The following is a 56,826-nucleotide window of genomic DNA, read 5'->3' as shown; positions in this document are numbered from 1 at the left end:
CGGTCGGCCTGCTGCCCTCCTACAACACGATGAACGCCTACGGGATCGGCTGGGTCGCGCCCGTGTCGCTGCTCGTCCTGCGGATGCTCCAGGGTCTGGCGCTCGGCGGTGAGTACGGCGGCGCGGCGGTCTACGTTGCCGAGCACGCGCCCGTCGGCCGGCGGGGCTTCTACACCTCGTTCATCCAGGCGACCGCGACGCTGGGCCTGCTGCTCTCGCTGATCATCATCCTGTCGACGCAGGGCTATGTGAACAGCGCGTTTGCGGCCACCACGATCACCAACGCCGACGGCACCACGAGCACGCTCACCGCCTTCCAGGTGTGGGGCTGGCGCATCCCGTTCCTCGTGTCGGTGGCGCTGCTCGCGGTCTCGGTCTGGATCCGCCTTCAGATGAGCGAGAGCCCGGCCTTCAAGAAGATGAAGGAAGAGGGCACCCATTCGAAGGCGCCGCTCTCGGAGGCCTTCGGCCAGTGGAAGAACGCCAAGTGGGCACTGCTGGCGCTGCTCGGCCTCACCGCCGGCCAGGCGGTGGTCTGGTACACCGGCCAGTTCTACGCGCTGTTCTTCCTGCAGAGCATCCTGAAGGTCGATCAGTTCACCGCCAACGTGATGGTGGCGTGGTCGCTGCTCGCGGTGACGGGCGGGTTCCTCGTCTTCGGCGCGCTCTCGGACAAGGTCGGCCGCAAGCCGATCATCCTCGGTGGCTGCCTCCTCGCGGCCCTTACCTACTTCCCGCTGTTCAACATGCTGACAGCCAGCGCCAACCCGGCGCTGCACGCGGCCCAGACGGACGTGCCGGTGGTGGTGAAGACCCACACCGCCGATTGCTCGTTCCAGTTCAACCCGGTCGGCACGGCCAAGTTCACGAAGGAGTGCGACGTCGCCAAGGCGCTGCTCGCCCGCTCGGCCGTGAACTACACGACCGAGAACCAGTCGGCCGGGACGCCGACCGTCGTCACCGTCAAGGGGAAGGACTTCCCCGTGGCTGATCCGGCCTTCGCCAAGTCGGTGTCGGCGGCGCTCACCGTGGCGGGCTACCCCTCGGCCACGGCGAACCCGACCGTGATCAAGGCCGCGCATCCGCTCGACATCTTCACGAGCCAGAAGCTCGCGGTGATCGGGATCCTGTTCATCCTCGCGGTCTACGTGACGATGGTCTACGGCCCGATCGCCGCCGCGCTGGTGGAGCTGTTCCCGAGCCGGATCCGCTACACCTCGATGTCGCTGCCCTACCACATCGGCAACGGCTGGTTCGGCGGTCTCCTGCCCGCCACCGCCTTCGCGATGGTGGCCCAGACCGGCGACATCTACTACGGCCTCTGGTACCCGATCGTGATCGCGCTCTTCACCTTCGTGGTGGGCCTGATCTTCATCCCCGAGACCAAGGACCGGGATCTCCTGGCCTGATCGCCGGACTTGAGATCGACCCCCTCGCCCAGCCCCACGGTGCGAGGGAGTCTTCGTTTCAGTGCCGGAAGTGGCGGTGCCCGGTGAAGACCATCGCCAGCCCCGCCTCGTCGGCGGCGGCGATCACTTCGTTGTCGCGCATGGAGCCGCCCGGCTGGATCACCGCCGTGGCCCCGGCCTCGGCGGCGGCGAGCAGGCCGTCCGCGAAGGGGAAGAACGCGTCGGAGGCGACCACCGCCCCCTTGGCGAGGCTCTCGGCGAGGCCGAGCCGGTCGGCGCCCTCGCGGGCCTTCCAGGCGGCGATGCGCGAGGAATCGACCCGCGACATCTGCCCGGCGCCGACGCCCACCGTTGCGCCGTCCTTCACGTAGACGATGGCGTTCGACTTCACGTGCTTGGCGACGCGGTAGGCGAAGCGCATGTCGGAGGCCTCGGCCTCGGTCGGCGCCCGCTTGGTGACGACCTGGAACGGCATCTCATCGACCACCACCGCGTCGCGGCCCTGGACGAGCAGGCCGCCCGAGAGCGTCCGCACCGTGACACCGGGGGCGCGCGGGTCGGGAAGGCCGCCGGCGAGGAGCAGGCGCAGGTTCTTCTTGCCCGCGAGGATGGCGATGGCCTCCTCGCTCGCCCCGGGGGCGATGATGACCTCGGTGAAGATCTCCACGATCTTGCGCGCGGCCTCGGCGTCGAGGGTCCGGTTCAGGGCGACGATGCCGCCGAAGGCCGAGACCGGATCGCAGGCGAGCGCCCGCTCGTAGGCTTCGAGCAGGCTCCCGCCCTCGGCCACGCCGCAGGGGTTGGCGTGCTTGATGATCGCCACCGCCGCCGTGCGGGCCGAGTCGAACTCCGCGACGCATTCGTAGGCGGCGTCCGTGTCGTTGAAATTGTTGAAGGACAACTCCTTGCCCTGAAGCTGCCGGGCGGTCGCCACGCCCGCGCGCGGGATGCCGGGCGAGCGGTAGAAGGCGGCGCTCTGGTGCGGGTTCTCGCCGTAGCGCAGCCCCTGGGCGAGGCTGCCGCCGAAGGCGCGGAAGGGCTGCGGCTCGTCCACCTCGAACCGCGTCGTCATCCAGTTGGCGATGGCCGCGTCGTAGGAGGCGGTGCGGGCATAGGCCTTCTGCGCCAGCTTGCGGCGTAGGGCGAAGCCGAGCGTGCCGTCGCCGGCCTCCAGGGCGTCGAGGACCGTGCCGTAATCCGAGACGTCGGTCACAACCGCCACGTCGGCGTGGTTCTTGGCCGCCGCGCGGATCATCGCCGGGCCGCCGATGTCGATGTTCTCGATGCAATCCTCTTCGGGCTTGTCGGCCGCGATCGTCGCCTCGAACGGGTAGAGGTTCACCACGAGGAGGTCGATGGCGCCGATCCCGTGCGCGGCCAGCGCCGCCTGATGCTCCGGGTTGTCGCGGATCGCGAGCAGGCCGCCATGGACCGCCGGGTGCAGGGTCTTCACCCGCCCATCCATCATCTCCGGGAAGCCGGTGAGGTCCGCCACCTCCGTGACCGGGATACCAGCCTCCTTTAGCGCCTTGAAGGTCCCGCCCGTCGAGACCAGCGCGATGCCGCGCGTGTCGAGGGCGCGGGCGAAGTCGACGAGGCCGGCCTTGTCGGAAACGGACAGGAGCGCGCGGGACACCCGCACGTGATCGTGGGTCATGGGTCGTGCCGAAGTAATTGTATGTCGCGGTGCGCTACCATGGAACCGCCGCGCGCGGCCAGCCTCGGCGGATGACCCTCCCCCGCCGCTGAAACCCTCAGCGGGTGCCATCCGCGAGGCGGGCGAAGGTCCAGCGCACCTCGGCCGCGTCGGTGACGGCGAGGTAGAGTACGATCTGGTCGGTGCGACGCGGCCCGCTGAGGCCGGCGAAGTAGACGCTCTCCTCGATGCGCACTTCGGCGCCCTCGGCATCGAACAGCCAGACCTCGCCGAGCGCGGAGGCGAGCTCGATCCCGCCGGGCACATGGCGCACGGCGATGGCGGGATGGATGTGGAAGCGCACCGCCACGGAGAGCCCGCGCGTGCGCCCCGGCAGGCGGGAGGTCGCGCCCTTGCCCTGGCGCATGAAGGCATCGTGCCCTTCGAGGCGCCCCTCCTCTGACAGGAGGTGCCAGCGCCGTTCGTGAACAAGCCCGAATTCCTGCAGGTAGCCGTCGTGCCGGGCGGCGAGGACGATGCCGTCCGCCTGCTCGTCGCGCTCGGCGGCGACAGCCAGCGGCCCGCGCAGCACCACGGGGCCCATCCGGCGGCTGATCCAGGCGCTCATGCGCCGCTCCCACCACCAGCCCGATTTCACCACGAAGCGGCAGGAGGAGGCATCCGACACCGTCGCGGTGGAATGCGCCGCCGTCGAGCGCGCGAGGAGGCGCATGTCCGGCCCGCTCGCCGGCAGGCCGCAATTCACGACGATCCGCTGCGGCCCGCTCGACATCTCGAAGGACAGGCAGCCCGCCCCGGCGCTCACTGAGTAGGGCAGCGGCGCGCAGGCCCCGACATCGGCGGTGAGGACGACGCGCCCGCCCTCCATCCGTTCGTAGCCGGAATTGGGGGCGTGCATCATCGGCCGCCCGAACGTGTCGTCGTAAACGAGGAGCGTCGCGAGGTGGTCCGCGTCGGTGGCGCCCATGCCGTTGAAGTGGCTGAGCGAGGCATCCGGGTGGCGCAGCAGCCGCAGCAGCGGCAGCATTCGGTCGATGGCGCGCAGCAAAGCGGCCGGCGGCTCGACGGAGCGGCTGAGGAAGGCCTGCCGCAGGGGCAGGAGATCGAGCAGCAACTCCATGCCGAAGCGCGGATTGCGCGAGCGGTGGCCGCCATCGGCCAGGATCTGCCGTTCCAGTTCGCGCGAGAGCACCCGCGTCGCCCGGCGCAGGATCGACTGGATCCCCTCGCAGCACAGGCCGGCGTAGCAGAGCGCCACCGCCGCGTTCAGCCGCGCGGCCGGCATCACGCCCTTGCGCAGGTCGCGCTCCAACTGCTGCGCGTTGCGGCCGATGGCCCGCAGGAAGCTGTCGTAGAAGCCGTGATCGGCCCCTTCCAGCACCAGGGGCGACTGGCACAGGAACGAGATCAACCGCCGCGCGGCGACGGGCGTCTGCCGTGCCAGGACCGGATCGCCCCGGCCGGCGATGAAATCGGAGACGAAGCTGCGGGCGTTGGCGCGGGCCAGCGCCGTGTCCGCCGCGCGCAGGTGGCGCAGCCAGCCAAAGCCGTAGAGCTCGTCCGCCCATTCCGGCGAGGGCGGCGCGTAATCGAAGGGCGAGCCGCCGCCGGCCGCGAGGGAGCGGCCCGCGAAGACGAAGAGCCCGGCATAGATGTCGTCGGCGAAGGTCGCGTCGGAGGTACGCAGATCCTGCGGCGCGATCACCAGGGCGCCGACGCGGACACGCGCGAGGATTGCGGGCGGCGCACTGACGCGCGCGGCGGCGGCCCGCGCGGTGCGCGCGACCTCCCGCCCGACCAGCCGGTACAATCGCCAGCGGTCAGGCCCCCAGCCATCAGGCCCCCAAGCCACGCGTTCTCCCATGACTTCAGGCCCGGGAGACCTCACGGTCGAGGTTCGGCCGGCACCCTCCCTCCTCAAGGTAGGGCGGGCCTCTTAACCATTGGTTTACGCTGTGTCAGCCCACCCGGCTTCCTCAGCGCGGCGCTAGGGCGGTCTCGAAGGCCTTCACGTTCGCGGCGATCATCGCGAGATAGGTCGGCGCCGGGCCGTCCGGCGGGGAGAGCGCGTCCGAATAGACCTCGCCGCCGATCCGGGCGCCGCTCTCGCGGGCGATGCGCTCCATCTGGCGCGGGTCGGTCACGGTTTCGAGGAACACCGCCGGCACCTTCTCCTTGCGGATCTGGGTGATGATCTTGGCCACGTCGCGCGGGCTCGCCTCGCTCTCCGTGGAGAGGCCCTGCGGCGCCAGGATCGTCAGCCCATATGCCGAGCCGAAATAGCCGAACGCATCGTGCGTGGTGATGAGCCGGCGGTTCTGCGGCGGGATCCGCTCGAGGGCGGCGCGCACGTCCCGGTCGAGGGCGTCGAGCTTGGCCTCGTATGCCGTCGCGGCGGCGGCATAGTCGGCGGCATGGGCCGGATCGACCTTCGCCAGCCCTTCGCGGATGTTAGCGACGTAGATCTTCACGTTCGCGACACTCTGCCAGGCATGGGGATCGATGTCGTCGTGCCCGTGGCCGGCATGGGCGTGCGGATCGGCCTCCGCGATGGTTGGGACGCCCCGGCTCGCGATGACGATGGGGGCCTTCGTGCCGGAGGCGCGGATCAGCCGCTCGATCCAGCCTTCGAGGCCGAGCCCGTTCACGAAGACGATGTCCGCCTTCGCGAGCGTCCGCGCATCCCCCGGCGCGGGGTTGAAGGTATGGACGTCCGAGCCCGGCCCGACCAAGGTCGTCACCTCGACGTGGCGCCCGCCGACCTGCCGCACGAGGTCTCCGAGAATCGAGAAGGTCGCCACCGCGCGCACGGGCCCGTCCTCCGCGAAGGCCGAGCACCCCGACCCCAGAACGAGGGCGATCACAGCCGCCATCCGCACCAATCCACGCACCGCGAGTCTCCCTGCCATCGCGGCCTGATAATGTAACACTATTACATACACAAGGTGGATACATCGCCGGCGCCTGATGGCGGTCGGACGCGCGTTTCGGCGCCTGTCCCGAACCACGAGGAGATCACGATGTCCCGTCGCACCACCGCCCTGCTCGCCACCGGCCTCGTCGGCTTCGGGCTCGCGGGGGCCGCCTGGGCGCATGACCGGCATCACGGCGGAATGCATGGCCGCTGGAGCGCCCTGACGCCGGAAGACCGCGCCGCCTTCGCCGATGCTCGGATCGCCGCGATCCATGCCGGCCTCAAGCTGACGCCCGATCAGGAAAAGCTCTGGCCGCCGGTCGAGGCCGCGATGCACGACATGGCCAAGATGCGCCAGCAGCGCCGGGCCGCGATGGAGAACGGACCGCGCTTCGCCGACGATGCGCCCGCCGCCCTGCGGGCCATGGCCGACATGGCCTCCGCGCGGGCCGACGCCCTGCGCAAGCTCGCCGATGCGACGCAGCCGCTCTACGCGAGCCTCGATCAGGACCAGAAGCGCCGCGCGCTGATCCTGTCGCGTCCGATGGGGCCGATGGGCGGGCCGGGCTGGCGCCATCACCACCATGATCGCGACGACGAGCACGGGCCGGAGGGCGACGGTCGCTGAGTCGGCTTTCTGCCGGAATGACTTGATCCGCAGCGGCGGGGGCGTCACACCGCCTCCGCCGCCCCGCTTCCCGGGCCGGCGACGAGGTTCGAACCGGACTTTCCATGGCACGCCTGCCCGGCGACACGGCCCCCCTGCTCGCCCGGCTGTGGCGGGAATGGCTTTCCCCCCACCGCGCGGTCCTCGCCATTGTCCTGGTGCTGATCGCCGTAGTCGGCGCCTCGACGGGGCTCTACCCGGCGCTCATCAAGGCAGCCTTCGACGCGTTCGACCGCAAGGACGCCTCGGCCATCGCGTACGGGCCGGTCATCGTGGTGCTCGTCACGTCTCTGCGCGGCTTCGCCCTCTACGGACAGACAGTACTGACCAACAAGGTCGTCACCCGCGTTGAGGCCGACATGCAGGCCGCCCTCTACGGGCACCTCATCGAGGCCGACCTCGCCCAGCTTGGGCGGGAAAGCCCCGCCGCGCTCACCCAGCGCTTCACCACCGATTTCGCCTTCATCAAGGAGGCGCTGACCCGCATCTCGACGGTGCTCCTGCGCGACATCGCCATGCTGGTCGGGCTCGTGGCCGCCCTTCTCTGGATGGACCCGATCCTGACCCTGGTCGCGGGCGTCACCGTGCCCTTCGTCGCCGGGCCCATCGGCAAGATCGGCAAGAAGCTGCGGAAGGTCTCCACCTCGACGCAGGAGCAGATGGGCGCCACCGCGAGCCTCATCTCCGAGAGCCTGCAGGGCGCCCGCGTCGCCAAGACCTTCGCCATGGAGGGCTACCTGAAGGGCCGCGCGGCCGAATCCCTCGATGAGGTCCGCCGCCTGAAGATGAAGGCGGCCAACGCGCGGGGACGGCTCGATCCGCTCCTCGAAATCGGCGGCGGCCTCGCGGTGGCGGTGGTGCTGGTCCTCGTCGGCCAGCGGGTGCTGAACGGCGACCGCACGGTCGGTGATTTCACCGGCTACGTCGCCGCGCTGCTGCTCGCCGCCCAGCCGGCGCGGGCGCTCGGCAACCTTAACGCCATCCTGCAGGAGGCGGCGGCGGCGCTGCGGCGCTACTTCGACCTGATGGACGAGGCGCCCACGATCCGCGAGGCGCCGGGCGCGGTGCCGCTCAGGGTCGGCGCGGGCGAGATCCGCTTCGAGGCGGTGCGCTTCCGCTACCGCGCCGACGCGCCGGCCCTGGAAGGCATCGACCTCACCGCCCCGGCGGGCGGCGTGACGGCCCTCGTCGGCCGTTCCGGTTCGGGCAAGTCGAGCCTGCTGAATCTCGTGCCCCGGCTTTACGACGTCGATGCCGGCCGCGTGCTGATCGACGGGCAGGACGTGCGCAGCGTCACCCTCTCCTCCCTGCGGGCGGCGGTGGCCGTCGTCTCGCAGGAGGTCGTGCTGTTCGACGACACCATCGCCGCCAACATCGGCTTCGGACGCCCCGGCGCCTCGCAGGCTGAGATCGAGGCGGCGGCCGAGGCGGCGGCGGCGCACGGCTTCGTCTCCGCTTTGCCGGGGGGCTACGCGTTTCGCGTCGGCTCCGGCGGCGGGCGGCTCTCCGGCGGCGAGCGCCAGCGCATCGCGCTCGCCCGCGCCTTCCTGAAGGACGCGCCGATCCTCCTCCTCGACGAGGCGACCTCCGCCCTCGATTCGGAGTCGGAGCGCCTCGTGCAGGAGGCGCTGGCCCGGCTGATGCGCGGGCGCACCGTCCTCGTCATCGCCCACCGCCTCTCCACCGTGCGCGATGCGGGGCTGATCGCGGTGATGGAGGCCGGACGCGTCATCGAGACCGGCCGGCACGACGACCTCGTGGTGCATGGCGGCGCCTATGCCCGCCTGCGCCGCCTGCAACTCAGCGACGACCCGATGGTGCCGGAGGACAGTGGCGTCCCGGCGCAGACCACGCCATAAGGCATCGGATGCGCTCCCCGCCGCTGCGGACGCCCGTCCCACGCGGGGAGCGCGCCGGAACATGGGTCCGGAGCCGCGCCGTCCCGCCGTGAGGAAGGCGCGGGTCCGACCGAGAGGACCTGACCGTGAGCGACCTGACGTTCGAGATCGAGACCAACCCGGCCCCCCGCTCGGCCGAGGACCGCGCCGCCCTGATGGCCAATCCGGGCTTCGGCAAGGTGTTCACCGACCACATGGCCATCGCCCGCTACAGTGCGGGGCGTGGCTGGCACGATGCGCGGATCACCGCGCGGGCCCCCATTCCCCTCGATCCGGCGGCGGCGGTCCTGCACTACGCCCAGGAGATCTTCGAGGGCCTGAAGGCCTACCGCACCGCCGATGGCGGCGCCGCCCTGTTCCGGCCGGAGGCGAACGCCCAGCGCTTCCGCCGCTCGGCCGAGCGCATGGCGATGGTGCCCTTTCCCGAGGAGGCGTTCATCGACGCGCAGCGCAAGCTCGTGGAGATCGACCGCACCTGGATCCCCGACACGGCGGACGGCAGCCTGTACCTGCGCCCGTTCATGATCGCCAACGAGGTGTTCCTCGGCGTGAAGCCGGCGACGGAATACCTCTTCATCACCATCGCTTCGGCGGTCGGCTCCTACTTCAAGGACCCGAACGGCACCGTCACCGTGTGGCTCTCCGAGCATTACACCCGCGCCGCCCCCGGCGGCACGGGCGCGGCCAAGTGCGGCGGCAATTACGCGTCGAGCCTCGCCGCCCAGGCCGAGGCGGCGAGCAAGGGCTGCGAGCAGGTGGTGTTCCTCGACGCAGCCGAGCGCCGCTACGTCGAGGAACTCGGCGGCATGAACGTGTTCTTCGTCTTCGAGGACGGCACGCTGCTGACCCCGCCGCTGTCCGACAGCATCCTGCCCGGAATCACGCGCGACTCGATCATCACCCTCGCCCGCGAGGCGGGGCTGACCGTGCGCGAGGAACTCTACGCCATCGACCAATGGCGCGAGGACGTGCGCTCCGGTCGCCAGACCGAGGCCTTCGCCTGCGGCACGGCGGCGGTGATCACGCCCATCGGCCGCGTGCGCGGCCGGGAGGACGACTTCACCATCGGCAACGCCGTCGCCGGCCCTGTGGCGCGCCGCCTGCGCAGCCTGCTGGTCGACATCCAGCGGGGCAACACCAACGACTCGCACGGCTGGTTCCAGAAGGTCTTCTAGGACCGCCCCCCGCCGGCGGCCCATGATGGTCGCCGGCGAAGCACAACCGCCGATTGCGGTCGCCGAACTACAGTATTCAGAATTGTATTTACGCCGAGAACGGCGAAAACACTTTTGATCGGCTCCGCGAAGCGGTACAGCGAGGGTATGGGCCCCTCTCGACCGCATTGCCACTCGGAGACGTACTCATGCTGCTGCCGGATACGGCGCTGCGCTCGATGAAAGTGATGTTCGCGACGCCCTGTTACATCTCGGCGGTGTCGATGAACTACGTCACAAGCATCTACGCCCTCGCCTATTCATGCTCGCAGATGGGCATGACGACGCAACTGGCGATGCGCAGCGAGAGCCTGATCACCCGCGCCCGGAACCGAATGGTGCGGGACTTCCTGGCCGACGAATCGCTGACCCACCTGTTCTGGATCGATTCCGACATCGCCTTCACGCCGCAGGCGGTCTACCGCATCCTGCTGGCCGACCGGGACATCTGCTCCGGCGTCTATCCGCTGAAGATCGATTACTGGCCGCAGGACGGCCTGCCGGCCGGCATGACCTACCCGGAATTCCAGCGGCGCTACACGCAATACGCCTTCAACCCCGTGGGCCAGGGCCGGGAACCGCTCCCACCCTATACGGACGGTGACGGGTTCATCGAAGTCGCGGAGGCCACGACCGGCTTCATGGCGATCAAGCGCGACGTCTTCAAGAAGATGATGCGGCATTACCCGGAGCTGCAATACGTCCCGGACGGGCGGGAGAAGGACCCCCTCGCCCACCTCTACTGGCTGTTCTTCGATTGCATGGTCGACCCCGATTCGGGCCGCTACCTGTCGGAGGATTACGCGTTCTGCCGGCGCTGGCGCGACATGGGCGGCAAGGTCTACGCCGACCTGCACTCGAAGCTGGATCACCTCGGCCAACACACCTACCAGGGCGATTTCCGCGCGAGCCTCATCGCGCAGGGCCACCTCTAAGATCCTGCGGCATCCTCAGATTCGCCTCTTTCCTCCGGCAGGGCTCGCCCGCATCGGCACGGAGGCCCTCTCGTTGATCCGCTTCGAGAACGTCACGAAGGTCTACAAGACGGACGGCCATCGCCGCACCATCCTAGAGCAGGCGTCCTTCACCCTGAAGCCGGGCATTTCCTACGGCATCCTGGGCATCAACGGCGCCGGCAAATCCACCACGATGCGGCTCATCGCGGGTACGGAGGAGCCGACCCGGGGGGTGGTGAAGCGCGGCCTGCGGGTCTCCTGGCCGCTCGGCTTCGGCGGCGGCTTCCACCCGATGATGACCGGTCGCGACAACGTCAAGTTCATCGCCCGCATCTACGGCGAGGATCCGAAGCGCGTGCTCGACTTCGTTGAGGATTTCTCCGAACTCGGCAGCTACCTCGACGTGCCGATCCGAACCTATTCCTCGGGCATGAACGCCCGGCTCGCCTTCGGGATGAGCATGGCGATCCCGTTCGATTGCTACCTGATCGACGAGGTCACGTCGGTGGGTGACGGGCGCTTCGCCCGACGCTGCGAGGAGGTGTTCTCGCAGCGGCGCAAGCACGCCGACGTCATCATGATCTCCCACTCGATGGAGGTCATCCGGGGCTGGTGCACGCAGGGCATCGTGCTCCTCAACGGCCGCGCCATCGTCTACGAAGACGTGAACGACGCGATCGAGGTCTATCACCGCCTCAACGCCTAAGGCCCGGCGCTGCGCTGCGCTGCGCTGCGCTGCGCCGACATGCTTTTGCCGTGAGGTCCTGGCAAGGCAGATCGCTGCAGGGGTCGATGGCCGGCCATCGTGTCGGCGCCGGACGTTCGGACAGATCGGGAATCACTCGATGAACATGGAGATCGGCAAGCCCGAGGGCAGGCCGCTCACGCCGGCCGACCGGCAGCAGCAGATCGCGGAATCGCTCCGGCAATTCGCGCGGATGTCGCGCTTCGCCGACCGCCGCAAGGGCATCCGGTCGTACCAGAGCCACGTCAAGAGCGACCCCTGGGTGCCGGTCCTGTTCGTGATCTGCTTCGTGCTGCCCGCCCTCGCGGGTGCGATCTATTACGGGCTGATCGCGTCTGACCGTTACGTCACCGAGGCGCGCTTCGCCATCCGCCCCGCCATCGGCAGCGCCGAGAAGGCGACGCCGGATTCGGTCGGCACCAATGCCGGCGTGCCGCAGCAGATGATCGCGCAGGATACGCTGATCACCTACAGCTACATTCTCAGCCGGCCGATGGTTGAGACCATCGAGAAGCAATTGCCGGTGCGTGAATGGTTCAGCCGCGACAGCATCGACTTCCTGTCGCGGTTCGATGCCGACAAGCCGATCGAGAAGTTCATCAAATACTGGAAGCAGCGGGTCGAGGTGGATGTGGAATCCTCCTCCGGCATCATGAGCCTGTGGGTCGAGGCGTTCGACCCCGACGAGTCCCTGGCCATCTCCAAGGCCGTCCTCAAGGAGGCGGAGCGGATGGTCAACGAACTCAGCATGACCGCCCGCAACGACGCCCTCGCGGAGAGCGATCGCGAGTTGAAGCTCGCCGACGAGCGCTTGCGGAAGGTGAGCCTCGCCGTGCGCGACCTGCGCAACCGCGAAGGCGTCCTCGACGCGCAGAAGAGCAACGAGGCCAACCTCAAGGTCATCTCGGAGTTGCGGGCGAACCGCATCAACCTCGCGGTGCAGCTCGCCATCGGCCAGCGCGACCTCGGGCCGGAATCCCGCCGGATCATGGACCTCAAGCAGCAGATCCGCGACATCGACGAGAACGTCGCGCGGATCGAGAAGGCCTCGGCGACCCAGGATCCGGAACAGAAGCGCGTCCTGTCCGAGGCGCTGACCCGGTTCGAGGCCCTGGAAAACGAGCGCAAGAACGCGACGAAGTACTACGAGCTGGTGCTGGCCGCCCACGAGCGCGCCCGCATCGTGGCCGCGCGGCAGATCGAGTTCTTCAGCCCCATCGTCCAGCCGGTCAGAGCGGAATCCTCCACCCAGCCCCGGCGTCTGCTGATGACCAGCCTCATCGCGGCGGGGGCGGCGCTCCTGTTCGCCGCGGCCCTGTTCGTCCGCAAGCTGATGGAATGAACGACCCCCGAGCGGCTTGAAGGAGGAATAGACCCGGATTACACTGCGCCGAGCGCGCCAATACAGTACAAGTTGTTGCTTTCACAGCTTACAACTTAGCAGCGCATCCGGCACGGTGAATTGGAATGAATCCCGGCGAACACGCTGTCTGCGTCGCGATCAACGACAACGACCGGGCGTGGTACGAGATGCTGGTCCCCTTCATCCTCTCGCTGCGGCAGGGGGATTACCGGGGCCACATCGCGGTGATCGGCTTCGGCCTGTCCCAGCGGAAGATCGACATCTTGCGCGGCCAGCACGTCAACGTGGTGCTGGCCGAGGAGCCCTCCTTGCCGGTGGGGCGCTATCTCGAAGTCGCGCGGATCTGCGATCTCAATCCCGGCTTGAGCAAGATCGCCCTCTACGACGCCGACATCTGGTTTCCGAGCGAGACGTTCGACCTGTTCTCACTGGTCGAGGGCCACGACATCCATGTCTGCAAGGACGCCTATCTCTGCGATTTCGTCACCGACCCGCTGATCGGCCCGCTCAGGCAGGTTCACACGCAGATGGTGCGGGACGAGGTGGTGCATCTCTACGGCAGCGCCCTGCAAGCCGGGCTCATCGCCGGCACCGCGCAGGCGTGGCGGGATTTCGCGGCCCATGTCCGCGATTGCCAGAGCCGCGTCGGCACCGATTTCCGCGTGACCTACGGCCTGGACACGACCTTCCTGCACCTGTGGGGCGCGAAGGAGCGTGTGAAGCTCCTGCCGGAAACGCAGAACTTCGTCACCAAGTTCGGCGTGAAGGAAGGGCGGGACGCCCATTGCCGGGTCGTGCTGTCCTCGGCCTCGGGCCCGATCCGGGGCCTGCACATGACGACGGACATACGATACCTAAATAGCTGGCGTTTTCACAATATTCGTGACGGCCACGCCCTGCGGGCCGGGCAGCCCTTCGCCCTGACGGAGTCGCTGGTCGCGCCGTTGAAGGCCATGCCGGCGCAGGTCGAAGGCGCCGCGACGGCGATGGGGTTCGAAATCCTGTCCATTGACGGCGAGGAGGGCGCGCATTGGCACGCGTTCCGTGACGGCGACGGCTTCAGCATTGTCGGCGCGGGCAATCACGAAATCCGGTTTCGGACCACCCGGCGGTTCGAATCGCTGGCCCTCACCGTCATGTACCTCTCCGGCCATCCGGCGCCGATCCGGGCGCGGATCGTGATTGCGGGCCAAGAAATCGTGATCACCAGAGATCTAAGCAGATCCGTTTGGCTCACGGCGCCGCACGGGACGGAGGTGTTCCTACAATCGGAAAGCCTGCCCGGGCAGAACTGCAAGATCATCTGGATCCTGTCCGAGCGCCACGCCCTCCTGCAGGTAGCGCCCACCTAGGGCCGGTTGCCGCCGAAGACCTGATGCGGCGCCTTCTCGGCCTCGTCCCCTGCCGTGCCGCCGGTCCAGCCCTCGGCGCGCCAGCCTTCCGCCCGCTCGTCGAGGTCGATCGAGCCCGCTTCCTTAAGCGCCGCGATCACCTGATCTGCCCGGCCCGCTTCGCTGCGCACCGTCACGAGGGTGCCGCCCCGGCGAACGCCCTCCGCATAGGCCGCCGCCTCGGTCTCGTTCATGCCGGCGCCCGTGAGCCCTCCGACGAGACCGCCCGCCGCGGCGCCGATCCCCGCGCCGGTCAGGGCCGAGACGAGCCAGCCGGCGGCCACCACCGGCCCGACGCCCGGAACGGCGAGCATCCCGAGCCCGGCGAGCAGCCCCGCGCCGCCGCCGAGAAGGGTGCCCACGGTCGCGCCGGTCCCGGCCGTTCCGGCATTCCCCGTCCCGGCGGCGTTGGCCTCGGCCTCGCCGGCCACCGGGGCGGTGCCGGGCGCGGAGACGTCGGGCGCATCGGGGGAATGGCTCGCGACGATGGCGATGTCGGCATGGGGGATGCCGAGGGCTTCGAGGCGCTCCACGGCGGCCTGCGCATCCGCGTAGCGTTCGAACAGGGCGGTGACGGCGCGGTCCGGCATAAAGCCTCCTTCGATCCTGCCCGATCAAACCCCGGGGCGGCGCGCGGTTCCGGTTAACGGGCCGCTAACCATCCGCCCGGCAAATCTTGCCGGGTGGGACGGGCGGGGCCCGGCGGGGGAGCGGAATGAGCGAGGTGGCCACGCCGACGGGTGGGGGGATCGGCGGCGCGGCGGCGTTCCTCGGCCAGATCGGCCTGCCGAGCCGGGGCGACCTTCAGGCGCTCTCGCGCCGGTCGGACCTGTTCCTCGCGACGGGCGTGCTCGGCATCCTCGCGGTGCTCATCTTCCCGCTGCCCTCGGTGCTGCTCGATCTGCTGCTGGCGGTGTCGATCATCCTGTCGGTGCTGATCATGATGGTGGGGCTGTCGATCGACAACCCACTGGAATTCACCGTCTTCCCGACATTGCTGCTCATCGCGACGATGCTGCGGCTCGCCCTGAACCTCGCCTCGACGCGGCTGATCCTCGGCCACGGGCACGAGGGCACCGCCGCCGCCGGCCACGTCATCGAGGCGTTCGGCCAGTTCGTGATGGGCGGCAATTTCCTCATCGGGATCATCGTCTTCGCGATCCTCATCATCGTGAACTTCGTCGTCATTACGAAGGGCTCGGGGCGCATCGCCGAAGTCGCGGCGCGCTTCACCCTCGATGCGATGCCCGGCAAGCAAATGGCCATCGACGCCGATCTCTCGGCGGGGCTCATCGACGAGAAGGCCGCCAAGGCCCGCCGCGCCGCCCTCGAAGAGGAATCGGCCTTCTTCGGCGCCATGGACGGCGCCTCGAAGTTCGTGCGCGGCGACGCGGTGGCGGCGCTGCTCATCACCTTCATCAACGTCATCGGCGGCATCATCATCGGCGTGGCGCAGCAGGGCCTGAGCTTCGGCGACGCCGCCAAGAGCTACACCCTGCTCACCATCGGCGACGGACTCGCGAGCCAGGTGCCGGCGCTCATCGTCTCGACGGCCGCCGGCATCCTCGTCTCGAAGGCCGGCGTGCGCGGCGCCGCCGACAAGGCGCTCGGCAAGCAGCTCGCCAACTACCCGAAGGCCCTCGGCATGTCGGCAGCGGTCATGCTGCTGATCGGCCTCCTGCCCGGCATGCCGATCCTGCCCTTCATGTTGCTCGGCGGGGGAGCGGGCTACGCCGCCTGGAAGCTCAACAAGACGGCCAAGGAGGCGCCGGTTGTCGATGCGCAGGGCAAGCCGGTGGAGCCCGCACCCGGCGGCGCCGCCGCGAAGGAGGAGACGGTCACCGACCTCCTGAAGCTCGACGACCTGAAACTGGAGATGGGCTACGCCCTGCTGCCGCTGGTGAACGGCGAGGGGCAGGACAGGCTCACCGACCAGATCAAGGCCCTGCGCCGCCAGCTGGCGGCCGAACTCGGCTTCGTGATGCCCTCGGTGCGCATCCTCGACAACGTACAGCTCGACGCCAACGCCTACGTGGTGCGGGTGAAGGAGATCGAGGCCGGCACAGGCAAGATCTTCCCGGGCCAGTTCATGGCGATGGACCCGATGGGCGGGCAGGTCCAGCTGCCCGGCCAGCACATGCTGGAGCCGACCTTCGGCCTGCCCGCGACCTGGATCGACGCCTCCCTGCGCGACGACGCCCAGCTCAAGGGCTACACGGTGGTGGATGCCGCCACCGTCGTCTCGACTCATCTCACTGAGGTCATCAAGGCGCATGTCTCCGAGCTTCTGAACCATGTCGAGGTGCAGAAGCTGATGCGCGAATTGCCGAAGGAGCACGGCGACCTGCTCAAGGAGGTCTGCCCGTCGCAGATCTCCACCACCGGCATCCAGCGCGTGCTGCAATTCCTCCTGTCCGAGCGGGTCTCGATCCGCGATCTCGGCACCATCGTGGAGGGCATCGCGGAGGTCGCCGGGGGCGTGAAGAACCCGCGCGACGTCGTGGAGCATGTCCGCGCCCGCCTCGGCCGCCAGATCTGCGCCCAGTACCAGGGGCCGGACGGCGCCCTGCCCATCGTCACCCTGTCCCCCGCCTGGGAGCAGGCCTTCGCGGACTCGATCATCGGCGAGCGCGAGGAACGCTACCTCGCGATGCAGCCCTCCAAGCTTTCGGAGTTCGTGAACGCCGTGCGCGACCGGTTCGAATCGGCCGCGCGCATGGGCGAGATGCCGGTCCTCGTGACCTCGGCGCAGTCCCGGCCCTTCGTGCGCTCGATCATCGAGCGGTTCCGCCGAGAGACCCCGGTCATGAGCCAGGCCGAGATCCATCCCCGCGCCCGGCTGCGGACGGTCGGCTCGATCTGAGAGCCGTTCCCTGTCAGATCGGGATTCGGTAAGATGCGTTGTATCCGTGCAGGCACAACAACAAGTTGCAAAGGCCTAGCGCAATTTAACCGTGTCTATAGCGGAGAAATCAATCCTTAATACGTAGGATGGCTCCTTCACTGCATCGGCCATTGCATGCAGTCAGAGGGTTTGTCCGTGGAGATCACCCGCCAGGACACGTTCCGCGAGACGCCGGAAGTGCGGGCGCTGCTGGTGGCGGACCTCGCCTATTCGCTGGTTCCAACCAGCATCATGGGCGTGACGCTGGTTGGCGTCAGCCTGTTCATCCATGCCGCCATCGGTACGGACCTGCTGCTGGCCGCCGCGATCTGGGGCGGCCTCGCCTGCCTCGGAAAACTGGTGGTGATGGCGGTGCAGGTCCGCATGGCCCGAAACGGCATCCCCGATGCGCGGATGGCCGCGCGGTTCGAGGCGGCGCATCTCGTCGTGACCGTCGGGATGGCCTCGGCGGTGGGGGCCGTGACCTTCGCCGTCTTCCGCCAGTCCGGCCTCCAGCTTCAGTTGCTCGCGACCGGGATGCTGTTCGGCTACAGCTCCGGCATCGTCGCCCGCGTGGCGGTTCGGCCCGGCATCGCGATCACCTCCCTGCTCGTGGCGGGCGTGCCGGCCGTGAGCGCGGCGGCGTCATGGGACGACACGCCCCACCGGGTGATCGCCCTGATCTTCCTCGTCTTCCTGATCGGCTCCTTCGAGAGCGTACGCCACGCCCATTCCACCGCCGTGCGGCACGTCGCCGTGCGGATCGACATGGCCCGGCTCGCGCGCAAAGACCCGCTGACGGGCCTGGAGAACCGGCTCGGCCTGCGCCGGGCATTCGCGCGCCACGAGACCGAGACCGGTCCGCTGGTCGCGATCCACTGCCTGGATCTCGACGGCTTCAAGGGCATCAACGACCGCTTCGGCCACGCGGCGGGCGATGCCGTCCTGGCCGAGGTTGCGCGGCGCCTCGTCATGGCCGCGCCCGCCGACGCAACGGTGGCCCGGATGGGCGGCGACGAGTTCGTGGTGCTGCAGAGGGCCGTCCGCCGGCCGGAGGAGGCCGAGGATCTGGCCGACCGGATCCACGGGCAATTGCGCGAGCCGATGCGGATCGACGGGCGCGGCCTGAGCGTGGGGGTGAGCCTCGGCTATGCCGTCGCCGGGGCACGGGGGGCGCAGCTGGAAGACCTGCTGCGCCGGGCGGACGAGGCCTCGTACCGGGTCAAGCGGGCGGGCGGTGGGGTGTCGGCCGGAGCCGTCGCCCCGGCGCCCCGCCTGCGCGACGTGGCCTGAGCCGCGCTCAGACCGCCTTGCGCTTGAGGTCCCGCTCCAGTTCGTGGGCATCCAGGCCCGGCACCGAGACCGGCGCCTCCGGCACGGGCTTCGGCGGCCTCGGATGGGCGGCCGTGCCGATGGCGGCGGCGAGACGGGAGCGCTCGAAGGCCACCACGACGACGATCGAGATCAGCGCCGGAATCCAGAAGTAGAAGATGCGGAACACGATCACCGCCGCGATCACCGCGTCCTTCTGGGCGGCGTCGGTAATGTGCATGGCGGTGATGAACACGATCTCGAATACGCCGAGGCCGCCGGGGGCGTGCGAGGCGAGCGCCACGGAGAACGAGGCGAGGAAGATCGCGAGCACCGGGATGAAGCCGGGGTTCATGGCATCCGGCAGGGCGAAGTAGATGATGCCCGCCGCGCCGAGCAGTTCGAGGGGCGCCGCCAGGAGCTGGCGCGCCATGATGCCGGGGCGGGGATATTCGAGCTTGAACGAGCGGATGTGCAGCGGCCGAAGCCGCAGGATCGAGCCCGCCGCGTAGAGCGCCACGAAGGCGAGCATGCCGGCACCGACGATATAGGCGGTCTTCGGATCGGTGAGGAAGGTCGGCAGCTTGCCGTCGAGGCGGGTGAGGAGTTCGGGGTCGATGACGAGCGTCAGGCCGCCGAGGAACACCGTGCCGAGGAAGAAGGTGAAGGAGCACAGGGCGACCAGCACCGCCACCTGCGCCGCCGTGAGGCCCTTGGCCGTGTAGGCGCGGTAGCGCACCAGGGCGCCGGAGAAGACCGAGGCGCCGATGTTGTGCGAGAGCGCGTAGGTCGTGAACGAGCAGAGCGAGACGAACAGCCACGAGATGTGGCGCACGCCCAGATGCAGCAGCGCGATCCGGTCGTACCAGGCCAGGGCGGCGTAGGCGACGAGGGTCGAGAGCGCCGCGAGCAGGATCCGGTGAGGCGGGATCGCGAGGATCGCGTCGCCGATCGCCGAGATCGAGGTGGTCTTGAGCTCCTGATACAGGAAATAGCCCGAGATCGCGACGGCCGCGAGGCCGATGAGCGGCCAGAGGAACTCGCTGAGCTTCTTCATGGATGATGACGCCTCGGGAACGGCCCCTGATGCGCCACTAAGCGGCGCGCCGCAACCCGGTGGACCCGGTTGCCGGCGCGCTCCCATGTCATCCGATCGTGACGGTTTCGTGCAGGCTCAAGCGCGGGCGCGGTTGAGGCCGATTCCGTCCATGGCCGCCTGATCGCGGGCATTCTCGGCAGCGCGCTCGGCGGACCGCTCGCGGTCGTCGAGGATCTCGACCTTCTTCAACTCCTCGAAGGCTTCGCCGAGCTCGGCCTTCGCCTCGGCCAACTGGCCTTCGAGGGCTTGGGCCGATTGGCGCATGTTGTCCCGTCGGGTCGCCGCCGCGCGGGCATAGGTCGGGTACGCAAAGTGACCGACGTCGGTGATGCCGGCGCGGGACTCCTCCATGGCGACTTCCCGATCAAGTTCGGTCGCCATGCGGTTGAAGTCCGCCATCATCATCTCGATCTGGGTCACGCGGCGACGCTTCTCATCGACCTGAAAGCGTCGCAGGCGGATCAGCGTGTCACGCGATTTCATTGAGGGACGCTCACTCCACGCGGTGCGCGCCGGCCATTGCCGCCCGATGCGCGACTCGTTCAGGCTCCCCCGACGATCTGGGCGAGCCGTGCGTAACCATCGCTGATGGACGTTGCTTCTTCCTTACCCTGCCCCAGAAAAGCCTCAAGATCTGGCATGAGCGCCACCGCCTCATCGACCTCCTGGGACGAGCCGGCGCGGTAGGCGCCGAGCCGGATCAGCTCCTCCATGTCCGCGTAGGTGGAGAGGACCCGCCGCGCCCGGCGCACCACCGGGAGGTAGCCCGGGTCGCAGGAGCGCGGCATGGTGCGCGACACCGAGCGCAGCACGTTGATCGCCGGGTAGCGCCCCCGCTCCGCGATGGAGCGCTCCATCACGATATGCCCGTCGAGGATGCCGCGCACGGCATCCGCCACCGGCTCGTTGTGGTCGTCGCCCTCGACCAACACTGTAAAGAGAGCCGAGATGGTGCCGGCCCCGACCCCCGGCCCGGCCCGTTCGAGCAGGCGCGGCAATTCGGAGAAGACGGTCGGCGTGTAGCCCTTGGCGGTCGGCGGCTCCCCCGCCGCGAGGCCGATGTCCCGCTGGGCCATGGCGAAGCGGGTGATCGAGTCGATCATGCACAGCACGCGCGCGCCCTGGTCGCGAAAGTGCTCGGCAACCGACAAAGTTACATAGGCCGCGTTGCGCCGCATCAGCGCCGGCTCGTCCGAGGTCGCGACCACGACGACGGAGCGGGCGAGGCCCGCCGCGCCGAGGTCGTCCTGCAGGAACTCCTGCACTTCGCGTCCCCGCTCGCCGACGAGGCCGATCACCGCCACGTCCGCCGCCGTGTAGCGCGCGAGCATGGAGAGCAGCACCGACTTGCCGACGCCGCTGCCGGCGAAGATGCCCATGCGCTGCCCGGCGCACATCGTGAGGAAGGTGTTGATGCAGCGGATGCCGAGATCGAGGGGCGCCCCGACCCTCTGCCGGGCATGGGCCGGCGGCGGATCGGCCCGCAACGGGTAGATCTGCCCGCCCTGCGTCAGCGGCCCGAGCCCATCCACAGGTCTTCCGAGGGCGTCGATGACGCGGCCGAGCCAGTCGCCTGAGGGGCGGATCGCCCCGGCGGCCTCGTCGCGCACGAAGGCGGGGCAGCCCCGGCGCACGCCCTCCAGGGAGCCGAAGGGCATGGCCAGCGCCCGGTCCCCCTGGAAGCCGATGATCTCGCAGGGGATCGTGCCCTGCCCGCCCGCGCCTTCGATATCGAGGCGCCCGCCGAGGCGCATCGCGGCCACCGGCCCGGCGACCTCGACCAGAAGGCCCCGAATGGCCACGACGCGGCCGTAGGTCGACAGCGTTTCGACCCGCTCCAGGCCGCCGATCGCCGCCGACAAATTCGCAACGGTTCTTGCCGGCTCGTTCGCCAACGGCCTCGTCCTCAACGGTTCGTTTACCCGCCTCCTTAACACTGCGGTCATCGGGCTTGTAGCGGCCTGGTGCGGGCCGACTTTCCTGCCCCCTCCCCCACGCATTGCCGTCGGGGTGTGGCAGGTGGGTGACGCCTCTGCGCCGGATCGTTGCGGTCGAAGCACTTAGAGTCGTGTCGCGGGCGAAACGCACCGCGGTCGAGGGGACGCCGAGGCGTTCCGCCATCGATGCCGGGGGAAATTTCTCCGGCCAAGCTGGTCGATCGCGCAAGTAAGAGCTTGCGGGCGGGAATCAGGTTTTGTTAACGATTAACTCATAGCGTTTCACGTCAAGAGCGGTGGGGCGCCTGTCCACAGGCCGGTGGCAGGCTGTCGACGGGGACGTGTGCGCGCACTGATACGGCCGGCTGGGCTGGGGACCGACGATGCGGGTACTTCTGATCGAGGACGATAGCGCTACGGCGCAAAGCATCGAGTTGATGCTGAAGTCCGAGAACTTTAACACGTACACGACTGATCTTGGGGAAGAGGGTATCGACCTCGGGAAGCTGTACGACTACGACATCATCCTCCTCGACCTGAACCTGCCCGACATGTCGGGCTACGAGGTGCTTCGCAACCTTCGCGTCGCGAAGGTGAAGACCCCGATCCTGATCCTGTCCGGCCTCGCCGGCATCGAGGACAAGGTGAAGGGCCTCGGCTTCGGCGCCGACGACTATCTCACCAAGCCGTTCCACAAGGATGAACTTGTGGCGCGCATCCACGCCATCGTCCGCCGGTCGAAGGGCCACGCCCAGTCGGTCATCACCACGGGCGACCTGATCGTGAACCTCGATCAGAAGACCGTCGAGGTCGGCGGCGCCCGCGTCCACCTCACCGGCAAGGAGTACCAGATGCTGGAACTCCTCTCCCTGCGGAAGGGCACGACCCTCACCAAGGAGATGTTCCTCAACCATCTCTACGGCGGCATGGACGAGCCCGAGTTGAAGATCATCGACGTCTTCATCTGCAAGCTGCGCAAGAAGCTGGCCAACGCCAGCCAGGGCAAGAATTACATCGAGACCGTTTGGGGCCGCGGCTACGTGCTGCGCGAGCCGATGGACGGCGAGGAGCGCATGGCGGTCTGATCCGCCTTTCCTTACCCAGCCTCGAACGCCCCGCCGGCCTTCCGCCGCGCGGGGCTTTTTCATACGCGTCAGCGAACGCCCGAGCCGCTGAAGACCTGCGCCGCCGGGGCGACGATGACGTAGCTGCCGCAGGGCGCCGATTGCGAGATGACCGCGCTCGCCACACCCCAGACATAGGTGCCGCCCCGATCCGTCGCGACGACCGGGCCGCCCGAATCACCGAGGCAGATCCGGCCGCCGCCATCGACGCGTGCGATGGTCAGCCCAGTGCTGGTCGAGGCCACCGGGGTCAGCCCCGCCGTGCGCAGGCGGCCGACGCCCGTGCGCGAGAGGCCAGCGCCCGCGAAGCGCAGGTGCTTCGGCACGCGGCTCGGGTCGCTCGCCAGTGGCACGGGACGGCGCCCGCGCACCGGCTCGGTGAGGCGCAGGACCGCGAGATCGACGGAGAGGTCGGCGATGCTGATGTCCGGCGCCGCGTTCGGCAGCATCTCGCCGGGATCGGGGCTGTAGCGGGCCGCGACCTTCGCCGCGTAAACGGGACGAACCGGGTTGCCGCCCTTGAAGAACACGACGAGGGCGCCGAGGGGATCGCCGTTCACGCAATGGGCGGCCGTCAGCACGAGATCCGGCGCGACGAGGACGCCGGAGCAGCGGGTGAGACGCAGCGCGTCCTCCGGCTTGGTGATCGTGCCGAGGCCGACCGTGGCCTGGGCGAGGGCATCCCCGCCCGCCACCGACCCGCCGTCGATGGCGTGTCCGGGTGAGGCGGACAAGACCGCCATGACCGCCGCCAGACAGAGGCGGACCCTACCGACGATGCGCAAATGCGTGCTCCCGAGTGATCCGCGCTCAGCCGGCGACGGTCCAGGTGGTGGTGCCGTCCTTGTTGTCCTTCACCGCCACGCCCATCGCCGCCAGGGCGTCGCGGGCGCGGTCGGAAGCCGCCCAGTCCTTCGCCGCCCGCGCCTCCTTGCGGGCCGCGATCAGCGCCTCGACCGCAGCAACATCGATGCCGGAGGCGGCGACGCGGGAATCCTCGCGCTCCGAGCGGGTCTGCCGGAGGAAGCCGAGGATAGTGCCCGCCGCGCGCAGGGCTTCCGGCGCCGTCAGCTTGTGCAGCTCGGCCATGGCCGCCGGGGTGTTCAGGTCGTCGAGGAGCGGCGCGAGCACGCTCTCCGGCATACCGCCCGCCGGCTCGGCATCGCCGGCCGTGGCGTACCAGCGGTCCAGCATCCGGCTGGATTCCTCCAGCCCGCGAAGGGTCCAGTCGATCGGCTGGCGGTAATGCGTCTTCAGCATGTTGAGGCGCACGACCTCGCCCGGCCAATCGTCCAGCACCTGCCGGATGGTGATGAAGTTGCCGAGGGACTTCGACATCTTCTCCCCTTCGACCTGCAGGAAGCCGTTGTGCATCCACACGTTGGCCATCACCGGCGTGCCGAAGCAGCAGCGCGACTGCGCCACCTCGTTCTCGTGATGGGGGAAGATCAGGTCGATCCCGCCCGCATGGATGTCGAAGGTCTGGCCGAGGTGCTTGGCCGACATGGCCGAGCACTCGATGTGCCAGCCCGGCCGTCCCGGCGCCGCGATCCCGCAGGGCGACGGCCACGAGGGCTCGCCCGGCTTCGAGGGCTTCCACAGCACGAAATCGAGGGGCGAGCGCTTGTAAGGAGCGACCTCGACGCGGGCGCCGGCCTCCATCTCGTCCAGGGGCCGCTTCGAGAGCCGGCCGTAATCCGGCATGGAGGGCACGTCGAACAAGACATGCCCGTCCGCCACGTAGGCGTGGCCCGCCGCGACCAGACCTTCGATCATCGCCGTCATCTCAGCAATGTGATCGGTGGCGCGGGGCTCGATGAAGCGCGGGGGTTCGCCCGGCCGGTTCACGTCGTCCGGCATCAGGATGCCGAGGTCGCGCACGTCCCTGTGGAACTGCGCCAGCGTCCCGTCGGTGAGTTCGCGGATGGTGATGCCGCGCTCGGCGGCGCGGGCGTTGATCTTGTCGTCCACGTCCGTGACGTTGCGGGCGTAGGTGACGTGCGCCGGCCCGTAGAGGTGGCGCAGCAGCCGGAACAGCAGGTCGAAGACGATGATCGGCCTGGCATTTCCGATATGGGCGGCGTCGTAGACGGTGGGTCCGCAGGCGTAGAGGCGCACGTTGCCGGGATCGATCGGGCGGAAGGCGTCCTTCTGGCCGGTCAGCGTGTTGTAGAGCCGCAACATCGGCGCCATGAAACCCCGTTCCTCCCGGCCGCCCTGCCTCGCGACCGATCTCCCCATGACCCCTCCCCCAGAGGGGGCGAGGCGGCCGTCCGGCGGCGGCGCGGCGAAACCGTGGCGATCCGCCGGGCTCGGCCCGCACGCCTGTTGCACCGCCGCGACGGTGTTTGGCGCCCGATGGGGCTAACGCAAAAGGGTGAGGATTTCGAGAAGAGAGACGGGCGGCGGGACCGCGCAGGGGCGTAAGGGTTCCTTAACGCTCCTCTCCGACCGTCCCCTCAGCGATCGTCACGTCACCGTTCCCGTGACAGAGGAAACCCCATGCGACGCAAAGCTGCCGGATCCCTTGCCATTGCCGCGTTTACGGCGCTCGGCCTCGCCGGGCAGGCCCTCGCGGGCAGCGACGGCGAGACGCCCCGCATGGCGGCGAACCATGTCGAGAAGACCTTCCTGATCCCCTCCAGCGACGGCTACGGCGTGGCCGATTGCCTGACCTCGCCGGGCAGCGAGTGCGGGCAGGTCGTCGCCAACGCGTGGTGCGAATCCCAGGGCTTCGCCTCCGCCGGCTCCTACGGCACCGCCGCCGCCGACGAGTATACCGGCGCCATCGAGCAGCCGGCCGTCACCAAGCCGGCCGACCGCCCGATCCGCATCACCTGCCAGGATTGATCGGCAGGCTTGTCACTTCACGAAGTCGGAGCATTTGGCGGCCGGCTCCGTGCCCCAGGGGGCCAGCGGCACCGCCGAGGTGGAGTTCTTCGGCGAACCCTGAATCACCTTGTCCGAATAGACCATGTAGATCAGCGTGTTGCGCGCCGCGTCGCAGCCGCGGACGATCTGCATCGACTTGAAGATCAGCGAGCGACGCTCGCTGAACACCACCTCGCCCTGCTTCAGGTTGTTCTGCTTGAACTGCACCGGGCCGGTCTGGCGGCAGGCGAGGGAGATGTCCGACACGTCCTCGGCGAGGCCGAGGGTGCCCTTGATCCCGCCCTTCTCGGGCTGCGTGTACCAGCACGCCACGCCCGTGACGGCGGGATCGTCGATCCCGTAGACGACGAGCTTGTCGTTCGGCGTCAGCGGACGCCACACCGTGGACTTGTCGAAGATCCGGTCGGGATCCTGCGCCAGGGCCGCCGAGGCGGCCGACACCGCCAGCGCGGCGGCGAGACCGAACCGGGTGAGACTGCGAAACAACATGGGCTGCGAATTCCCCCGTGACGATACGGGGACGGATGTAGGAGGGGTGACGCCCGGCTGCGAGGAGGACTAATGTTGTATTCGTCTCCCACGCGAACACGAACCGGCCGCGCCGCGGTCGCTGCCTGATTCTGAGCGCGATTTCAGCGATGACACGGATGCGTTCCACGCCGTTTGCCAGCCCGGCCCGCCACGTCCTGGCGGCGCTGGCGCTCGTCGTCGGGCTCGGCGCGGCCCCCGCCGCCGCCCTGCCGTCGCCGATGCCGGAGACGCCGGATTCGCCCGCGAGGGTCGAGCCCGTGGCGCCGCAGCCGCAACTGCCATCCCCCGAGTGCCGCCGCTACCGGGCGGAGCTGGCCTCAATCCAGACCGGGGCCAGCGCGACCCGCGCCCTGCAGGACGAAATCGGCCGTCTGCAGACATACTTCCGCAGCCTCAATTGCGAGGGCGGCAAGTTCCTCTTCTTCGACACCCGCCCCCCGCAATGCGGCGCGGTGGAGCAGCGCATCCGCGCCCTCAACGCCACCTATGGCGGCGCGGTGATCGACGACAACGGCGCCCGCAAGCGCGAATTGCAGTCCCTCGTGGCCCGTACCTGCCCGGCGCGGGAGAGCGCGCCCACGGGCGAGAGCTACGCGAGGGGCGGCGGGCAGGTGATCTGCGTGCGCACCTGCGACGGCGGCTACTTCCCGATGCCGAACCTGCCGGAGGGTCGCGGCGGCGCCGACGAGATGTGTCAGGCCCTCTGCCCCGGCACCGAGGCGGTGGCCTATTCGATGCCGCATGGCGACGAGGCGCTGAAGCAGGCGGCGACCGTGAAGGGCAGCCGCGCCTATACGAGCCTCGCCAACGCGTTCAAGTTCCGCAAGGCCTTCGTGCCGAACTGCTCCTGCAAGCCGGACGGCAAGACCTGGGCGCAATCCCTGGTGAAGGCCGAGAGCATGCTCGTGCGGCACAAGGGGGACATCTTCGTCACGCCGATGCAGGCCGAGGCCCTGTCGCGTCCCAAGGTGCGCCTGACCCTCGTCGGCCGCGCCGACCGGACGGCGGCCGAACTCGCCGCCGACGCAGCGGGCCGCGCCGGGATCGACGGCGGCAAGACGGGCGAGGAAAAAGTCGACACGGCGGAAATCCATAAGGGCGAGCACGTTGCCGTCCGCGTGATCGCCCCCGATCTGGTGGCCGTACCGGCCCGCATGACCCCCTGAACACGGAACCATTCGGCCTCTGCGAAGTTCGGTACCGCCCGTACTGAACGAGATGCCGATGCAGCGTTTCCGCCTCCTTCTCCTGGCCGGCACCGTCCTGCCCGCCCTTGCCCTCGCCCAGGTCGCCGCCGCGCGGCCGGAAGGCATCGTCGTGGCCCAGGGGGGCCCCGAGGAGCGCGGACCCGGCGGCCCCGGTCATGGCGGCCCCGGTGGACCGGGTGGTCCTGGCGTCCCTCGTCCAGGTCCCGGCCCCGAGCGGGGTGGCCCCGAGCGTGGCGGTCCCGCACCGGCCCAGCGCGAACGTCCCGAGCCGCGCCCCGAGCGCGCACCGCCCGCCGCCCGCGAACGGCCGGAGCCGCGCGAGGCACCCGAGCCGCGCCAGCAACGTCCCGAGCCCCGCGAGGAGCGGCAGGCCCCGCCGCGTCCGCAGCCGCAGCAGCAGCGCGAGCAGCGGCCGGATCGCGACGAGCGCCGGCAGCAGCAACAAGACGAGCGGCCGCAGCGCCAGCCGCGCGAGGACCGTCGGCCGGATGCCCGTCCGGACGCACCGGAGCCGCGCCAGCAGCGTCCCGAGCCGCGCGAGGATCGTCAGGCCCCGCCGCGTCCGCAGCCGCAGGGTGGCCCCGACCGTCCCGACCGTCCCGGCCCGGATCGTGGTCCGCAGGATCGCGACAACCGCCCCGGTCCCGACCGCGCGCCTCCCGGCGCCGAGCGCAACGCGCAGCCGCCCGCTCCGAACGCGGCACCGGGCGTGCCCGGCCGCCCCGTGCAGCGCCCGGACGACGGCCCCCGCCCCGGTGGCGACCGCAACGCGCCGCCGCCGGCCCCGAACGCCGCGCCCGGCGCTCCGGGTGCTCCCGGCCAGCCCGGCCCGCGCCCCGAGGGCGCGCCCGGTGCCGAGCCGAACCGTCCGCTGCCGCCGAACATGCGGCCCGGCGTCCCCGGCCGTCCGTTCCAGCCGCCGGGCCAGCCGGCCCCGAACGCGGCCCCCGGCGCGCCGGGTGAAGTCCCCGGCCAGCCGCCGGGCCAGGGCCAGTTCCGCGACGACCGGGGTGGCCCCGGCGGCGCCGCGCGTAGCGACTTCAACGCGCCCGGACGCCCCGGCTACATCCCCGGCGGCTTCCGCGAGAACGATCAGGTGCGCGACTACGAGCAGGTCCGCCGCGACCGGCGCGAGTTCAGCGCGGACGGCCGCACCTATTACCGCGAGCCCGGCCGCGTCATCGTGCAGGACCGGAACGGCTACCTGATCCGCCACGACGAGAACGAGCGGTTCCGCGACCTCGACCCCCGTGGCTACCGCTACGAGCGCCGGGGCGACGACTACATCAGCTACATCGATCGCCCCGGCGGCGACCGCATCTACACGGTCACCGACGACGACGGCCGGCTGCTGCGCCGCTATCGCCGGTTCCCGGACGGGCGCGAGGTCGTCATCATCGACAACAGCTACGCCGGCCCGCTGCGCCCGATCTACGACGACGTCGTGGTGCTGCCGCCGCCGGACATCCGCATCCCGCGCGACCGCTACGTGGTCGAGTACGATCAGGCCGATCCGGGGCTCGTCTACGAGGCCCTGACCGCCCCGCCGGTCGTCGCGGTGGACCGCCGCTACACCCTGGACCAGATCCGCTACAGCCCGGATCTGCGCGCCCGGATGCGCTCGGTCGACATCGACACGATCAATTTCGACACCGGCTCGTGGACCGTCACCCCCGATCAGGCCCGCCGCCTCTCGGTGATCGCCGACGCGATCAACAAGGCGATCCGCGCCAACCCGCAGGAAGTGTTCCTGATCGAGGGCTACACCGACGCGGTCGGCTCCGACATCGACAACTTGTCCCTGTCGGATCGCCGGGCGCAATCGGTGGCCACGGTGCTGACGCAGCAGTTCCAGGTGCCGCCGGAGAACCTGACGACCCAGGGCTACGGCGAACAGTACCTGAAGGTGAACACGCAGGGCGCCAGCCGCGAGAACCGTCGCGTCACCGTCCGGCGCATCACCCCGCTGTTGCAGCAGGGCAACGGCCAGGGCTCGGCCCCGCCGCCGCCCCGCTGAGCAAAAAACGCCCCTCTGCCATCATCGCGGAGACGGGCGTTATCGTGCGTGAGGGCTCAAGCGGTGTATGAGGCGGCGTGCCGAATCCCGCCTCAGCCACTCGCATCGCGGACCTCGCCCACCGCGCCCTGATCGACGAACTGGAGGCCTATCCGAAGCCGGGCCTCGTCAGCCCCGTCGATTCGGGCAGCCATCGCGACATGGACGCCGAGACGCTTCGGCGCAGCGCCGGCGCCATCGCCCCCTTCTTCGCCGACCTCGTTCGGGCCGGCGCGGCGGACGCCCCGCTCTCCGGCCTCCGCCGGATCGGCCTCGACGCCGAGGCGGCGATGCTCGCCGCGACCGGAGGGGTCAACGCCCATCGTGGAGCGATCTTCTCCCTGGGTCTGATCTGCGCCGCCGCCGGCCAGGCGGGCGAAATGGCCCTGTCTGCCGAGGCGCGGGCCGAACAGGTCGGCGCCCTTTGGGGCAACGAGATCGCCCGGCGGCCCGCCTCGCCCGTCACCCATGGCGGACGGGCATCCCTGCGCTACGGTGTCGGCGGGGCGAGCGCGGAGGCGGCGGCCGGCTTCCCCGCCGTGCGGGAGGTCGGCCTTCCGGCCCTTCGCCAGGGGCGCGACCTCGCGCCGGGCGATGGGCAGGCGGCGCGGATCCAGTGCCTGTTCGCCCTGATGGCCGAACTCGACGACACCAACCTGCTGCACCGGGGCGGCCCGGAGGGCTTGGACTTCGCCCAGAGCGCGGCGCGGGCCTTCCTCGACGCGGGCGGGGTCGGGGCGGTGGGGTGGCGGGAGCGGGCACTCGCCCTCCACCGCGCCTTCGTGGAAGCCCGCCTCAGCCCCGGCGGGGCGGCGGACCTGCTGGCGGTGACACTGTTCCTCGACAGCCTGTCGGACTGAGCGCGCTCAGTTGCGCGCCATCTGCACCGCGCCGGACGAGGCGAGGTTCGGCGGGGCGCCGCCCGAACCGGCGACGACGACGAGCTGGCGGATCTCGCCGCGCAGATACGAGTCGAGGAAGCGGCTGTAGTCCCGGAAGGAGACGCAGCCGTTCGAGGCGCCCGTCGGGCCAAGCATGAAAGTGTGCGCCAGGAGCCCGACCCGGCCATAGACCGCGTCCGGCCCGCCGACCGGCGTGAGCCGGATCGCCCGCACCCCGTGGAAGGGCTGCTCGCGCTCGGTCAGGGCGTAGGTGCCGGGAGGCGTCGCCCCGCGCATCCGCACGTTGACGTGGCGGGGGTCGTCCATGATCTCGCCGAGGCCGGAATGGGCTTCGAGCTTCTCGCCGCTCGGCAGGGTCACGATCCGGGCTGAGATATCGTAGATCGCGGTGCCGCCGTCACCCGAGGGCGGGGCCAGCGGCGGGCTGAGGCGCGGGCGCGGGGTGAGGTCGATGGGCTTCGTCTCCAGCGCCGTGTAGGCGCGGGCCGGCGAGGATTCGACGCCGAACAGCTTCTCGAGGAAGGAGCGGTTGTCCTCCGGTGCCGGCTGCGGCGGCAGGGCCGCCTCCTGGCGGACGGGGGCGCGGCCGGCGCGGCGGGGGGCGGTGCCCCGCAATTCCGGCGGACGCGGCACCGGCAGGGGCACCGTCATGGCCGTGCGCGGCGGGGTCGCCTCGGCGGCCGGGGGAACCGGAGCGGGCCCCTCCTCCGCGACGGGGGCGTCGGGGGCCGTCCAGGCCCAGCGCGAGAGCTTGCCGGAGAGATCGCTGTGCCAGGGGTCGAGCAGGTCCTGCGACGGGATCGGCGCGGCCTGCGCCGGGGCCTCGTCCTGCACCGGCTCGGGCATCCGCAGGGCAACCCGCTCCTCGGCGCGGGGCACGGGCAGGTCGGCGACGCGGCTCTGGCCGATGGCGGCGAGGGCCACCACGGCCGCGAGGAGGCCAAGCGGCGGCAGGCAGGAACGGCGGCGGCTCCGGGTCGGGCCAGCGGCGGGCTGCATGCGGTCGATCATCGGGACGCCCATCCTCCTCGTCGCGGGACGACGATCCCGCTGAGGCGCAATCAGCGTAACCGGAGGGGCGATTTCAGGGCGTGGATGTGATCGATCCGGGACGCAACCGGACGGTTTCGGGGCGAAACCGAGCGCAGGCCCGGTTTCCGCCGCAATTCAGCGGCCCGGCGCAACATTCTGCAATGAGGGGGAAGAAGTGGTGCCGGAGGAGGGATTTGAACCCCCGACCTTCGCTTTACGAAAGCGCTGCTCTACCACTGAGCTACACCGGCAACCCGCCGAACCCAGGGCTCGGACGCGGGAACGCTCATAGCCCCCCGCCCCGCTCAAAGCAAGACGCGCGGAAGCCTCACTGCGCCGCCAACTCGTCTTCGAGGAACGCGCGCACCGCCGCGCGGTCGACGCCCGGCGCGATGAAGCTCTGGCCGATGCCCCGGGCGAGGATGAACGTCAGCGCACCGTCGCGGACCTTCTTGTCCTGCGCCATGGCGTCGAGGATCGCGTCCGCGTCGCCGCTGCCACCGGGCACCTGCTGCAGGCGGGTGGGGAGACCGGCGAGCGCCAGATGGTTCGCTACGCGCCCCGCCTCCTGCCCGGCGCACAGGCCGAGCCGGGCCGAAAAACGGAAGGCCAGGGCGAGGCCGATGGCGACACCCTCCCCGTGGACGAGGCGCTCGGACGAATAGCCGGTGATACGCTCCAGGGCGTGGCCGAACGTGTGGCCGAGGTTGAGCAGGGCGCGCTCGCGGTCCTCGCGCTCGTCGCGGATCACGACGCCCGCCTTGGCGCGGCAGCAGGTGGCGACCGCCTCGTCGCGCTCCGGCCCGCCGGAGAAGATGCCCCGCCAGTTAGCCTCGCACCACGCGAAGAAGGCCTCATCCGCGATCAGCCCGTATTTCGCGACCTCGGCGTAGCCCGCGCGCATCTCGCGCTCCGACAGCGTGTCGAGGCTCGCCGTATCGGCCAGCACGAGGCGCGGCTGGTGGAAGGCGCCGATCAGGTTCTTGCCGAGCGGCGAGTTGATGCCGGTCTTGCCGCCGACCGAGGAATCGACCTGTGCGAGAAGGCTCGTCGGCACCTGCACGAAGCGGACGCCGCGCCGGAGGCTCGCGGCGGCGAAGCCCGCGAGGTCGCCCACCACGCCGCCGCCGAGCGCCACGACGAGATCGTTGCGCTCGATCTTGAGGGCGAGGAGCCCGTCGCAGACCTCCGCGAAGCGCGCGTAGGATTTCGACGCCTCGCCCGGCGGCACGGCGACGATGCCCGCCCGCAGCCCGGCGGCTTCCAGGCTCGCCTTGAGGTCGGCGGCGTAGAGGGCGCCGACATTGGTATCGGTGACGATCCCCGCCGCCCTGGCGCCGAGGGCGGCGAGGCGGGCGCCGGCCTGCGCCACGAGGCCCCGGCCGATGAGGATGTCGTAATCGCGGCCGCCGTCGAGGGCGACATGGACGGAGAGCGGTTCGGTCACGTCTGGCGGCTCACTGGGCCGCCAGGGCGGGCGGCGGATCGAGGAAGGCGACGAGGGATTCCATCACGTCGTCCACGACGCGGTCGTGCGACACGTCGCGGGAGACGACCACCACGTCCGCCTCGGCATAGACCGGGTGGCGGATCTCCATCAGCGCCCGCATCGTCCTCTCGGGATCCTCGGTCTGGAGCAGGGGGCGGTTGCCGCGCTTGCGCACCCGGCGCATCAGCACGTCGAGATCCGCCTTGAGCCACACCGAGACGCCGCGCTCGCGGACGCGCTCGCGCGTGGACTCGCGCAGGAAGGCACCGCCGCCCGTGGCAAGGACCAGAGGGCCGGCACGGAGCAGGCGGGCGATCACCCGCTCCTCGCCATCGCGAAAGCTCGGCTCGCCGTAGATGGAGAAGATATCGGGGATGGTGAGGCCGGCGGCGGCCTCGATCTCGTTGTCGGCGTCCTTGAACAGCAGGCCCAGGCGGCTCGCGAGGCGGCGGCCCACGGTGCTCTTGCCCGCGCCCATGAGACCCACGAGCACGATCGACCGGAGCCCGAGGCCCCGCCGCAGCCGCGCTTCGATAGGCTCGCCGGCCTCCGTTTCGATCATCGGACCCACAACAGACATTCTACTCGACACCGACACCGGGTCGCCCTTGGGCAGCGCCCCGGCTGCGGCCACACGTGCCGCACCCTGCGGGTGGCTCTTAGCGCGTTTCACGGTCAGCGCGAAACACGCCGTTCGTCCGGAACCTGTGGCCCCGCCGGCCTTGTCAGCGCCGCGTTCGCATGGTGCAACCCGGCTTTCCGTAGCGGCTCAGCAAGGCGGCCCTTCGGCCTTCCCGACCCGCGCCCGTCCGCCCCGAGGATCGACCGACGTGCCGACCCTGTTCCGTTTCTTCGCCACCATCGCGATCCTCGCCGGCCTCGTCTTCGCCGGCATGTTCGCCCTGGCGACCTTCGTGAAGCCGACCCCGCGGGAGATGACCGTGTCCATCCCCGCCTCGAAGCTCCAGCCACCCCGGTGAGCGGGACGGCGGGTCCGCTTCCGCCGGAGGTCGGCGACTACCTCGAGATGCTGGCGGCCGAGCGGGGCGCGGGCGCCAACACGATCGACGCCTACCGGCGGGACCTCTCGGATTACCTCGCCTACCTCGCCCGCGCCGGGCTGAGCGTCGAAGACGTCAACACCGCCACCCTGCGCGGCTTCGTGGCCGATCTCGAAACCCGGGGGCTCTCGGCCTCCACCGCCGCCCGGCGCCTGTCCTGCGTGCGCGGCTTCCACAAGTTCCTCTACGCGGAAGGCGCGGCCGAGACCGACCCGAGCGCCCCGGTTTCGGGGCCGCGCAAGGGCCGCCCCCTGCCGAAGGTGCTGTCGGTGGCCGAAGTGGACCGCCTCCTCGCGGGAGCGCAGCAGGCCGCCGCGCTACCCGACCAAGCCCCCGGCCCCGCCCGGCGGGCGCGGCGGATGGCCTGCCTGCTCGAACTCCTCTACGCCACGGGCCTGCGCGTCTCGGAACTCGTGGCCCTGCCCCGCACCGCCGCCAGCATCGATGCGCGGCTCCTCGTGGTGAAGGGCAAGGGCGGGCGCGAGCGCATGGTGCCCCTCACCGAGACCGCGCGGGCCGCCATGGCCGCGCATCTGCCGTCGGTGCCGGAGGACAGCCCGTGGCTTTTCCCCGCGGACAGCGAGAGCGGCCATATGACCCGTCAGGCCTTCGCGCGCGACCTGAAGGACGCCGCCTCCGCCGCCGGACTTCGCGCGGACAAGGTTAGTCCACACGTTCTGCGCCACGCCTTCGCGAGTCACTTGCTCCACAACGGGGCGGACCTGCGTATCGTGCAGGAACTGCTGGGCCACGCGGACATTTCGACCACGCAAATCTACACGCACGTTCTGGACGACCGCCTGAAGGCGATGGTCCGAGATCTGCATCCGCTGATGGATAACCCCCTTGACGCGGCGTGACTTGCCACTGAATTCATTGTGCCAGCGCAGCCAAGTGTCTACGTATGGCGGATGGGGGCTGGACGGCGCGCGATCGCGGATGTTCGAGAGGTAGACGGAATGGCGGGGCCCGCCGCACGGCGCCAAGGCGCAACATCGACCGAGACCGACACCGGCCCGGAGACGCGGGAGACCGGTCTGAACGAGTCGCAGCGGCTCGACAACCAGCTCTGCTTCGCGGTCTACGCGGCGGCGCATGCCTTCGGCCGGGCCTATCGCAACCTGCTCGGACGCTACGACCTCACCTACCCGCAGTACCTCGTGCTGATGGTGCTGTGGGAGGAGGACGGCCTCACCGTGAAGGAGATCGGCGAGAAGCTGTTCCTCGATTCCGGCACGCTGACGCCCCTGCTGAAGCGGCTCGAAGCCTCGGGCCGCGTCCGCCGCGCCCGCGACCGGCCGGACGAGCGGCAGGTGAGCATCTTCCTTACCGAGGCGGGCGAGCGCCTGCGCGGCACCCTGGCCTGCATCCCCGACGAGGCCGGCGGCATGACCGGGTTCGATATCAAGGGCCGCAAGGACCTGTTGCAGGACCTCGTGTCGCTCCGCGTCGGGCTGCGCGGCCACGAGCCGACCTGACGCGCCCACAAAAAAGCCCGGCCGTGGGGCCGGGCGCGGTGTGACGATGCCCGGCCACGGGGACCGGGCAGGACGCCTTAAGACTGGGTCTTGAGGTAGGCGATCACGTCGTTGATCTTCTTGTCGTCGGGGTAGCCCTGGAAGATCATCTTGGTGCCCGGCACCTTCGCCTTCGGGTTCTTCAGCCACTCATGCAGGTTGGCCTCGTCCCAGGTGATGCCCGAATTCTTGAGGGCGGCCGAGTAGTTGTAGCCCTCGTAGGTGCCCGCCTTGCGGCCGACCACGCCCTTCAGGTCGGGCCCGACGCCGTTCTTTTGGAAGTTGTGGCACGCCTTGCACGGGGCGAACGCCTTCTCACCGGCTGCCGCATCGCCGGCATCCTGGGCCTGAGCCGACAGGGGGATCATTGCGGCGAGGATGGCACCGAGAACGAGCTGACGCATGAATTTCCTCCTCATTACGGCCTAGGCCGGCGCGGAGGGGTTACACCCGCCGCGACTAGAACAGGTCTAAGCTGATACGCTCAATGCTGGCAACGCCCCAAGGATGCGTCGAGATGCGTCTTTCGTCGCTTTCCGTCACGAATCTGGACCTTCGCGACGGATTAAAGTGGGTGCAGCGCACCAATCGCCCCCGCCCGTGCTAAGGCTCGCTGATGCCACGCTGGATTTTCATCCTATTCTCCATCGCCCTCGGGCTCTCCGTTGTGGGGAGCCTGCTCATCGTGCTCCGCAGCCCGAACTCCCTGCCGCCCGCCACGAACGAGGCGCGCCCGCCCCGCTGAGGGGCTACAGCCGCCAGAGATCGATTCCGGGGGGCGTCGTCTCCCGGTCGAGGGCGCCGGTCACGTCAAGGACATCGCCCCGGCCGTCCACGAGGAGCGGGAGGATGCCGTCCCACCCGCGCTCCCGCAGGGCGCGATGGGGCACGGCCAGGATCACCGCGTCGGCGGGGTCGAGGGAAGCGAGGGGCGTGAGGGGGAAGCCGTGCTCGTGCTCCACCGCCTGTCCGTCGGCCATGGGGTCGGCGGCCTGGACGGCGAGCCCGAACGCGGCGAGCCCGCGCACCACGTCCGCCGCCCGGCTGTTGCGGATGTCGGGGATGTCCTCTTTGAAGGTCACGCCCAGCACCGTCACGCGGGGCGACGGGCGCCCCCGCCGCAGAAGCCGGCGGATGCAGGTCTCGACCACATGGGGCGCCATGGCCTCGTTGATCCGCCGCCCGGCGAGGACGAGTTCGGGATGGTGGCCCGCCTCCTGCGCCCGGTGGGTGAGATAATACGGATCGACCCCGATGCAGTGCCCGCCGACGAGGCCGGGGCGGAAGGGCAGGAAGTTCCACTTGGTCCGGGCGGCGGCGAGCACGTCGCCGGTATCGAGGCCGATCTTCGCGAAGATCAGGGCGAGTTCGTTCATGAGGGCGATGTTCACGTCGCGCTGGACGTTCTCGATCACCTTCGCCGCCTCCGCCACGCGGATCGAGGGCGCGCGGTGCACCCCCGCCAGGGCGACCGCCCCGTAGACCCGCGCCACGATGGCGAGGCTGTCGGCATCGCTCGCCGAGACGACCTTCACCACGCTGTCGAGGCGATGCGCCTTGTCCCCGGGATTGATCCGCTCCGGCGAGTAACCCAGCGCGAAGTCCCGGCCCAAAGTCAGGCCCGACGCCGCTTCGAGGATCGGCGCGCAGACCTCCTCGGTGACGCCGGGATAGACGGTGGATTCGTAGACCACGATGGCGCCGCGCGAGAGCACCCCGCCCACCAGCCGCGAGGCCGCTTTGAGGGCCCGCAGGTCGGGGCTGCGCGCCGCCGTGATCGGCGTCGGCACCGTGACGATATAGAAGTCGCGTCCGCGCAGGTCCTCCGCTGTGGCGCTGACCGTCAGCGCCGGCAGGTCGGCCTCCGGCACCTCGCCGGTGCGGTCCCGGCCGGCGGCGATCTCGGCGACGCGGGCGGGATCGATGTCGAAGCCCAGCGTGTCGAACCCGGCCTTGGCGAAGGCCACCGCGACCGGCAGGCCGACATAGCCGAGCCCGATCACCGCGATCCTGCGACCACCCATTGTCCCGCGCCTCGCTCGCACCCGTTGCGACGCCACCGGACGCGGCCGGGGCGCGCCCGTCAAGCTTGGTGGTAGGCGCGGTACCAGTCCACGAACCGTCCAATGCCGGTTTCGAGGGGCGTCGCGGGCGAGAAGCCGACATCGCGGGCGAGATCGGCGACGTCGGCGAAGGTCTCCGGCACGTCGCCGGGCTGCATCGGCTTCAGGTTCAGCACCGCCTTGCGGCCGAGCTTCGCTTCCAGAAGGCCGATCATCCCCATCAGGTCGGCGGGCTCGGAATTGCCGATGTTGTAGAGCCGGTAGGGCGCGAGGCTCGTGCCGGGATCGGGCGCGCCCCCGTCCCATTCGGGGTTGGCGGTGGCCGGGCGGTCGATCAGGCGCACGATCGCCTCGACCACGTCGTCGATGTAGGTGAAGTCCCGCCGCATCCGGCCCTCGTTGAAGACCTCGATGGGCTCGCCCGCCAGGATCGCCTTCGTGAACAGGTAGAGGGCCATGTCGGGCCGCCCCCACGGGCCGTAGACCGTGAAGAAGCGCAGGCCCGTCGTCGGCAGGCGGTAGAGGTGGCTGTAGCTGTGGGCCATCAGCTCGTTGGCCTTCTTCGTGGCCGCGTAGAGGCTGACGGGATGGTCCACGTTCTGGTGGATGGAGAACGGCATCGCCGTCACCGCGCCGTAGACCGAACTGGACGAAGCGTAGATCAGATGCCCCACCCCGTGGCGGCGGCAGCCTTCGAGCACGTTGAGGAAGCCGGTGAGGTTGCTCGCGGCGTAGGCGTGCGGATCGGTCAGGGAGTAGCGCACCCCCGCCTGCGCGGCGAGGTGGATCACGCAGGTGAAGCGGCCCTCCCGGAACAGGGCGTCGAGGGCGTCCCGGTCGGTCAGGTCCAGGCGATGGAACGCGAAGCGCCCGCCCGCCAGCCGGCGCAGGCGGGCCTCCTTCAGGTCGGTGTCGTAATACGCATTCACGCTGTCGAGGCCGGTGACGGCCCGCCCCTCGCCGATCAGGCGATGGGCGACGTGGTTGCCGATGAAGCCGGCGACGCCCGTGATCAGGATACGCTGTTCGGTCATGCTGGGACGGGGGGCTCCTCGCGGCCACCTTGCCGCGCCGATGCCCCCGCAACAAGTTCGAGAGATCGTGATCGCATGATTTTAGCCGACAAGCATTTCGCGCTGGGCAGCTTCGGGCTATTGCGCAAAACTCGACGAATGCGCTTGCCGCCGACCATAGCGAGTCCGATCTCTTGATGATGTCCGAGACCCCGCGCCGCGCCGGAGCCTTCACGCTCCGCACCATTCCGATCCCCGCGCAGGCGCCCGTCCTCGACGAATTCACCCGCCGTCGTCTCGGCCGGGAGCTGCGCGCCCTCTACGATCCGGTCATCGACGAGGCCATCGACCCGCGCCTCGCCGAGTTGCTGCAGCAGTTGGAGACCGACCGCGCCGATTCCGGAAACTGACGAGGCGCCCACACCGTTTGGTGAGCTTTTCGCGATAGACGCATCTCCTCGCCGGAGGACTGACGATGCGGCTCAGCGTGGTGATCTGCACCTATGAGCGGCCGGCGCTGCTCGGCGCCCTCCTCCGCTCCCTGACCGCGCAGCGCGGCGCCGAGACCGGCGACGTCGAGATCGTGGTGGTCGACAACAGCGACGGCGAGACCGCCCGGCCGGTGGTCGAGGGCCTGGCGCCGGGGGCGCCCCTGCCGATCCGCTACTGCACGGCTCATCCGGCCAACATCTCCGTCGCCCGCAATGCCGGCTGCCGGGCGGCCCAGGGCGAAGCGCTCGCCTTCCTCGATGATGACCAGCAGGCGGAGCCCGGCTGGCTGGCGGCGGTGCGCGACGGGCTCGACCGCTTCCCGCACGACGTGTTCTTCGGGCCGATCACCCCGCATTTCGAGGATCCCGGCGCGGTGACGCCGGCCTCCCGCACCCTGTTTACCCGCCAGGGCGATCAGGCGGCGGGGCACGACCTCTTCGCCCTCGCCCGCCCGGCCTCGCAGGGCTTCGTGCTCTCGACGGCCAACAGCGTGTTCCGCCGGGCCACCGCCCTCCCCGGCCCCGACCCGTTCGACCCGCATTTCGGGCAATGCGGCGGCGAGGACCTTCACCTGCTCTGCCGCCTTGCCCGGGACGGGCGCCGGTTCGGCTGGCTGCCGGCGGCGCGGGCGACCGACTTCGTACCCGCGCACCGCTGCCGCACCGGCTATCTCGTCCGCCGGCATTTCGCGGGCGGGCAGGCCTATGCCGCGACGCTGATCCGCACGAGCGCGCGCCCCCTGCGCGACGAGGCGGTGCTGCTTGCCAAATCCCTGGTGCAGGTCGGCCTCCTACCCCTCACGGCCCTCGCCCTGCTCCGGAAGGAGGCGCCCGGCCGCAGCTTCGCGATCCGCGCGGCGGGCATCGCAGGCAAGCTCCTGTGGCGGCGGCTCTATCCTCTCTACAGGACCGAGGCCGCCTCCCTCGCCCCCGCAGCCAGTTCTTGATCGCCCGGCTTGGGTTTTGATCAATCGTCGCACGTCTCATTCGACGAAAAGATACTGTTAACGCTGTCGGCAATTGCAGCACGGACTTCGCGGTCAGTTTTAACTCAAGACAAGCGGCCGCGCGTTACAAAACAGTCGATACGGGCCACGCGCCCGCCGGCATGACGGCTCCAGCCGGGATCGTCCCGTTCGGAGGCGGCTCGTGCCGGGCCGTGCCCTGCCCCTCCGGGTGCGGGGCGTCGCGATATCGGGGAAGCCGGTCGATGCAGTTGGTCGAACGTCAGAGCCCTCGCAGCACCTACGCTGCCGAGACCGACGAGTGGGACGCGTTCCGGCTGGAAATCCGGGAGGCGTTAGCGTCGATGCGGCGCCATGCCTTCGCGATCACGCTGTGCGTCCTCGGGGCCGTGGCGCTGGCCACGCCGATCATCGCGCTGCGCACCCCGAACTATCTCGGCACGGCCCAGGTGCTGCTCGACCCGCGCGGGCTGAACGTCGTCAGCAACGAACTCGTGCCGCAGCCGCCCTCGGCCGACGTGAACGACGCGGTCATCGAGACCCAGTCGCGCTTCCTGCATTTCGACGCAGTGCTGCAGGAGGTCGTGAAGCGCCTCCACCTCACCGAGGATCCGGCCTACATGGCGCACCCCAGCCTCGTCGGCCGGATCAAGGCGATGGTCGGCCTACTCAGCACCGGCTCTGAGGCCGACCCGGTGGACGTCGCCAGCAAGATCCTCGGCAAGCAGACCACCTTTCAGCGCGAGGGCAAGAGCTTCGTCGTGAACCTGACGGTGCGCGCCAACGATCCGGTGAAGGCGTCCCGCCTCGCCGGAGCCATCGGCCAGGCCTTCGTGGACGATGCCGAGCGCCGCCGGAAGGACGTGGTGATCAAGGCCCGCGACGCCATCGGCGCGACCCTGAAGGGCCAGGGCGAGCATGTCATCGCCGCCGAGCAGGCCGTCGAGGCCTACAAGCGCGAGATCGGCGTGGTCGATCAGGACGGGCGCGTCCTCAACGCGGCGCGCATCGCCGAACTGAACTCGCAGCTTCTCGCCGCGAAGGCGCAGACCCGCGCCGTCTCCTCGCGGGTGGCCGCCCTCGAAGGCCGCAGCGCCACGCCCTCCGACGGCGCGGGCGCCGACACGGTGGAATCCACCACCCTCTCGCAGCTGCGCCTGAACCTCGCCGAGATCGTCCGCCAGCAGGACAACCTGCGCGCCACGCTCGGCCCGCGCCATCCGGCAGCGTTGGAGGTGGATGCGCAGGTCCGCAGCCTGCGCGCCGCCATCTCCCGCGAGACCGGGCGCCTGCAATCCTCGCTGCGCGCCGACCTCGCCGCCGCCCGCACCCGCGAGGCGTCCCTGGAGCGCGACCTCGCCCGCGCCGAATCCGACACGTCGCGCACGAATACCGCCCTCGTCACCCTGCGCCAGCTGGAGCGCGAGGCCCTGGCCCAGCGCTCGGTCTACGAGAAGACCCTGTCGCGGGAGCGCGAACTCCTCGAACAGGAGAGCGTCGGCACCGCGAACGTCTCGCTGGTCGGCACGTCGAAGCCCGATCCGCAATCGGCCGACCTGTCGCCGGCCCTCGTCGTCGCGGCCGCCGGGCTCCTCGGGCTGCTCGGCGGTGCCGGCGGCGCGATCCTGTTCGACCGGCGCGGCGGGCGTATCCATTCGGCCGAACGGCTCACGGCGCGCACCGGCATCCCGGTGCTGGGCACGCTGCCCCTGTCGCGCAAGCGCCTGCTGGAGGCGAGCGAGACCGTCGCAGTGCTCGCGGGCTCGCGCGGGTCGCCCTCGGCGCGGATCCTCACCCGCCTCGCGGATTACCTCGACGAAGCCGCCGAGCACGGGCAGGTGCGCCTGCTCATCGTGTCCGCCTCGGATGGGCCGATCTCGACCATCATCGCGCAGAACCTTGTCCTGGCGCAGGCCGCGCGCGGGCGCCGGGCCCTCCTGGTCGACGGCGACGCCCGCTCCGGCCGGCTCACCTGGATGATCCCGCGCGATCCGCAATCGGGCGTCGTGTCCTGCACCGTGGAGGGCTATCCGCCCTTCTGCGCCACGGCGGCGAGCGAGCGGGTGAGCTCGGACACCGTACCGGATCGCGACGAGGGCTACGATTGCGTCGTCATCGACGGCGGCGAGGGCCAGGACGAGACGCGCCTGCGCCGCTCGGCGGCGACCGCGACGGCCATCGTGATCGTGGCCGAGGCCGGCGTCGCCACCGCCGACCGGGTCGAGGACCTGCGTGCGGCCCTCCTGTCGAGCGCCGACAAGATCGCCGGTGCGCTGTTCGTGGTCTCGGGCGCCGATCCGGTCGTCCCGGCCCCGGCCCGCTCGCGGCCCCTGCCCCAGCGCTTCGCCCTGGCCGGCGAGAAGGGGGCGCTGGCGTGAGCGCGCGTTTCCGGTGACGACAGCGCTCCCGAGTCTGACGCAGGCGCAGGGCCTCGCGGCCCTCGCCCAGACGCGCGCCGCCGCCCCACGGCCCCGGCGCGCACCCTGGTTCCTGCGGGCCCTGCCCGCCGCCCTGTATCTCGCCTTCCTGGCCTACATGTTCATCGGCGTGATGCCGATGTCCGATGCCAGCGCCATCACCTCCGGCGACGGCAATTCCACCGAACGCCTCGCCGTGCTGGCGATGACCGGCATCGCCCTGTTCGAGATCGTGCGGCGGCGGCGGGTCGTGCTGCCCCTCGTGATGCGCTCCTGGCCGGTCTGGCTGGTGCTCGGCTGGTTCTGCGCCAGCGTCGCCTGGGCCGCCTTCCCGGACATCGCCATGCGGCGCGTCATGGTGATGGTGTTCCTCTGCCTCATCACCCTCGCCATCGCGGCGGGGATCGGCCCCCTGCGCCGCACGCTCGGCCTGATGGCGGGCATCCTCGTGGTGGTGATCGCGGGCGATCTGGCCGTCACCGCCCTCAACCCGGCCTTCGCCTTCACCGAGATCGGCGTGCGCGGCTACCACCAGCAGAAGAACGTCGCGGGCCTCGTGGCGATGCTGGCGGTGATCGTCAGCGTCGGGTGGGCGCTGGCGCGGCCGACGCCGCGCCGGATCCTGGCCGGCTTGGCGTTCTTCGTCGCCGCCTTCGGCTTCCTCGTGCTCACCAAGAGCAAGACCTCGATGATGCTGGCGCTGCTCGGCGTCGGCCTTCTGCCCTGCATGCTGGTGCTGCGGCGCCTCGGCCCCGCCGCCGCCCTGTTCCTGACGCTGGCGGGCGCGGGAATGGTCGGCGTGACCTATCTCGGCGTCACGGCCTTCGGCGGCGATTTCGTCGGCCTGCTCACCCCCGGCAACGATTCGAGCTTCACCGGCCGCACCCAGATCTGGGATTTCGCGGCCTCGGAGATCGCGCGCCGGCCCTGGACCGGCTATGGGTTTGGTTCATTCTGGGACGTCGGCGACGCCAACGATCCCCTGCTGCGCGCGCCACCCGGCTCCTGGCTCGCCACCCTGAAGATCGGAGAGCGGGCCGACGTGGTCATCAACGAGGCGCATAACGGCTACCTCGATCTGAGGCTTCAAGGCGGGGCTCCCGCGCTGATCTTCGCGGTGCTGGCGCAGATCCTGACCATCCTGGCGCTCGCCAAGAAGCTGTTCTCGCGCGCTATCCAGCGCGCCGACGCGGTGGCGGCGGCGACCTTCCTCGTCATCGCCCTGGTGGTGCTCGTGCACAACGCCACGGAATCGAGCCTGTGGATGCGTGGGCAGGTGCTCGCCAACGTCTCCATCCTCATCAGTCTGCTGGCCTTCCGGCGGGAGCCCACATGACGATCCGCCGGATCGGCGGCTGGATCGGAGCGGGGCTTGCCGACGCGGCGGGCCGGCTCGTGATCCTGTCCGCCACGACCGCCTTCCTCGCCCGCTTGCTTCCGCCGGGAGATTTCGGCGCCACGGCGCTGACGCTCTCCATTGTCACCGCCTTCTCCATGGCGGTGGGCACGCCCTACGAGGAGGCGCTGACGCAGGCGAAGGTGGTGCGCCGGGCGGATCTCGGCGCGGTGCTCGGTCTCTCGACCGTGGCCGCCCTCGTCTTCCTCGTGCTCTGCGTGCCGGCGGGCCTGCTCCTCGATTACGTCTACGGACGCGAGGACCTTCACCTGCTCCTCCCCGGAACGGGTGTCCTCCTGCTGGCGCAAGGGCCGATGACGATGGCGACCGCCGTCGCGCGGCGGCGGAAGGCCTTCTACGTCATCAACGCGTCGAGCATCGTCGGCCATGTGGCGGGTGCCCTCGTGGCCATCGGCCTCGGCATCGCCGGGGCCGGGATCTGGGCGCTGGTCAGCCTGCGCATCGTCCTCGTCTTCGCGACGGCGGCGAGCCTGTTCTGGATGCTCGGCCTGAGGGTCGCCCCGTCCTGGTCGTGGGGACGCCTGCGCCGGTTCAACCGCTTCGCCGGGCTGGTCCTGGCCTCGCGCCTCGTCGAGAACGCGACCTACGTCGTCTACAACACCCTCACGGGCGCGCTGTTCGGGTTGACGGTCCTCGGCTACCTCAACATCGCCATGCGGCTCATCGAGCCGGTGCGCGGCGCCATCGTCGCGGTGACGCACAACCTCTGCTTCCCGCATTTCCGGGGCAGCGCCCTGTCGCGGGACAATGTCGGCGAGGCGGCGGCGGAGGTGGCGCGCGAGACCTCGGCCTTCGTCGCGCCGACCATGATGGGCCTTGCCGCCGTCAGCCCCCTCGTCGTGCCGCTCATGGCCGGGCCGGGCTGGACCACGGCCGAACCCATCGCGGCGGCGCTGGCGGCCGGCGGCCTCCTCGCCCTTCCTTCGCAGGTGGTGCAGACCGCCCTCTCCGCGAGCGGCCGCCCGCAAAGCGTGCTCCTGTCCTACGTCGTCGCTCTCGTGACCCTGGCCGCCACCCTGGTCGCGACAACGGGGATGCACCCCGCCACGATCGGCCTCGCGCGGCTCGCGGGCGATTTCGCGCTCACCGTCACCACGGTCCTCGTCAACGGGCCGCGGATCGGCCTCTCGCCCTGGCCGCTGCTGCGGCGGCTCTCGGGGGTGTGGCTCGCGGCGGCTACGATGGCGGTGATCGTCGCGTGGCTCGGCATCCGGCTAGCGGACTCGCAGGGTCAGGTGGTCGCCCTCCTTATCGCCATCCCCGCCGGAGTGGTCATCTACATCCCGCTGCTGTTCCTCATCAGCCGCGCGAGCTTCGACTCCCTCGTGGAGCGGATCCGCCCCCTGCTCGGGCGGACGAACCTGGCCGGCGCGCGATGACCGGCCCGGTCCTCGTCACCGGCGCGGGCGGCTTCATCGGCCGGGCCACAATCGCCCGGCTCAAGGAGTCGGGCCTGCGGGTCCGCGCCGGGCTCCATCGCCTGCCCGACGGACGCAGCCCCGCCGAGGGCACCGTGCGCTGCGACCTCGACGATCCCCGCAGCCTCGATGCCGCCCTGGCGGGCGCGTCGTCCGTCGTCCATGCGGGCGGGCGTTCGGCCGTCGCCATGCCGGACCAGTTGCGCGCCCTCCTCGCCGCCGCCGACCGGGCGGGGGTGGACCGCATTGTCCATCTCAGCTCCATCGCGGTCTACGGCCCCGAGGAAGGCCGGATCGGCGAGCCCGACGCCCCCCCGGCCACGGCCGCGCCGGACGACCCCTACTGCACCGCCAAGCGCGCGTGCGAAACGATGCTCCGCACCTGGGTCGCGGCGCGGCCGGGGCGCCGGGTGGCGATCCTGCGGCCGGGCATCGTCTACGGGCGCGGCAGCGACCTCTGGGTCGAGCGGCCCGCCGCCGCGTTGCGCGCCGGAGTGCTCGGCCCCCTCGGCCCGCGCGGACAGGGCGTGGCGGCGCTGATCCACGTTTCCGACGTCGCAGAAGCTATCCGCTGCGCGCTCGCCGCGCTGAACGGGCCGGGCAAGGGCCTCATCGCCGCCAACCTCGTCGGGCCCGACACGCCCACCTGGAACACCTATTTCGCGATGCTCGCCGGGCCGAAGCCCGCGCGCCCGCTGTCGCCGGGGCGGCTCGCTCTGCTGCGGGCCCTCGCCCTGCCGGCCAAGGCCCTCGCGCGGCTGCGGGTGCCCGTGCCCCGCGCCCTGCGCCTCGTCCCCGCCTCCGGGGAGCTTCGCCTGTTCGCTCGCACGGCGCAGTACGACACCGCCCGCGCCCGCACCGAACTGGGCTTCCGCCCCGCGATCCGTCTGACCGACGGATTGGGGGAAGCCCTCGGCCCGATCCCTGCTGCGAGCGCCGGGAGCGGCGCCTCCCTGGCCCGGAATGGGACGGATCGTACTGTTTCAGGACACGAGTAGCGTGAGCGAGGGACGAGCCATGGCCACCACCGCCGAACCTGCCTACTACCCGTCGGAAGCCAGCCCGCGCACGGACTTCCTCGACCTGCCCTTCGACAGGCTCGACCTCGACGGCGCGCTGAACACCCTCCTCGCCGTGCCGGCGAACCAGAGCTTCCGCTACCTCGTGACGCCGAACGTCGATCACATGGTGCGGATCACCGAGGACCCGGAGGTCGCCCGCCTCTACCGGGAGGCGTGGCTGTGCATCAACGACAGCCGCGTGCTGGCCCTCCTCGCCAAGACCTGCGGCACCGACCTGCCCCCCGTACCGGGCTCGGACCTCGTGGCCGCGCTCCTAACCCACCCGAAGCTGACCGCGGATTCGCGGATCCTCATCGTCGGCGGCGGTGACGGGCTCGCGGAATCGGTGGCCGATCTCTGCGGGTTGACGCGGGTCGAGCAGATCCGCCCGCCCATGGGCCTGCGCACGGACCCCGCCAAGCTCGCGGCCACCGTCGAGGCCATCGAGGCGCGGCCGGCGCGGTTCGTCGTGCTGGCGGTCGGCTCGCCGCAGCAGGAGCTTCTGGCCAACGCACTGGCCCGGCGCGGCATCGCCACGGGCGTCGGCCTCTGCATCGGCGCCGGTCTGGAATTCCTCGTCGGCGACCGCGCCCGCGCCCCGGCGATCCTGCGGACGCTCAACCTCGAATGGCTGTTCCGCCTCGCCTGCGAGCCCCGGCGGCTCGGCCGCCGCTACCTGATCGACGGCCCGCAGATCTTCCGGCGCGTCTGGGAGTACCGGCGCCGGGCGCGCTGAGCCCTCAGCCCCGCGCGATGGCTTTGCCCACGATGGAGCGTCGCGCGTCCCAGGAGAGCGGAATGGTCGACTGGATGCCGAGGCCGTAGCGGCCCGGCCGGACCTCCGGGATGCCGCCGCCCTCGGACCAGACGGTCTCGCACAGGCTCTCCTCCGCCCCGGCATGGCCGGAGGCGGCGAGGCCGAGCACGTGCTCGCAATAGACGCCGTAGAGGATGTATTCGGAGAAGTCGCTGGTGGCGGCCAGGGCCTCGATGGGGTCGCGCCCGGTGACGGTGCCGATCCGCTCCAGCAGGCCGCGCACGTTGGCGCGCCGCCACGTCACGAACTGATCGATGTAGTCGGCCCCGTGATAATCCGTCGGCGGCAGGCCGAGCAGGGTCGAGGCCGCGCGGTGCCAGGGTGCATGCATGGCATCGTCCGCCGCGCCGGGAAAGCGGGCGAGGCGCAGAAACCCGTCCTGGCTCAGCGCCCCGGCGGGCAGCGGGCGCACGAAGGCGGTGTCGCTGTCGAGGTGGAGCACCGTGTCCGTCGCCGCCCCGGCGGCGGCATTGAGCTTCATGATCTGCTGGGCGATCCAGCCCCGCACCGGCCGCCCCTTGAACGAGACGTAGACGTTGCGCCGGGGCAGATGCAGGCGCCGCCGCCATTCCGGCCCCGGCAGGGGAAGCTTGCGCAGCCAGCGGGGCAGCAACTCCTCCTGCGGGACGAGCGCCCGGCGCCCGCCGGCCAGCGGCCGGAACAGCGGCATGTCCGCCGCCGGCACGGCGAGGAGATGCGCCGCCCCGGCGGGGGCGAAGCGGTCGGCCGTCTCGCAGAGCAGGCGGCAGCAATCGAGATCGCCCGAGAAGGACAGGGTGATCAGGGTCGGGGGGCTTGGAACGTCCACGGGTCGCGTTCTCCTGCGGGTCGTCAGACCGCCCAATCCATCGGCCGCATCGCCCCGGGCGCGGACGAAACCGGCGCCGGGCGCGGGAAGCGTTCGGGGTGCTGCAGCATCTCGGTGACTTCGGTGATGTGGACCGCGAGATCCGCGTCCATCCGCCCCGGCGCGCCGGAGGCGATGGCATCCGCGAAGTCCCGGATGCCGCGCATGAAATCCATCGGCGGGCGCCCGCGCCCGGCCCGGAACGGCACCGGGCAGGCGGGCGGCACCACCTTGCCCCGCCGCAGCGGCAGGCGCCGTTCGAGAAAGCGGTCGAGCCGGCTGGTCGCCGTGCGCTTCAGCCGGACCGGGCCGGCGAAATCCCACGGCTCCTCGACCTGCAGCACCCCCCGGTCGCCTACGATCCGCAGGCGGTGGTCGTAGGGCGCGACGATGGAGTTCGTGACCCGCGCGACGATGCCGCCGTCGAACTCCAGGAGACCGCATGAGAAATCCGGCGCCGGATGCACCGGCTGGTCGCACTCCTTGTCCGGGATCAGCAGGGAGGCGTGAGCCGTCACCCGCCGCACGGGTCCGAACATCGCCACGAGCAGCGTCACGACGTAGCCCGCATGCTCGAAGGTGCAGCCGGTCTCGAACTCGCCTTCCGCCGGCCAGCGCCGGCCGCTGCGGCTGATCCAGTTCCGGTAATCGGCCTTGTGGACCATGCCGTCGTCGAGTTCGGCATAGACGAGCCGCACCCGCCCGACCGCGCCCTGGCGCACCGCGCGCCACAGGGTCTGCGCCTGCTCCCCCAGGATGTTGCTCGGCGCGGCGGCGAGGCGCACGCCGGCCGCCGCCGCCGCGTCGTTGAGGCTGCGCGCCTCGGTCAGCGTCAGGCCGAGGGGCTTCTCCGAATAGACGTGCCGCCCTGCCGCGATGGCGGCGCGGGTGACGGGGGCGTGGTTCTCCGGATCGGTGAGGTTCACCACGACCACGCCCGGTTCCGCCAGGAGGTCGGCCAGCGAGCCGTAAGCCCTGTCGCCCCAGGTGCGCGCGAAGGCCGCGAGCCGTTCCGGGTCGCGGTCGTAGACGCCGATCAGATCCAGCCCGTCCGCGTGCAGATCGAGACACTGCCGGTACATATCGGCGACATAGCCGCAGCCGACGAACGCGATTCTGGTCCGCCCGCTGCCGTCTATAGCATTTCGTTTACCATTGTCGGAGAAATTAACGCGCAAATGCGGTATTGATCTCACGATATCAGGTGCCGACTTTACTTCCGGCTGGAATAAGTCGCAACGGCGTACAAATTATAACCCGCCGGTTATCTATTAATGAACTTCGCAGGGAGCATCGGAGACGGTATGCCCGGAACCGAGCCGGTCGCGGTCAGCGTGGTCATCCCCACCCTGAATCGTCATAAGGCGCTCGAGCGCGCCCTGGGATGCATCCTCGCGCAGCGCCTGCCGCCAGACACGGGGGCCGAGATCGTCGTGGTGGACAACTCCCCCGACGGCAACGCCCACACCCTCATCGAACGTCTCGCCGAGGGTGCGCCCATGCCGGTGCGCTACGTCTCGGTGCCCCAGCCCGGCATCGCCACGGCGCGCAACGCCGGGGTCGCGGCGGCGCGGGGCGAATGGATCGCCTTCATCGACGACGACGAGACCGGCGGCCCGCATTGGCTGGCGGCGCTGCTCGCGGTCGCCCGCCGGGGCGGCTACGACGCGGTGTTCGGCCCCGTCAGCGCGCTTGCCGACGACGACCGCGAGATCGGCGCCTTCGCCGCCTATTTCGCACGGGGCGTCACCGCCGAGGACGGCGGCGACGTCACCCACCGCGCCGCCTATCTCGGCACAAACAACTCGCTTTTCGCGGCCTCCGTCTGCGCGATCCCGGGCGGCCCGTTCGAGGAGCGCCTGAACAGCATCGGCGGCGAGGACAGCCTGTTCCTCCAGCGCCTCGTCCACGAGGGCCGGCGCTTCGGCTGGGCCGCCGCCGCCGAGGTGACGGAATGGGTGCCCCCGCGCCGGCTCGACTGGGCCTATGTCCGCCGCCGCCGCTTCCTCAGCGGCCAGATCCGCACCTTCGTGCACGAGATGGCCTCCCCCCGCCGCCGCCTGGAGGTGGCGCGGTGGATGCTGGTCGGCGTCGCGCAGACCATCATCTCCGGGGTGCTGTCGCTGCTCCTGAAGCCGATCAACCCGCCCGCCGCGCGCCATCACGGGATCGCGGCCTGCGGCGGCCTCGGCAAGGTGTTCTGGATGACCCGCTTCCGGGGATCGCTCTACGGGTCCGGGCTCGTCTCGTGAGGCCGAGCCGCCGGGCGCTGCTCGCCGGCGCCGGGGCGACGATCTGGGCCAGCCCGTCCCGTGCGGGCGAGTCGCTGAGCGTGCGAATCCGCAACGGCGCCGACCCGGTGCCGGTGAGCCCGCTGATCTACGGCTCGAGCGAGATCGGCACCCTCGACGGCGGCCCGCCCTCGGCGGAGCTCGACCGGGAGGCCGGCGTCACACTCCGCCGTTTCGGCGGCAACTTCGCCACGAGCTACAATTGGACGAACAATGCCTGCAACGCCGGCAAGGACTGGCAGCAGGCGAACGGCGATTTCCTGAGCCAGAGCCTCGGCCTCCCCCCCGCCGAGCGCGGCGTCCCCGGCGCGGTGATCGCGGCGATGCACGCCTCCTCGCTGGCGATGGACGCGCGCAGCATCGTCACCCTGCCGCTCGTGAGTTTCGTCGCGGCGGACAAGGACGGCCCCGTCCCGGCGGACCAGGCCGCCCCCTCCCCGCGCTTCGTGCCGGTCTCGTGGGAGGGACGGCGCGCGGCCTCCGCGCTCGTGGACCCGCGCGTCGCGGACATCCCGCACCTCCTGGCGCGGCTCGTCGCCCGCTACGGCCCGGCCTCCGGCGCCACGGGCATCCGCGGCTACATCCTCGACAACGAGCCCGGCCTGTGGGCGACCCAGCACCCGCGCATCGTGCGGGCGCCCGTGCGGATCGCGGATTTGCTCGCCCGGTCGATCAAGGCGGCGCGGGCGATCAAGGCCATCGACCCCGACGCCTGGGTGATCGGCCCGGCAAGCTGGGGCGCCACGGGGATGGTGAACCTGCAGAACGCCCCCGATTGGAACGCCTACCGGCAGCACGGCAGCTTCCTCGCCGCCTATCTCGACGCCTTTCGTGCCGCCTCCGAGCGCGAGGGCAAGCGCCTGCTCGATGCCCTTGACGTGCATTGGTACCCGTTCAGCGAGCGCGGCACCCTGTTCCGCACGGAGGACCCGGCCCTGGCCGGGCCGCTGCTGGACGCGCCGCGCTCCCTCACCGAGCCGGGTTTTCGCGAGGCGAGCTGGGTCTCGCAGGCGCTGCCCGTGTCGAACGAGGGCGGCCTTGCCCTGCCGCTGCTGCCGAGCCTCGAACGGCTGACGGCGGCAAACTTCCCCGGCACGCGCACCGCCGTGACGGAATATAATTACGGCGGCGCGGAGCAACTCGCCTCCGGCCTCGCCCTGGCCGACGCCCTCGCCCGGTTCGCCCGGCCCGAGTTGCTGCTTACCGCCCATTGGGGGTCCCTCGCCGGCTGGCTGGGGACGGCCTTCCGGCTCTATCGAAACTACGACGGCCGGGGCGGCCGCTTCCCCGACAACGCCCTGCCCATCGAGACCGCGCGGCCCGATGGCCTCACCGTGCGGGCCGGCGCCGACGGGCCGAGGCTGCATCTCGTGGCGATCAACCGCGCGGCCGAGACGCGGATGGTGGAGATCGCCTTCGAGCGGCCCCTGCCAGCCTCGCGTCTCACGCCGTACGGCTTCGATGCCCGCCATCCCGAGATGGCCGCGATGGGCGCGCCCGAGCCCGTCTCCGGCGGCACCCTGCGCCTGACGCTGCCGGCGCGTTCGGCCCGGCATTGCATGGTCGCGCCCGGTTGATCCGACTTTCGTCGCCGTTGTGCCCGGACCGGACTCCGTCTACACAGGTCGGATGACGGTGCCCCGAGAGGGGTGAAAAGGGAACGCGGTGAGGGCCTGCCCGACCCCGCGGCTGCCCCCGCAACTGTAAGCGGCGAGCGCCTGCCAGCAGCCACCGGAGCGATCCGGGAAGGCGGCGGGCGCGCCGAGCCGCGAGCCAGGAGACCTGCCGTCATCCCGACTTTTCGCAACGCCGCCGGTGGGGCGGCTGGAGAGCCCAGATGACGACCACGACGCAGTCCTCGTCCTTTGCCCCCGTCGCCACCCGCGCCAACGAGCGCCTGATGGCGGCCGCTCTGGCGGCGTTCCTCGGCCTCGGCCTCGTGTTCATGGCGGGCTTCTCGCCGGCCATCGCGCTCCACAACGCGGCGCACGACTTCCGGCACGCCCAGAACTTCCCGTGCCACTGACGCGAACGCGCCAGGAATGATCCTTCGCCTTCTGTCGGCGGCGCTGGCCGCCGGCTTCCTCGCGGCTGTCGTCGCCACGGGGCTGCAACTCGCCTTGACCTCTCCCCTCATTCTTGAGGCGGAGAAGTACGAGCAGCGGGAGCCCAGCCGCGCGGCGCAGGCCCTTCCCCCCACTTTGCCGATCGTGCTCGCCCATGCGGGCCACGACCACGCGGCGCCCGATGCCGCGCCGGAATGGCAGCCCGCCCCCGGCTTTCAGCGCATGGCCTTCACCGGCCTCGCGACCCTCGTCGGCGGCGTGGGCTACGCCCTGATGCTGGGCGCGGTGCTGATCGCCTGCGGCCGGGAGCCGACGCTGCAGACCGGCCTCGCCTTCGCGCTGGCCGGCTTCGCCAGCGTCTCCCTGGCGCCTTCCCTCGGCCTGCCGCCGGAACTGCCGGGCCAGGAGGCGGCGCCGCTGCTGGCGCGGCAGGCATGGTGGGTGATGACCGCCGCCGCGACGGCGATGGGCCTCTACCTTATCGGCGTACGCCGCTCGTTCATCGCCATCCTCGGCGGGCTCGTGCTGATCGCCGGACCCCACATCGCCGGTGCGCCGCCGCCGCCCGACAGCACGTCGGAAGTGCCGGCCGCCCTCGCGGCGCAATTCGCCGCGCGCTCGCTCGCCATCGGCGCGGTGTTCTGGGCCATGATCGGCCTCGGCTTCGGCTGGGCGTGGCAGAATGTCGGCCCGGCGAGGCGCCGTCATGCCTGAGGCCATCACGACCCTCTACGTCTGCACCACCTGCAAGCGCGAGGGCGACGACCCGGAGGGGCCCCGCGCCGGGGCACGCCTCCATGCGGAACTGGCGCGACGGGCCGAGGGCCTGCGCGTCGAGCCGGTGGAATGCCTCTCGGTCTGCAAGCGGCCCTGCACGGTGGCCGTCGCGTCGCCCAACCGCTGGACCTACGTCTACGGCGACCTCGACGCCGAGGCCGCCGCGACCACCATCCTCGACGGCCTCAAAGCGTATGACGGCACCCCGGATGGGATCGTCCCCTGGCGGGAGCGCCCGAAGGAATTTCGCTCGGGCGTGATCGCCCGCATCCCGCCGTTTCCCCTTCTGCCCCCTATCCCCGAGGCCGCCGAATGACCATCGTCGCGAAGATACCCTGCACGATCGTCACCGGCTTCCTCGGTGCCGGCAAGACGACCCTCGTCCGCCACGTCGTGGAGAATGCGAAGGGCCGCAAGCTCGCGATCCTCGTCAACGAGTTCGGCGATGTCGGCTTCGACCGCTCGTTCCTCGCCGCCTGCGGCATCGAGGGCTGCACCGAGGATTCCATCGTGGAGCTGCCCAACGGCTGCATCTGCTGCACCGTCGCGGACGATTTCGTGCCGGCGCTGGAAACCCTGCTCTCCCGCGCCGAGCCGCCGGAGCACATCCTGATCGAGACCTCCGGCCTCGCTTTGCCGAAGCCCCTCGTCCAGGCGTTCCAGTGGCCGGCGATCCGCTCGCGCGTGACCGTCGATGGCGTAGTGGCGGTGGTGGATGGCCCTGCGGTCGCGACCGGCGCCTTCGCCGAGGACCCAGAGGCCCTGGCCGCCCAGCGCGCGGCGGATACCTCCGTCGATCACGACAACCCGCTGGAAGAGGTTTTCGAGGACCAGCTCCTCTGCGCCGACCTCGTGGTGCTCAACAAGGCCGACCTGATGGATGCCGACGGCCTCGCCAAGGTGCGGGCCGAGGTGCAGGGCCACCTGCCCCGCGCCGTGAAGGTGGTGGAGACCGCCAACGGCGTCATCGACCCGCGCGTGCTGCTCGGCCTCGGCGCGGCGGCCGAGGACGACCTCGCCAACCGCCCTTCGCATCACGGCGAGGGCGAGGATCACGACCACGACGACTTCGAGACCGTGGCGCTGCCCGTCCGCGCCGCCGTGACGGCGGGCGACCTCGCCGCCCGCGTCGAGAAGGCGGCCGAGACCGAGGGCGTGCTGCGCATCAAGGGCTTCGTGGAAGTCGAGGGCAAGCCGATGCGCCTCGTGGTGCAGGGCGTCGGCCGCCGGGTGTCGCACCATTTCGACCGGCCGTGGCGCGCGGGCGAGGCCCGTGACGGGCGCCTCGTGGTGATCGGCCTGAAGGGCTTCGACCAGAACGCCGTCGCCAGCGCCCTGGCGGGATAAGCCGAGGAGGCGCGATGCACCTCCTGCGCGTCGATACGGTCTCCCTCGACGAGGGTGAGGCGGCGATCGATCTCGGCCAGGAGCCGGGCGACCTCGTGATCCTGTCCTTCACGGACAGCGACCTCGCCGGCCTCGCGCGCGCGCATGCCTCCGCGCCGGATCTGCCGTCGCTGCGGCTCGCCAAGCTCGCCAAGCTGCGGCATCCGCTCTCCGTCGATCTTTACGTGGAGAAGGTCATCGCCCGCGCCCGCGCGGTGGTGATCCGCTGCCTGGGCGGGCTCGATTACTGGCGCTACGGCGTCGAACGCTGCGCCGACGCCGCGCGGGCACATGGCGTGGTGCTCGCCGTGCTCCCCGGCGACGACCGGCCCGACCCGCGCCTCGCCGCCTTCAGCACCGACGCCGCGCTGGCCGAGGACCTGGACGGCTACTTCCGCGCCGGCGGCCCCGAGAACCTGCGCCGCCTGTTCCGCCGCCTCGCGGCCCATCTCGACGGCGGCGGCCCGGTGGACCCGCCCCAGCCGCTGCCGAGGGGGTTCGCATGGTGCCCCGGCTGCGGGCCGGTGGCGGTAGACACGGCTCTTGCGGCAGGCCGGAGTGCCGTGCCGTTGCCCACCGTGATTGCGAGCGAAGCGAAGCAATCCAGGGAAGCACCCTATCCTGAAGCGGCCCGCCGCCCTGGATTGCTTCGCTTCGCTCGCAATGACGGCTTGAGTGGATTGGGCCGGGACGAGCCTCCGCTGGCCCTCCTCCTCGTCTACCGCTCGGCCGTTCTCGGCGGCGACACCGCGCCGTTCGAGGCCCTGGCGCTCGCCCTCCAAGAGCGCGGGATCGGCGTGCTGACGCTGGCGGTTTCGAGCCTCAAGGACCCGGAGGCCGTCGCCGCCGTCAAAACGGCCCTCGCCGCGCAACGACCGGACATCGTGATCGCGGCCACGGCCTTCTCGGCGCGGGACGATGCCGGCTTCGTCCTCGACCGGGCGGGATGCCCCGTGTTGCAGGCCTTCACGGTCGGCTCGCCCCGCGCGGCCTGGGAGGCCTCGTCGCGTGGGCTCGGCGCCTCCGACCTCGCCATGCAGATCGCCCTGCCGGAATTCGACGGGCGGCTCTCGGGCTTCCCCATCGCGTTCAAGGAAGAAGCCCCGGAGGCCGTGGGTTTCTCCGAGCGTCGCCTCGTGCCGCATGCGGAGGGCATCGCGGCCCTCGCGGAGCGGGCGCGCGGCTGGCTGCGCCTCGCCGCCCTGCCCCCGGCCGAACGGCGGGTGGCGGTGGTGATGTCCGATTATCCCGCACGGGGCGGACGGGCCGGGTTCGCGGTAGGGCTCGACACGCCGGAGAGCGCCCGCGCCCTCTTCGCCGACCTCGAGGAGGCGGGCTATCCCGCCGCGCCGCTGCCGGACGATGTGATGACGGGGCTCACCGAGGGGGAGGCGACCTTCGCGGTCCCCCTCGCCGATTACGCCGCGTGGCTAGCCACGCTGCCGGAAGGCGCCCGCACCGCTCTCTCCGAAAGCTGGGGCGACCCGGAGGCCGACCCGCTCTGCCGCGACGGGGCGTTCCGCTTCCGCTGCGTGCGGGGGCGTGCATCCCCTCTCCCCGTCCTGCGGGGAGAGGGCTTCGGCGACCCCGTCGTCGCCGAAGCGCGGCGGCAGCCGACGGTGAGGGGGGCGGCCGAGGGAGCCTCACCCGGGCAGCCCCCTCACCGCCGCTCCGGCTCCGCCTCCGCTTCCTTCGTGGACGACGAGGTCCATGAAGGCCTCTCCCCGCAGGACGGGGAGAGGGACAGCCCGTGGACCGCCTGCGCCTTGTTCCTCCAGCCCGACCGGGGCCGCGATGCCGACCGCAAGGCCGGCTACCACGACCCCGACCGGGTGCCGACGCACGCCTACCTCGCGTTCCATCTCGGCCTGCGTCGCCACTTCGACGTCCTGGTCCAACTCGGCACCCACGGCACCACCGAATGGCTGCCGGGCAAGGCCGTGGCGCTCTCGCCCCTGTGCTGGCCCTCCCTCTGCGTCGGGGCGCTGCCGGTGGTCTATCCCTTCGTCGTGGACGATCCCGGCGAGGCGGCTCCGGTGAAGCGGCGCCTCGGCGGCATCGCGCTCGGCCACCTGACCCCGACCGTCGCCCGAGCCGGCCTGCCGCCGGAGACGGCCCGCCTGCGCGAACTGGTGGAGGAATATTCCGCCGCCACGGTCCTCGACCCGCGCCGGGCCAAGCTGCTGGCCGCCGCCATCCTGGAGGAAGCCGAGGGCCATGGCCTCCTGGCCGGCGCCGGCATCCCGGAGGGCGCGCCGATGGAGGAGGCGCTGACCGCCCTCGATGCCCATCTCTGCGATCTCGGCGAAACCTCCTTCCGGGACGAGCTGCACATCTTCGGCCGCGCCCCGGACGACGCGCCGGAGCCCATCCGCTCCTGCGCGGCGGGCGAGCGCGCCGGCCTGCTCGCCGCTCTCGCCGGGCGCTTCGTGCCCCCCGGCCCGGCGGGTTCGCCCTCGCGCGGGCGGCTCGACGTGATGCCGACCGGGCGCAACCTCACCACCCTCGACCCGCGCGCCATCCCGAGCCGGGCGGCAACG

At 70.7% G+C, this 56,826-nt stretch carries 51 protein-coding genes, 1 tRNA gene and 1 riboswitch (2 of these 53 only partly in view); of the genes, 33 read left to right on the top strand and 19 right to left on the bottom strand.

Annotated elements, in window-relative coordinates; all coding sequences use genetic code 11:
- A protein-coding gene (locus MKK52_RS14725; RefSeq protein WP_409564671.1) for an MFS transporter crosses the window boundary here: on the top strand, positions 1-1,409 show its 3' portion. The gene continues 280 nt to the left of window position 1, outside the view; only the last 1,409 of its 1,689 coding nucleotides appear in the window; the start codon falls outside the window, past its left edge; it ends in the stop codon at positions 1,407-1,409.
- 58 nt (positions 1,410-1,467) lie between these two features.
- On the opposite strand, the gene purH is transcribed toward MKK52_RS14725, so the two are convergent.
- From purH to MKK52_RS14710, 3 genes are all read right to left on the bottom strand, one after another.
- Positions 1,468-3,066 (bottom strand): bifunctional phosphoribosylaminoimidazolecarboxamide formyltransferase/IMP cyclohydrolase, encoded by a 1,599-nt coding sequence (purH, locus tag MKK52_RS14720; RefSeq protein ID WP_243954993.1) that lies wholly within the window; start codon positions 3,064-3,066, stop codon positions 1,468-1,470.
- 97 nt (positions 3,067-3,163) lie between these two features.
- Positions 3,164-4,918 carry a heparinase II/III family protein gene (locus MKK52_RS14715; RefSeq protein ID WP_409564670.1) on the bottom strand — a complete coding sequence of 585 codons (1,755 nt, stop codon included), beginning with the start codon at positions 4,916-4,918 and terminating at the stop codon, positions 3,164-3,166.
- Positions 4,919-5,042: 124 nt separating this feature from the next.
- Positions 5,043-5,939, bottom strand: coding sequence for a metal ABC transporter solute-binding protein, Zn/Mn family (locus MKK52_RS14710; RefSeq protein WP_243954989.1), 897 nt, complete (start codon positions 5,937-5,939; stop codon positions 5,043-5,045).
- 147 nt (positions 5,940-6,086) lie between these two features.
- Here MKK52_RS14710 and MKK52_RS14705 point away from each other — a divergent pair, with 147 nt between their 5' ends.
- From MKK52_RS14705 to MKK52_RS14675, 7 genes are all read left to right on the top strand, one after another.
- The gene (locus tag MKK52_RS14705) at positions 6,087-6,608 is read left to right on the top strand and encodes a Spy/CpxP family protein refolding chaperone (protein WP_243954987.1); all 522 of its coding nucleotides are present in this window, start codon (positions 6,087-6,089) and stop codon (positions 6,606-6,608) included.
- Positions 6,609-6,712: 104 nt separating this feature from the next.
- A complete protein-coding gene (locus MKK52_RS14700; RefSeq protein ID WP_243954985.1) occupies positions 6,713-8,506 on the top strand; it encodes an ABC transporter ATP-binding protein in 1,794 nt (597 codons plus the stop codon).
- A 125-nt stretch (positions 8,507-8,631) separates the two neighbouring features.
- The gene (locus tag MKK52_RS14695) at positions 8,632-9,720 is read left to right on the top strand and encodes a branched-chain amino acid aminotransferase (protein WP_409564669.1); all 1,089 of its coding nucleotides are present in this window, start codon (positions 8,632-8,634) and stop codon (positions 9,718-9,720) included.
- 188 nt (positions 9,721-9,908) lie between these two features.
- Positions 9,909-10,694, top strand: a complete 786-nt coding sequence (locus MKK52_RS14690) for a hypothetical protein (protein WP_243954983.1) — start codon at positions 9,909-9,911, stop codon at positions 10,692-10,694.
- Positions 10,695-10,767: 73 nt separating this feature from the next.
- On the top strand, positions 10,768-11,421 hold the full coding sequence (locus MKK52_RS14685) for an ABC transporter ATP-binding protein (protein WP_243954981.1): 654 nt from the start codon (positions 10,768-10,770) through the stop codon (positions 11,419-11,421).
- Positions 11,422-11,560: 139 nt separating this feature from the next.
- On the top strand, positions 11,561-12,802 hold the full coding sequence (locus tag MKK52_RS14680; RefSeq protein ID WP_243954979.1) for a capsule biosynthesis protein: 1,242 nt from the start codon (positions 11,561-11,563) through the stop codon (positions 12,800-12,802).
- 125 nt (positions 12,803-12,927) lie between these two features.
- Positions 12,928-14,175, top strand: a complete 1,248-nt coding sequence (locus MKK52_RS14675; RefSeq protein WP_243954977.1) for a hypothetical protein — start codon at positions 12,928-12,930, stop codon at positions 14,173-14,175.
- Here MKK52_RS14675 and MKK52_RS14670 read toward each other — a convergent pair.
- The gene (locus MKK52_RS14670) at positions 14,172-14,804 is read right to left on the bottom strand and encodes a hypothetical protein (protein ID WP_243954975.1); all 633 of its coding nucleotides are present in this window, start codon (positions 14,802-14,804) and stop codon (positions 14,172-14,174) included. The genes MKK52_RS14675 and MKK52_RS14670 overlap by 4 nt on opposite strands.
- 125 nt (positions 14,805-14,929) lie before the next feature.
- Between MKK52_RS14670 and flhA the strand changes: the two genes are divergently transcribed.
- Positions 14,930-17,077, top strand: coding sequence for a flagellar biosynthesis protein FlhA (gene flhA / locus MKK52_RS14665; protein ID WP_243954973.1), 2,148 nt, complete (start codon positions 14,930-14,932; stop codon positions 17,075-17,077).
- A 177-nt stretch (positions 17,078-17,254) separates the two neighbouring features.
- Positions 17,255-18,391: a GGDEF domain-containing protein gene (locus tag MKK52_RS27130; RefSeq protein ID WP_243954970.1), complete on the top strand. Its 1,137-nt coding sequence runs from the start codon at positions 17,255-17,257 to the stop codon at positions 18,389-18,391.
- 7 nt (positions 18,392-18,398) lie between these two features.
- Here the strand turns inward: MKK52_RS27130 and MKK52_RS14655 are convergent, their stop codons facing one another.
- The 3 genes from MKK52_RS14655 to fliI form a co-directional block, all read right to left on the bottom strand.
- Positions 18,399-19,466 carry a lysylphosphatidylglycerol synthase domain-containing protein gene (locus MKK52_RS14655; protein WP_243954968.1) on the bottom strand — a complete coding sequence of 356 codons (1,068 nt, stop codon included), beginning with the start codon at positions 19,464-19,466 and terminating at the stop codon, positions 18,399-18,401.
- Between the two features lie 117 nt (positions 19,467-19,583).
- Positions 19,584-19,991 (bottom strand): flagellar export protein FliJ, encoded by a 408-nt coding sequence (gene fliJ / locus MKK52_RS14650; RefSeq protein WP_243954966.1) that lies wholly within the window; start codon positions 19,989-19,991, stop codon positions 19,584-19,586.
- 59 nt (positions 19,992-20,050) lie between these two features.
- Positions 20,051-21,403, bottom strand: a complete 1,353-nt coding sequence (fliI, locus tag MKK52_RS14645; protein ID WP_243954964.1) for a flagellar protein export ATPase FliI — start codon at positions 21,401-21,403, stop codon at positions 20,051-20,053.
- A gap of 425 nt (positions 21,404-21,828) precedes the next feature.
- On the opposite strand from fliI, the gene ctrA reads away from it, so the two are divergent.
- Complete coding sequence (gene ctrA / locus MKK52_RS14640; RefSeq protein WP_238250123.1) at positions 21,829-22,530, top strand: response regulator transcription factor CtrA; 702 nt, start codon at positions 21,829-21,831, stop codon at positions 22,528-22,530.
- Between the two features lie 68 nt (positions 22,531-22,598).
- Here ctrA and MKK52_RS14635 read toward each other — a convergent pair whose 3' ends face one another.
- Together MKK52_RS14635 and cysS are read right to left on the bottom strand one after the other, a co-directional pair.
- Positions 22,599-23,312: a S1 family peptidase gene (locus MKK52_RS14635; protein ID WP_243954962.1), complete on the bottom strand. Its 714-nt coding sequence runs from the start codon at positions 23,310-23,312 to the stop codon at positions 22,599-22,601.
- A 67-nt stretch (positions 23,313-23,379) separates the two neighbouring features.
- Positions 23,380-24,762: a cysteine--tRNA ligase gene (cysS, locus tag MKK52_RS14630; RefSeq protein ID WP_243954960.1), complete on the bottom strand. Its 1,383-nt coding sequence runs from the start codon at positions 24,760-24,762 to the stop codon at positions 23,380-23,382.
- Between the two features lie 309 nt (positions 24,763-25,071).
- Between cysS and MKK52_RS14625 the strand changes: the two genes are divergently transcribed.
- Complete coding sequence (locus MKK52_RS14625) at positions 25,072-25,419, top strand: hypothetical protein (RefSeq protein WP_243954958.1); 348 nt, start codon at positions 25,072-25,074, stop codon at positions 25,417-25,419.
- Positions 25,420-25,431: 12 nt separating this feature from the next.
- Here MKK52_RS14625 and MKK52_RS14620 read toward each other — a convergent pair whose 3' ends face one another.
- A complete protein-coding gene (locus MKK52_RS14620) occupies positions 25,432-25,950 on the bottom strand; it encodes a CreA family protein (RefSeq protein WP_243954956.1) in 519 nt (172 codons plus the stop codon).
- 158 nt (positions 25,951-26,108) lie between these two features.
- Between MKK52_RS14620 and MKK52_RS14615 the strand changes: the two genes are divergently transcribed.
- The 3 genes from MKK52_RS14615 to mdcB all read left to right on the top strand — a co-directional run bounded on the left by MKK52_RS14615 (position 26,109) and on the right by mdcB (position 30,116).
- Positions 26,109-27,158 carry a DUF2865 domain-containing protein gene (locus tag MKK52_RS14615; RefSeq protein ID WP_243954954.1) on the top strand — a complete coding sequence of 350 codons (1,050 nt, stop codon included), beginning with the start codon at positions 26,109-26,111 and terminating at the stop codon, positions 27,156-27,158.
- Between the two features lie 58 nt (positions 27,159-27,216).
- Positions 27,217-29,217: an OmpA family protein gene (locus MKK52_RS14610; RefSeq protein WP_243954951.1), complete on the top strand. Its 2,001-nt coding sequence runs from the start codon at positions 27,217-27,219 to the stop codon at positions 29,215-29,217.
- 77 nt (positions 29,218-29,294) lie between these two features.
- A complete protein-coding gene (mdcB, locus tag MKK52_RS14605; protein WP_243954949.1) occupies positions 29,295-30,116 on the top strand; it encodes a triphosphoribosyl-dephospho-CoA synthase MdcB in 822 nt (273 codons plus the stop codon).
- Between the two features lie 6 nt (positions 30,117-30,122).
- Here the strand turns inward: mdcB and MKK52_RS14600 are convergent, their stop codons facing one another.
- From MKK52_RS14600 to MKK52_RS14585, 4 genes are all read right to left on the bottom strand, one after another.
- On the bottom strand, positions 30,123-31,169 hold the full coding sequence (locus MKK52_RS14600; RefSeq protein WP_243954947.1) for a DUF2778 domain-containing protein: 1,047 nt from the start codon (positions 31,167-31,169) through the stop codon (positions 30,123-30,125).
- A 197-nt stretch (positions 31,170-31,366) separates the two neighbouring features.
- A tRNA-Thr gene (locus tag MKK52_RS14595) sits at positions 31,367-31,441 on the bottom strand.
- A 77-nt stretch (positions 31,442-31,518) separates the two neighbouring features.
- The gene (gene aroB, locus MKK52_RS14590) at positions 31,519-32,637 is read right to left on the bottom strand and encodes a 3-dehydroquinate synthase (RefSeq protein WP_243954945.1); all 1,119 of its coding nucleotides are present in this window, start codon (positions 32,635-32,637) and stop codon (positions 31,519-31,521) included.
- Between the two features lie 10 nt (positions 32,638-32,647).
- Positions 32,648-33,241, bottom strand: coding sequence for a shikimate kinase (locus MKK52_RS14585; protein ID WP_243954943.1), 594 nt, complete (start codon positions 33,239-33,241; stop codon positions 32,648-32,650).
- A gap of 268 nt (positions 33,242-33,509) precedes the next feature.
- On the opposite strand from MKK52_RS14585, the gene MKK52_RS14580 reads away from it, so the two are divergent.
- The 3 genes from MKK52_RS14580 (at position 33,510) to MKK52_RS14570 (ending at position 35,218) form a co-directional block, all read left to right on the top strand.
- Entirely contained in the window at positions 33,510-33,659 is a 150-nt protein-coding gene (locus MKK52_RS14580) for a histidine kinase (RefSeq protein ID WP_243954941.1), read from the top strand.
- Positions 33,656-34,600 (top strand): site-specific tyrosine recombinase XerD, encoded by a 945-nt coding sequence (locus MKK52_RS14575; protein WP_313898757.1) that lies wholly within the window; start codon positions 33,656-33,658, stop codon positions 34,598-34,600. Before MKK52_RS14580 ends, MKK52_RS14575 begins: the two co-directional genes overlap by 4 nt.
- A 99-nt stretch (positions 34,601-34,699) precedes the next feature.
- Positions 34,700-35,218, top strand: coding sequence for a MarR family winged helix-turn-helix transcriptional regulator (locus MKK52_RS14570; protein ID WP_243954939.1), 519 nt, complete (start codon positions 34,700-34,702; stop codon positions 35,216-35,218).
- 77 nt (positions 35,219-35,295) lie between these two features.
- Here the strand turns inward: MKK52_RS14570 and MKK52_RS14565 are convergent, their stop codons facing one another.
- Positions 35,296-35,661 (bottom strand): c-type cytochrome, encoded by a 366-nt coding sequence (locus MKK52_RS14565; protein WP_243954937.1) that lies wholly within the window; start codon positions 35,659-35,661, stop codon positions 35,296-35,298.
- A gap of 212 nt (positions 35,662-35,873) precedes the next feature.
- Here MKK52_RS14565 and MKK52_RS26965 point away from each other — a divergent pair, with 212 nt between their 5' ends.
- Positions 35,874-36,002: a hypothetical protein gene (locus MKK52_RS26965; RefSeq protein WP_279597836.1), complete on the top strand. Its 129-nt coding sequence runs from the start codon at positions 35,874-35,876 to the stop codon at positions 36,000-36,002.
- A 4-nt stretch (positions 36,003-36,006) separates the two neighbouring features.
- Here MKK52_RS26965 and MKK52_RS14560 read toward each other — a convergent pair whose 3' ends face one another.
- Entirely contained in the window at positions 36,007-37,281 is a 1,275-nt protein-coding gene (locus MKK52_RS14560) for a nucleotide sugar dehydrogenase (protein ID WP_243954935.1), read from the bottom strand.
- A 59-nt stretch (positions 37,282-37,340) separates the two neighbouring features.
- Complete coding sequence (locus MKK52_RS14555) at positions 37,341-38,354, bottom strand: NAD-dependent epimerase (protein ID WP_243954933.1); 1,014 nt, start codon at positions 38,352-38,354, stop codon at positions 37,341-37,343.
- 176 nt (positions 38,355-38,530) lie between these two features.
- Here MKK52_RS14555 and MKK52_RS14550 point away from each other — a divergent pair, with 176 nt between their 5' ends.
- The 7 genes from MKK52_RS14550 (at position 38,531) to MKK52_RS14520 (ending at position 46,838) form a co-directional block, all read left to right on the top strand.
- Positions 38,531-38,743: a hypothetical protein gene (locus tag MKK52_RS14550; RefSeq protein WP_243954931.1), complete on the top strand. Its 213-nt coding sequence runs from the start codon at positions 38,531-38,533 to the stop codon at positions 38,741-38,743.
- 65 nt (positions 38,744-38,808) lie between these two features.
- Entirely contained in the window at positions 38,809-39,771 is a 963-nt protein-coding gene (locus MKK52_RS14545) for a glycosyltransferase family 2 protein (RefSeq protein WP_243954929.1), read from the top strand.
- A 263-nt stretch (positions 39,772-40,034) separates the two neighbouring features.
- Positions 40,035-42,167, top strand: a complete 2,133-nt coding sequence (locus tag MKK52_RS14540) for an exopolysaccharide transport family protein (protein WP_243954927.1) — start codon at positions 40,035-40,037, stop codon at positions 42,165-42,167.
- 13 nt (positions 42,168-42,180) lie between these two features.
- Positions 42,181-43,542: an O-antigen ligase family protein gene (locus MKK52_RS27125; protein ID WP_243954925.1), complete on the top strand. Its 1,362-nt coding sequence runs from the start codon at positions 42,181-42,183 to the stop codon at positions 43,540-43,542.
- A complete protein-coding gene (locus tag MKK52_RS14530; RefSeq protein ID WP_243954922.1) occupies positions 43,539-45,002 on the top strand; it encodes an oligosaccharide flippase family protein in 1,464 nt (487 codons plus the stop codon). Before MKK52_RS27125 ends, MKK52_RS14530 begins: the two co-directional genes overlap by 4 nt.
- Entirely contained in the window at positions 44,999-46,039 is a 1,041-nt protein-coding gene (locus tag MKK52_RS14525) for an NAD-dependent epimerase/dehydratase family protein (protein WP_243954920.1), read from the top strand. Before MKK52_RS14530 ends, MKK52_RS14525 begins: the two co-directional genes overlap by 4 nt.
- A 1-nt stretch (position 46,040) precedes the next feature.
- Positions 46,041-46,838, top strand: coding sequence for a WecB/TagA/CpsF family glycosyltransferase (locus MKK52_RS14520; RefSeq protein WP_243954918.1), 798 nt, complete (start codon positions 46,041-46,043; stop codon positions 46,836-46,838).
- A gap of 4 nt (positions 46,839-46,842) precedes the next feature.
- On the opposite strand, the gene MKK52_RS14515 is transcribed toward MKK52_RS14520, so the two are convergent.
- Together MKK52_RS14515 and MKK52_RS14510 are read right to left on the bottom strand one after the other, a co-directional pair.
- Complete coding sequence (locus MKK52_RS14515; protein WP_243954916.1) at positions 46,843-47,727, bottom strand: DUF6492 family protein; 885 nt, start codon at positions 47,725-47,727, stop codon at positions 46,843-46,845.
- Between the two features lie 23 nt (positions 47,728-47,750).
- Positions 47,751-48,944 carry a Gfo/Idh/MocA family protein gene (locus tag MKK52_RS14510; protein WP_279597832.1) on the bottom strand — a complete coding sequence of 398 codons (1,194 nt, stop codon included), beginning with the start codon at positions 48,942-48,944 and terminating at the stop codon, positions 47,751-47,753.
- Positions 48,945-49,070: 126 nt separating this feature from the next.
- On the opposite strand from MKK52_RS14510, the gene MKK52_RS14505 reads away from it, so the two are divergent.
- From MKK52_RS14505 to cobN, 7 genes are all read left to right on the top strand, one after another.
- Complete coding sequence (locus MKK52_RS14505; RefSeq protein WP_243954912.1) at positions 49,071-50,018, top strand: glycosyltransferase family 2 protein; 948 nt, start codon at positions 49,071-49,073, stop codon at positions 50,016-50,018.
- Complete coding sequence (locus MKK52_RS14500; protein ID WP_243954910.1) at positions 50,015-51,634, top strand: glycoside hydrolase family 44 protein; 1,620 nt, start codon at positions 50,015-50,017, stop codon at positions 51,632-51,634. Before MKK52_RS14505 ends, MKK52_RS14500 begins: the two co-directional genes overlap by 4 nt.
- A gap of 39 nt (positions 51,635-51,673) precedes the next feature.
- Positions 51,674-51,862, top strand: a riboswitch (cobalamin riboswitch).
- Positions 51,863-51,894: 32 nt separating this feature from the next.
- The gene (locus MKK52_RS14495; RefSeq protein ID WP_243954908.1) at positions 51,895-52,083 is read left to right on the top strand and encodes a CbtB domain-containing protein; all 189 of its coding nucleotides are present in this window, start codon (positions 51,895-51,897) and stop codon (positions 52,081-52,083) included.
- 16 nt (positions 52,084-52,099) lie between these two features.
- Positions 52,100-52,837 (top strand): CbtA family protein, encoded by a 738-nt coding sequence (locus MKK52_RS14490; protein WP_243954905.1) that lies wholly within the window; start codon positions 52,100-52,102, stop codon positions 52,835-52,837.
- Complete coding sequence (locus tag MKK52_RS14485) at positions 52,830-53,216, top strand: DUF1636 domain-containing protein (protein ID WP_243954903.1); 387 nt, start codon at positions 52,830-52,832, stop codon at positions 53,214-53,216. Before MKK52_RS14490 ends, MKK52_RS14485 begins: the two co-directional genes overlap by 8 nt.
- Positions 53,213-54,247: a cobalamin biosynthesis protein CobW gene (gene cobW / locus MKK52_RS14480; protein WP_243954901.1), complete on the top strand. Its 1,035-nt coding sequence runs from the start codon at positions 53,213-53,215 to the stop codon at positions 54,245-54,247. The genes MKK52_RS14485 and cobW overlap by 4 nt, the downstream gene beginning before the upstream one ends.
- Positions 54,248-54,261: 14 nt before the next feature.
- Positions 54,262-56,826 carry the 5' portion of a cobaltochelatase subunit CobN gene (gene cobN, locus MKK52_RS14475; RefSeq protein WP_243954899.1) on the top strand. It continues 1,071 nt past the right edge of the window, so 2,565 of the gene's 3,636 nt are visible here — the first part of the coding sequence; it begins with the start codon at positions 54,262-54,264; its stop codon lies beyond the right edge, outside the window.

The organism is Methylobacterium sp. J-067, assembly GCF_022829465.1.
GTDB classification, from domain to species: domain Bacteria; phylum Pseudomonadota; class Alphaproteobacteria; order Rhizobiales; family Beijerinckiaceae; genus Methylobacterium; species Methylobacterium litchii.
The sequence above is the reverse complement of the archived record's forward strand: the minus strand, read 5'-3'. Positions and strand labels throughout refer to the sequence as shown.

Coding starts and splice junctions, on each gene's coding strand:
- purH (WP_243954993.1), bottom strand. CDS start 3,066: ATGACCCACGATCACGTGCGGGTGTCCCGCGCGCTCCTGTCCGTTTCC.
- MKK52_RS14710 (WP_243954989.1), bottom strand. CDS start 5,939: ATGGCGGCTGTGATCGCCCTCGTTCTGGGGTCGGGGTGCTCGGCCTTC.
- MKK52_RS14705 (WP_243954987.1), top strand. CDS start 6,087: ATGTCCCGTCGCACCACCGCCCTGCTCGCCACCGGCCTCGTCGGCTTC.
- MKK52_RS14700 (WP_243954985.1), top strand. CDS start 6,713: ATGGCACGCCTGCCCGGCGACACGGCCCCCCTGCTCGCCCGGCTGTGG.
- MKK52_RS14690 (WP_243954983.1), top strand. CDS start 9,909: ATGCTGCTGCCGGATACGGCGCTGCGCTCGATGAAAGTGATGTTCGCG.
- MKK52_RS14680 (WP_243954979.1), top strand. CDS start 11,561: ATGAACATGGAGATCGGCAAGCCCGAGGGCAGGCCGCTCACGCCGGCC.
- MKK52_RS14675 (WP_243954977.1), top strand. CDS start 12,928: ATGAATCCCGGCGAACACGCTGTCTGCGTCGCGATCAACGACAACGAC.
- MKK52_RS14670 (WP_243954975.1), bottom strand. CDS start 14,804: ATGCCGGACCGCGCCGTCACCGCCCTGTTCGAACGCTACGCGGATGCG.
- flhA (WP_243954973.1), top strand. CDS start 14,930: ATGAGCGAGGTGGCCACGCCGACGGGTGGGGGGATCGGCGGCGCGGCG.
- MKK52_RS14655 (WP_243954968.1), bottom strand. CDS start 19,466: ATGAAGAAGCTCAGCGAGTTCCTCTGGCCGCTCATCGGCCTCGCGGCC.
- fliJ (WP_243954966.1), bottom strand. CDS start 19,991: ATGAAATCGCGTGACACGCTGATCCGCCTGCGACGCTTTCAGGTCGAT.
- ctrA (WP_238250123.1), top strand. CDS start 21,829: ATGCGGGTACTTCTGATCGAGGACGATAGCGCTACGGCGCAAAGCATC.
- MKK52_RS14635 (WP_243954962.1), bottom strand. CDS start 23,312: ATGGCGGTCTTGTCCGCCTCACCCGGACACGCCATCGACGGCGGGTCG.
- cysS (WP_243954960.1), bottom strand. CDS start 24,762: ATGGCGCCGATGTTGCGGCTCTACAACACGCTGACCGGCCAGAAGGAC.
- MKK52_RS14625 (WP_243954958.1), top strand. CDS start 25,072: ATGCGACGCAAAGCTGCCGGATCCCTTGCCATTGCCGCGTTTACGGCG.
- MKK52_RS14620 (WP_243954956.1), bottom strand. CDS start 25,950: ATGTTGTTTCGCAGTCTCACCCGGTTCGGTCTCGCCGCCGCGCTGGCG.
- MKK52_RS14615 (WP_243954954.1), top strand. CDS start 26,109: ATGCGTTCCACGCCGTTTGCCAGCCCGGCCCGCCACGTCCTGGCGGCG.
- MKK52_RS14610 (WP_243954951.1), top strand. CDS start 27,217: ATGCAGCGTTTCCGCCTCCTTCTCCTGGCCGGCACCGTCCTGCCCGCC.
- MKK52_RS14600 (WP_243954947.1), bottom strand. CDS start 31,169: ATGATCGACCGCATGCAGCCCGCCGCTGGCCCGACCCGGAGCCGCCGC.
- MKK52_RS14585 (WP_243954943.1), bottom strand. CDS start 33,241: ATGATCGAAACGGAGGCCGGCGAGCCTATCGAAGCGCGGCTGCGGCGG.
- MKK52_RS14570 (WP_243954939.1), top strand. CDS start 34,700: ATGGCGGGGCCCGCCGCACGGCGCCAAGGCGCAACATCGACCGAGACC.
- MKK52_RS14565 (WP_243954937.1), bottom strand. CDS start 35,661: ATGCGTCAGCTCGTTCTCGGTGCCATCCTCGCCGCAATGATCCCCCTG.
- MKK52_RS26965 (WP_279597836.1), top strand. CDS start 35,874: ATGCCACGCTGGATTTTCATCCTATTCTCCATCGCCCTCGGGCTCTCC.
- MKK52_RS14560 (WP_243954935.1), bottom strand. CDS start 37,281: ATGGGTGGTCGCAGGATCGCGGTGATCGGGCTCGGCTATGTCGGCCTG.
- MKK52_RS14555 (WP_243954933.1), bottom strand. CDS start 38,354: ATGACCGAACAGCGTATCCTGATCACGGGCGTCGCCGGCTTCATCGGC.
- MKK52_RS14550 (WP_243954931.1), top strand. CDS start 38,531: ATGATGTCCGAGACCCCGCGCCGCGCCGGAGCCTTCACGCTCCGCACC.
- MKK52_RS14545 (WP_243954929.1), top strand. CDS start 38,809: ATGCGGCTCAGCGTGGTGATCTGCACCTATGAGCGGCCGGCGCTGCTC.
- MKK52_RS14540 (WP_243954927.1), top strand. CDS start 40,035: ATGCAGTTGGTCGAACGTCAGAGCCCTCGCAGCACCTACGCTGCCGAG.
- MKK52_RS14530 (WP_243954922.1), top strand. CDS start 43,539: ATGACGATCCGCCGGATCGGCGGCTGGATCGGAGCGGGGCTTGCCGAC.
- MKK52_RS14525 (WP_243954920.1), top strand. CDS start 44,999: ATGACCGGCCCGGTCCTCGTCACCGGCGCGGGCGGCTTCATCGGCCGG.
- MKK52_RS14505 (WP_243954912.1), top strand. CDS start 49,071: ATGCCCGGAACCGAGCCGGTCGCGGTCAGCGTGGTCATCCCCACCCTG.
- MKK52_RS14495 (WP_243954908.1), top strand. CDS start 51,895: ATGACGACCACGACGCAGTCCTCGTCCTTTGCCCCCGTCGCCACCCGC.
- MKK52_RS14490 (WP_243954905.1), top strand. CDS start 52,100: ATGATCCTTCGCCTTCTGTCGGCGGCGCTGGCCGCCGGCTTCCTCGCG.
- MKK52_RS14485 (WP_243954903.1), top strand. CDS start 52,830: ATGCCTGAGGCCATCACGACCCTCTACGTCTGCACCACCTGCAAGCGC.
- cobW (WP_243954901.1), top strand. CDS start 53,213: ATGACCATCGTCGCGAAGATACCCTGCACGATCGTCACCGGCTTCCTC.